The organism is Bradyrhizobium tunisiense (assembly GCF_042263385.1).
In the GTDB taxonomy this organism is placed as follows: Bacteria; Pseudomonadota; Alphaproteobacteria; order Rhizobiales; family Xanthobacteraceae; genus Bradyrhizobium; species Bradyrhizobium tunisiense.
In genome coordinates this window covers 1-57,671 of the sequence record NZ_JBHLEV010000009.1, presented here as the reverse complement: position 1 = coordinate 57,671, position 57,671 = coordinate 1, and the positions used below count along the sequence as shown (strand labels likewise).

General features: G+C 60.5%; 45 protein-coding genes, 1 tRNA gene and 2 pseudogenes (1 of these 48 running past the window's edge). 35 read left to right on the top strand and 13 right to left on the bottom strand.

Annotated features, from left to right (window positions below):
* The 4 genes from ACFDR6_RS29675 to ACFDR6_RS29660 all read left to right on the top strand — a co-directional run.
* Positions 1–750, top strand: partial view of an ABC transporter substrate-binding protein gene (locus ACFDR6_RS29675; RefSeq protein ID WP_375860450.1) — the 3' portion only. Its footprint begins 276 nt before the window's first position; 750 of the gene's 1,026 nt are visible here — the last part of the coding sequence; its start codon lies off the left edge, out of view; its stop codon occupies positions 748–750.
* A gap of 512 nt (positions 751–1,262) precedes the next feature.
* Positions 1,263–1,568: a hypothetical protein gene (locus ACFDR6_RS29670; protein ID WP_375860449.1), complete on the top strand. Its 306-nt coding sequence runs from the start codon at positions 1,263–1,265 to the stop codon at positions 1,566–1,568.
* A gap of 631 nt (positions 1,569–2,199) precedes the next feature.
* Positions 2,200–3,483, top strand: coding sequence for an NAD(P)/FAD-dependent oxidoreductase (locus ACFDR6_RS29665; RefSeq protein WP_375860448.1), 1,284 nt, complete (start codon positions 2,200–2,202; stop codon positions 3,481–3,483).
* A 618-nt stretch (positions 3,484–4,101) separates the two neighbouring features.
* Positions 4,102–4,509 (top strand): hypothetical protein, encoded by a 408-nt coding sequence (locus tag ACFDR6_RS29660; RefSeq protein ID WP_375860447.1) that lies wholly within the window; start codon positions 4,102–4,104, stop codon positions 4,507–4,509.
* Between the two features lie 821 nt (positions 4,510–5,330).
* Here the strand turns inward: ACFDR6_RS29660 and groL are convergent.
* Entirely contained in the window at positions 5,331–6,980 is a 1,650-nt protein-coding gene (gene groL / locus ACFDR6_RS29655) for a chaperonin GroEL (protein ID WP_375860446.1), read from the bottom strand.
* A gap of 87 nt (positions 6,981–7,067) precedes the next feature.
* The gene (gene groES, locus ACFDR6_RS29650) at positions 7,068–7,382 is read right to left on the bottom strand and encodes a co-chaperone GroES (RefSeq protein ID WP_375860445.1); all 315 of its coding nucleotides are present in this window, start codon (positions 7,380–7,382) and stop codon (positions 7,068–7,070) included.
* A gap of 282 nt (positions 7,383–7,664) precedes the next feature.
* Here groES and ACFDR6_RS29645 point away from each other — a divergent pair, with 282 nt between their 5' ends.
* The 4 genes and pseudogenes from ACFDR6_RS29645 to ACFDR6_RS29630 all read left to right on the top strand — a co-directional run.
* On the top strand, positions 7,665–8,168 hold the full coding sequence (locus ACFDR6_RS29645; protein WP_375860444.1) for a hypothetical protein: 504 nt from the start codon (positions 7,665–7,667) through the stop codon (positions 8,166–8,168).
* 962 nt (positions 8,169–9,130) lie between these two features.
* Positions 9,131–10,296, top strand: a pseudogene (locus ACFDR6_RS29640) (glycoside hydrolase family 18 protein).
* Between the two features lie 743 nt (positions 10,297–11,039).
* On the top strand, positions 11,040–12,779 hold the full coding sequence (locus ACFDR6_RS29635; protein WP_375860443.1) for an outer membrane protein: 1,740 nt from the start codon (positions 11,040–11,042) through the stop codon (positions 12,777–12,779).
* A pseudogene (locus ACFDR6_RS29630) lies at positions 12,706–12,912 on the top strand (CobW C-terminal domain-containing protein); the annotation flags it as partial. The gene ACFDR6_RS29635 and the pseudogene ACFDR6_RS29630, both read left to right, overlap by 74 nt.
* Before the next feature lie 121 nt (positions 12,913–13,033).
* On the opposite strand, the gene ACFDR6_RS29625 reads toward ACFDR6_RS29630, so the two are convergent.
* Entirely contained in the window at positions 13,034–14,374 is a 1,341-nt protein-coding gene (locus tag ACFDR6_RS29625) for an LLM class flavin-dependent oxidoreductase (protein ID WP_375860442.1), read from the bottom strand.
* A 645-nt stretch (positions 14,375–15,019) separates the two neighbouring features.
* On the opposite strand from ACFDR6_RS29625, the gene ACFDR6_RS29620 reads away from it, so the two are divergent.
* The 5 genes from ACFDR6_RS29620 (at position 15,020) to ACFDR6_RS29600 (ending at position 22,752) form a co-directional block, all read left to right on the top strand.
* Positions 15,020–15,952 carry a TauD/TfdA dioxygenase family protein gene (locus tag ACFDR6_RS29620; protein WP_375860441.1) on the top strand — a complete coding sequence of 311 codons (933 nt, stop codon included), beginning with the start codon at positions 15,020–15,022 and terminating at the stop codon, positions 15,950–15,952.
* Positions 15,953–15,980: 28 nt separating this feature from the next.
* Positions 15,981–17,024, top strand: a complete 1,044-nt coding sequence (locus ACFDR6_RS29615) for an ABC transporter substrate-binding protein (RefSeq protein ID WP_375860440.1) — start codon at positions 15,981–15,983, stop codon at positions 17,022–17,024.
* On the top strand, positions 17,021–17,887 hold the full coding sequence (locus ACFDR6_RS29610; RefSeq protein WP_375860439.1) for an ABC transporter ATP-binding protein: 867 nt from the start codon (positions 17,021–17,023) through the stop codon (positions 17,885–17,887). The genes ACFDR6_RS29615 and ACFDR6_RS29610 overlap by 4 nt, the downstream gene beginning before the upstream one ends.
* Entirely contained in the window at positions 17,880–18,755 is an 876-nt protein-coding gene (locus ACFDR6_RS29605; RefSeq protein WP_375860437.1) for an ABC transporter permease, read from the top strand. Before ACFDR6_RS29610 ends, ACFDR6_RS29605 begins: the two co-directional genes overlap by 8 nt.
* Positions 18,756–19,671: 916 nt before the next feature.
* Positions 19,672–22,752 carry an EAL domain-containing protein gene (locus ACFDR6_RS29600; RefSeq protein ID WP_375860436.1) on the top strand — a complete coding sequence of 1,027 codons (3,081 nt, stop codon included), beginning with the start codon at positions 19,672–19,674 and terminating at the stop codon, positions 22,750–22,752.
* 570 nt (positions 22,753–23,322) lie between these two features.
* On the opposite strand, the gene ACFDR6_RS29595 is transcribed toward ACFDR6_RS29600, so the two are convergent.
* Together ACFDR6_RS29595 and ACFDR6_RS29590 are read right to left on the bottom strand one after the other, a co-directional pair.
* Entirely contained in the window at positions 23,323–24,648 is a 1,326-nt protein-coding gene (locus ACFDR6_RS29595) for a DUF3422 family protein (protein ID WP_375860434.1), read from the bottom strand.
* 249 nt (positions 24,649–24,897) lie between these two features.
* A complete protein-coding gene (locus ACFDR6_RS29590; protein WP_375860433.1) occupies positions 24,898–25,158 on the bottom strand; it encodes a Rossmann-fold NAD(P)-binding domain-containing protein in 261 nt (86 codons plus the stop codon).
* 2,432 nt (positions 25,159–27,590) lie between these two features.
* On the opposite strand from ACFDR6_RS29590, the gene ACFDR6_RS29585 reads away from it, so the two are divergent.
* From ACFDR6_RS29585 to ACFDR6_RS29560, 6 genes are all read left to right on the top strand, one after another.
* Positions 27,591–28,886, top strand: coding sequence for an SIR2 family NAD-dependent protein deacylase (locus ACFDR6_RS29585; protein WP_375860432.1), 1,296 nt, complete (start codon positions 27,591–27,593; stop codon positions 28,884–28,886).
* On the top strand, positions 28,876–30,789 hold the full coding sequence (locus ACFDR6_RS29580; RefSeq protein ID WP_375860431.1) for an ATP-binding protein: 1,914 nt from the start codon (positions 28,876–28,878) through the stop codon (positions 30,787–30,789). Before ACFDR6_RS29585 ends, ACFDR6_RS29580 begins: the two co-directional genes overlap by 11 nt.
* A complete protein-coding gene (locus ACFDR6_RS29575; RefSeq protein WP_247302519.1) occupies positions 30,786–30,998 on the top strand; it encodes a KTSC domain-containing protein in 213 nt (70 codons plus the stop codon). The genes ACFDR6_RS29580 and ACFDR6_RS29575 overlap by 4 nt, the downstream gene beginning before the upstream one ends.
* Positions 30,999–31,158: 160 nt before the next feature.
* A complete protein-coding gene (locus tag ACFDR6_RS29570) occupies positions 31,159–32,439 on the top strand; it encodes a hypothetical protein (RefSeq protein ID WP_375860430.1) in 1,281 nt (426 codons plus the stop codon).
* 455 nt (positions 32,440–32,894) lie between these two features.
* On the top strand, positions 32,895–33,278 hold the full coding sequence (locus ACFDR6_RS29565; RefSeq protein ID WP_375860428.1) for a hypothetical protein: 384 nt from the start codon (positions 32,895–32,897) through the stop codon (positions 33,276–33,278).
* A 168-nt stretch (positions 33,279–33,446) separates the two neighbouring features.
* Positions 33,447–34,760, top strand: a complete 1,314-nt coding sequence (locus ACFDR6_RS29560; RefSeq protein WP_375860427.1) for a DUF2130 domain-containing protein — start codon at positions 33,447–33,449, stop codon at positions 34,758–34,760.
* Positions 34,761–35,108: 348 nt separating this feature from the next.
* Here ACFDR6_RS29560 and ACFDR6_RS29555 read toward each other — a convergent pair whose 3' ends face one another.
* The gene (locus ACFDR6_RS29555) at positions 35,109–37,355 is read right to left on the bottom strand and encodes an AAA family ATPase (protein WP_375860426.1); all 2,247 of its coding nucleotides are present in this window, start codon (positions 37,353–37,355) and stop codon (positions 35,109–35,111) included.
* Positions 37,356–38,157: 802 nt separating this feature from the next.
* The gene (locus ACFDR6_RS29550) at positions 38,158–39,387 is read right to left on the bottom strand and encodes an aspartate transaminase (protein ID WP_375860425.1); all 1,230 of its coding nucleotides are present in this window, start codon (positions 39,385–39,387) and stop codon (positions 38,158–38,160) included.
* Positions 39,388–39,549: 162 nt separating this feature from the next.
* Here ACFDR6_RS29550 and nac point away from each other — a divergent pair, with 162 nt between their 5' ends.
* The 13 genes from nac to ACFDR6_RS29485 all read left to right on the top strand — a co-directional run bounded on the left by nac (position 39,550) and on the right by ACFDR6_RS29485 (position 49,930).
* Positions 39,550–40,446 (top strand): nitrogen assimilation transcriptional regulator NAC, encoded by an 897-nt coding sequence (gene nac, locus ACFDR6_RS29545; RefSeq protein ID WP_375860424.1) that lies wholly within the window; start codon positions 39,550–39,552, stop codon positions 40,444–40,446.
* Positions 40,447–40,592: 146 nt separating this feature from the next.
* A complete protein-coding gene (locus ACFDR6_RS29540) occupies positions 40,593–41,018 on the top strand; it encodes an acetyl-CoA carboxylase biotin carboxyl carrier protein (protein ID WP_375860423.1) in 426 nt (141 codons plus the stop codon).
* A 7-nt stretch (positions 41,019–41,025) separates the two neighbouring features.
* Positions 41,026–42,381: an acetyl-CoA carboxylase biotin carboxylase subunit gene (accC, locus tag ACFDR6_RS29535; RefSeq protein ID WP_375860422.1), complete on the top strand. Its 1,356-nt coding sequence runs from the start codon at positions 41,026–41,028 to the stop codon at positions 42,379–42,381.
* Positions 42,378–43,037: a 5-oxoprolinase subunit PxpB gene (gene pxpB / locus ACFDR6_RS29530; RefSeq protein WP_375860420.1), complete on the top strand. Its 660-nt coding sequence runs from the start codon at positions 42,378–42,380 to the stop codon at positions 43,035–43,037. The genes accC and pxpB overlap by 4 nt, the downstream gene beginning before the upstream one ends.
* Complete coding sequence (locus ACFDR6_RS29525) at positions 43,034–44,017, top strand: 5-oxoprolinase subunit C family protein (protein WP_375860419.1); 984 nt, start codon at positions 43,034–43,036, stop codon at positions 44,015–44,017. Before pxpB ends, ACFDR6_RS29525 begins: the two co-directional genes overlap by 4 nt.
* Entirely contained in the window at positions 44,017–44,421 is a 405-nt protein-coding gene (locus ACFDR6_RS29520) for a biotin/lipoyl-containing protein (protein WP_375860418.1), read from the top strand. The genes ACFDR6_RS29525 and ACFDR6_RS29520 overlap by 1 nt, the downstream gene beginning before the upstream one ends.
* Positions 44,422–44,423: 2 nt before the next feature.
* Positions 44,424–45,194 (top strand): LamB/YcsF family protein, encoded by a 771-nt coding sequence (locus ACFDR6_RS29515; protein WP_375860417.1) that lies wholly within the window; start codon positions 44,424–44,426, stop codon positions 45,192–45,194.
* A gap of 107 nt (positions 45,195–45,301) precedes the next feature.
* Positions 45,302–46,066, top strand: coding sequence for an SDR family oxidoreductase (locus ACFDR6_RS29510; protein WP_375860416.1), 765 nt, complete (start codon positions 45,302–45,304; stop codon positions 46,064–46,066).
* 9 nt (positions 46,067–46,075) lie between these two features.
* Entirely contained in the window at positions 46,076–46,777 is a 702-nt protein-coding gene (locus ACFDR6_RS29505) for an amino acid ABC transporter permease (protein WP_375860415.1), read from the top strand.
* A gap of 3 nt (positions 46,778–46,780) precedes the next feature.
* Complete coding sequence (locus ACFDR6_RS29500; RefSeq protein WP_375860414.1) at positions 46,781–47,554, top strand: amino acid ABC transporter permease; 774 nt, start codon at positions 46,781–46,783, stop codon at positions 47,552–47,554.
* Positions 47,551–48,288, top strand: coding sequence for an amino acid ABC transporter ATP-binding protein (locus ACFDR6_RS29495; RefSeq protein WP_375860412.1), 738 nt, complete (start codon positions 47,551–47,553; stop codon positions 48,286–48,288). The genes ACFDR6_RS29500 and ACFDR6_RS29495 overlap by 4 nt, the downstream gene beginning before the upstream one ends.
* A gap of 31 nt (positions 48,289–48,319) precedes the next feature.
* Complete coding sequence (locus tag ACFDR6_RS29490) at positions 48,320–49,165, top strand: ABC transporter substrate-binding protein (protein WP_375860411.1); 846 nt, start codon at positions 48,320–48,322, stop codon at positions 49,163–49,165.
* Positions 49,166–49,258: 93 nt separating this feature from the next.
* Positions 49,259–49,930 carry a 4-carboxy-4-hydroxy-2-oxoadipate aldolase/oxaloacetate decarboxylase gene (locus ACFDR6_RS29485; RefSeq protein WP_375860410.1) on the top strand — a complete coding sequence of 224 codons (672 nt, stop codon included), beginning with the start codon at positions 49,259–49,261 and terminating at the stop codon, positions 49,928–49,930.
* A gap of 404 nt (positions 49,931–50,334) precedes the next feature.
* Here ACFDR6_RS29485 and ACFDR6_RS29480 read toward each other — a convergent pair whose 3' ends face one another.
* Together ACFDR6_RS29480 and ACFDR6_RS29475 are read right to left on the bottom strand one after the other, a co-directional pair.
* Entirely contained in the window at positions 50,335–51,285 is a 951-nt protein-coding gene (locus tag ACFDR6_RS29480; RefSeq protein ID WP_375860409.1) for a nucleotidyl transferase AbiEii/AbiGii toxin family protein, read from the bottom strand.
* Positions 51,275–51,868 carry a DUF6088 family protein gene (locus ACFDR6_RS29475; RefSeq protein ID WP_375860408.1) on the bottom strand — a complete coding sequence of 198 codons (594 nt, stop codon included), beginning with the start codon at positions 51,866–51,868 and terminating at the stop codon, positions 51,275–51,277. Before ACFDR6_RS29475 ends, ACFDR6_RS29480 begins: the two co-directional genes overlap by 11 nt.
* Before the next feature lie 181 nt (positions 51,869–52,049).
* Between ACFDR6_RS29475 and ACFDR6_RS29470 the strand changes: the two genes are divergently transcribed.
* Positions 52,050–52,430 carry a hypothetical protein gene (locus ACFDR6_RS29470; protein ID WP_375860407.1) on the top strand — a complete coding sequence of 127 codons (381 nt, stop codon included), beginning with the start codon at positions 52,050–52,052 and terminating at the stop codon, positions 52,428–52,430.
* A 473-nt stretch (positions 52,431–52,903) separates the two neighbouring features.
* Here the strand turns inward: ACFDR6_RS29470 and ACFDR6_RS29465 are convergent.
* The 3 genes from ACFDR6_RS29465 to ACFDR6_RS29455 form a co-directional block, all read right to left on the bottom strand.
* Positions 52,904–52,978, bottom strand: a tRNA-Val gene (locus tag ACFDR6_RS29465).
* Between the two features lie 161 nt (positions 52,979–53,139).
* On the bottom strand, positions 53,140–54,438 hold the full coding sequence (locus tag ACFDR6_RS29460) for a coiled-coil domain-containing protein (RefSeq protein ID WP_375860406.1): 1,299 nt from the start codon (positions 54,436–54,438) through the stop codon (positions 53,140–53,142).
* 120 nt (positions 54,439–54,558) lie between these two features.
* Positions 54,559–55,164 carry a DUF1134 domain-containing protein gene (locus tag ACFDR6_RS29455; RefSeq protein ID WP_212088922.1) on the bottom strand — a complete coding sequence of 202 codons (606 nt, stop codon included), beginning with the start codon at positions 55,162–55,164 and terminating at the stop codon, positions 54,559–54,561.
* 139 nt (positions 55,165–55,303) lie between these two features.
* Between ACFDR6_RS29455 and ACFDR6_RS29450 the strand changes: the two genes are divergently transcribed.
* Entirely contained in the window at positions 55,304–55,789 is a 486-nt protein-coding gene (locus ACFDR6_RS29450) for a YHS domain-containing (seleno)protein (RefSeq protein ID WP_375860405.1), read from the top strand.
* 4 nt (positions 55,790–55,793) lie between these two features.
* Here the strand turns inward: ACFDR6_RS29450 and ACFDR6_RS29445 are convergent, their stop codons facing one another.
* Positions 55,794–56,621 (bottom strand): 3'(2'),5'-bisphosphate nucleotidase CysQ family protein, encoded by an 828-nt coding sequence (locus ACFDR6_RS29445; RefSeq protein ID WP_375860404.1) that lies wholly within the window; start codon positions 56,619–56,621, stop codon positions 55,794–55,796.
* Between the two features lie 201 nt (positions 56,622–56,822).
* On the opposite strand from ACFDR6_RS29445, the gene chpT reads away from it, so the two are divergent.
* The gene (gene chpT, locus ACFDR6_RS29440) at positions 56,823–57,476 is read left to right on the top strand and encodes a histidine phosphotransferase ChpT (RefSeq protein WP_212088926.1); all 654 of its coding nucleotides are present in this window, start codon (positions 56,823–56,825) and stop codon (positions 57,474–57,476) included.
* The last annotated feature ends 195 nt before the right edge of the window (positions 57,477–57,671 follow it).

The window sequence follows — 57,671 nt, the reverse complement described above, 5'->3', positions numbered from 1 at the left end:
GGCCAGGAAGACATTGTCATCATGCCTGGGATCTTCGCTGCTTCCGCGATCCAGAAGGGCATGCCGATCAAGATCATCGCGCTCTACCATCCAAAGACACCCGTCGTCATGATCTCGCATCCCGATAAGCCCATCCTCAAGCCACAGGATCTCGAGGGCAAGGTCGTGGCACATGCCGTCGGCGAGACGGGCACATCGTATCTTGGAACCTTCTGCGCGGTGAACAAGATCGACTGCACCAAGATCAAGAAGGTGCAGATGGACGCGCAATCGCGCGTACCCCAGTTCCTGCAGAACCAGGTGGACGCTGTGAGCATCTATCGCACCAGTGACCTGCCCGTCCTCGAGCAGCGGACCGGAATCAAGTTTCCGATCCTGGATCTCGCACAATATGGGCTTGTCGTTCCGGGGCTGGCCGCAGTCACGAGCGATGCCGCTATTGCCAAGAAGCCGGATGTTCTCAAGCGCTATCTCGCTGCTGTTAGCGAGGGCATCGAGGCCACACGAAGTGATCCGCGGGCCGCTGCGGATGCCATCGCCAAGGTTTGGCAAGTCGGCCCGTCGGTGGATGTTATCGAAGCACAAGTCAGGGCAACGATTGACGCGATGGTGCTCGAGGAAGGAAAGCCCATCGGTTGGGTCGACGTGAAGCTCATCGAACAAGCGATCGAGTTGCTCAAGACCGAACAAGCGATCGATCATCCAAAACCCGCGGCGTCGTTCTTTACCAATGAACTCCTTGCCAACTGACTGGCCAGAGATGGCATGCGAGTCCGACTGTGGGCAGCGTCGGGCTAAGTCAGACGATATGAATCCTGCGCACCATTGTGTTCACATATATTCCAGTCCGACGCCCACAGGTTGGATCGGGGCGGCAGTTCTCGATGAACTGGCTCGCGGGCCTTTTACTGCATTGTTGCCTCGGGGCAAGCCTGTGGTGAGACTATGCAAGCTGCTCTGTGCTCGTCGCCACCTCTAAAGCTCATAAGTCATCAGCGGATCCCAAGAAGCGTCCCCCGGTGCCTTTCATGGACCTTGAGAATCTCGGTCCGGCAGTTGAATTGCTTGTGCAGATGGTCGCGGCTCCGCCCATAGGACGGTAGCTCCGCGAAATCGCCTTAAAATCTCTAAACGATGACCACAAGAATCACGTTCCGTGCTGACGGCGCCGTTCGCAGTATTGACGCGTTGAACGATCCGGTGAACGCGAATGGCGTCGGAGTGATGGAATCGTTCAATCGCGAACAAGTCCAGGAGAGATGATGAAGTTGGTGAAGACCTCTGTAGTCGCATGTGTCCTTTCGGCCCTGCTTGCGGGCCAGGTGCTCGCGCAAGACCTTTCGACCGGCGGCAAGAGTCGCGGCGGCATGCAAGGCAAGAGCATCCAGGGCGGCATGAGCGATGATGAGGATTCGACCGCTCAGCTCGGCGCTGCGGACCGAAAGGCGGGGATGAAGCCGGTCAAGAGCACAAAGGGTGCAGCCGGCACCACCGGAATCGCTCCGAACAAGGGGGCAGCTGACGATCCCTCAGACGGCGGGACGCCGGCGGCCGGCAAGCGCCACTAACGCGGGCGACTCTTATCGGCCAACCTCCGGTCGCGCGCAGGCGGCCGGAAGTTTTTCCGTGCGTAGTTCGATCTCGGCGCGAATCGCCCAGCAGCAAGCGATCAAGTAGATTGCTGCGTCAAGGCTATCAGCGCCCCCTTGCGGCTCATCCACCAAAATGAGTTGCTGTCCGACATAGGGCGGAAGCATTTGCCGTTGGTCTTACCGCGGAAGAACGCTCCGTGAGCTGGTCGAGTCTGCGCGCCAACATGGCGGCACTTCAATCCGCGGCATGATCTGGCTTGATTATCAAGTGATATTTCTGGTTTCTCCCGGCGCGAGCGCGGATGATATGTGTTGTCAGCCAAGCGTTGGGTGCGCCGCCCTCTTCGCCGATTTGCCGTCGAGCCGGATGCAGTGAAGAAGTAATCGCGGTGTTTCGCGCGACGGGGGCTTTTGCCTTCCTCATACCAATCCGCTTTGCGAGCCTCATGCCCAGGCTGTTAATCGGCATTCAAAGTTGACCTCCCGCGGATTATTCGCAAGCTTGCGCCGTACTTCCGGATTTCCTCCGCCACGGCCTCGCAGCTCGGGGAGCCTTGTCGGCGCATTTCCGGCGTGACGGACAATTGAAGCCGAGGGAGTTTACCTGATGCAAGGCGATCCGACATCGCACGGACTCTGGGAACTGACGGCTCCGCGTGCACCTCAGACCGATCGTCTGGCCGGCGAGATTGACGTCGATATCCTCGTCATCGGTGGCGGATATACCGGGCTTTCGTCCGCTCTCCACCTTGCAGAAGGAGGAGCGCGCGTCGCGGTCCTCGAGGCGTCTGAAATCGGCTTCGGCGGCTCCGGACGCAATGTTGGTCTCGTGAACGCCGGTATGTGGGTCATGCCGGACACTCTCGTAGCGACGCTGGGACAAACCCTTGGGGAGCGCCTGATCGATCTGCTCGGCCATGGGCCGCGACGGGTGTTCGATCTTATCGCGCAACATGGCATTGAATGCGAACAGGAGCCCACGGGCACGTTGCACTGTGCAGTCGGACGCAGGGGATTGGAAGAAATCGAGGCTCGTGCTGAACAATGGCAGCGACGTGGTGCGCCGGTCGAGATTCTCGATGCCGAGGAGACGCGCCGGAGGATCGGTGGTGGCGACTACGCCGGTGCACTGCTGGATAGACGCGCTGGCACAATTCAGCCGCTGGCCTATGTTCGTGGTTTGGCTCGTGCCGCGCTTGCTGCGGGCGCGAAAATATTCACTCAGAGTGCCGCTCTCACCGCCAGCGACGGCGGCTCGCGCTGGAAGGTCAACACGGCAGCCGGATCTGTGCGTGCAGATTGGGTGATTGTTGCCACCGATGCCTACGCGCGAGGACCCTGGTCGCAGGTCCGGCAGGAGCAGATCGAACTGCCTTACTTCAACTTTGCGACCCAGCCTCTCTCGGATAATTTGAGAGCATCGATCCTGCCTGAACGTCAGGGAGCCTGGGATACGAAACAGGTGCTCAGTTCATTTCGCTTCGATCGTGCAGGTCGGCTGGTTTATGGCAGCATCGGTGCTCTCGAGCGGAGCAGTGCAGCAGTGCACAGGGCGTGGGCCATCCGCTCGCTGGGCAAGCTGTTTCCTCAGCTCGCCGACATCGAATTCGAGGCCGGTTGGTTCGGGACGATCGGTATGACCTCCGACAACCTACCCCGCTTTCACAAGTTGGACCGCAACGTAATCGGGTTCAATGGATACAACGGCCGCGGAATTGCGCCAGGCACTATGTTCGGCGGCGTGCTCGCGTCCTATGTGCTGGGGCACGTTGCGGACCAAGACCTTCCGCTTCCGATCACACCGGTGGAGGAGCCGCGCTTCCGCGACACGCGAGAGGCGCTCTATCGCATCGGGGCGCATCTCGTTCATTTGACCGAAGCCCGGCTCTGATCCGTCAGCTCTCGGTAGTCCGCGAGCTCCACGCAAGGCACATGCTGGCTTCTCGCCGACATATTGCAATTCCGCCGGGCTCGGAGAGAGCTATTGCCAAGCTCGCTCGATCGCTGACGTCAGATGCCGATAAATGGTCGAACTCCCGACACCGTTCTCAACGTGCTCCCCAGTCTGAAAGAAGGAACCGAGCCGACGCCCGTCGCGATCTCCGCAACAATCAAGCGGATCAGCGATGTTTTCTCCCTCGATGAAACTGGACGTCGGCTTTGCTATCAGTGAATCCGTGGTCACGCGCCGTGGATTTGTCGCAGATCGGCACGCTTTGGACAAGCGCAATGCGAGACGCGCTCGGCTTGAGCATGAATTCCAGGCGGCCCTTGCGACGCTGACAGCGCATGGTGCGAATCTTTGTAAGTTTGTCAGCTTTGCTACCATTGTTCGTGAGATGACGCTCCGCACACTGATGCGAAGGGTCTGTAGATCCAGTTTTCGTCGCCGGCACACGGCTTGCTTCGGTCGGCACACCATCACCAAATCCAGGGCTTGGTGATGCAGGGGCGGACCGGACGCATCACCTGCGTTTGAGTCCGTCCCGTCGATCTGCTGCGAGGCGACATGAAACAGCCGCCGGAAGAACGACGCAACAATCAGGGAGTGACATGGAAATCGTCTTGGGACTTTGCGCCGGGCTCGTTTTCACCGGCATCCTGGTTGCATGCTACTGGGCAGTGCGGTGACAAGGAGCCGCAATGCGTGTCTTTGATATTGAATTTGATTGAACCTGACCCGCGCCCTAGCCTCCTGAAGCGAGCCCTGTCGCACGGCTGGCAAGCCTTTGGGCTCGTCAGCAATAATCGTTGGTATCGTCTTCCGAATAGGACGCTGCAAGGCGGCTTTCCCGACGATTCTGTTGCGGAGGCTGCATTTGAAGGACCCGCGCGCAGCCAAGCGCGAAAGATGCCCCGTCACCGCTATCAAGTCGATCATGGCGTACGTTTCCGCCCCGCTGATTCCGACGAGTGATGAGACGCGACAATGTGATGATCCGCTCGGCTTTAGCTGTTCCGCCTAGCTTTGGTCAACGCTGGATTGGAAATCATAGGACCGACGCTGCCCACGGGCATAGCAGGCCAATGTTACCCGGACTGGCCAGTCTTGCTGCTCGCGTCGATTCGCTGCCGCGGATCGCACGAGCGCGGCTAATGGAACGAGATGTCGCATCTCAGTCAGCCGCACGAGCTCTGTGCCGCAATTTGCTATGCAGACGTGCTCATTGCTTCAAAGAAGTAAACCATTGGGGGCCATATGAGTTGCGAGCTGACGGGAGTGTCCGATGCCCCGACGATCGGTCGTGGCGTATCAGTTCTCCTTGGCAACTATGGCCGCGATCGAGGACATCCCGATGTCCGGAGCAGCCTGCCGAGTAGGCTCCGAACGGACAACGTGGAGAGGCGACTTGCATGGAACGGTACACGGTCTACATGGTCAGACACGACGGGCATCTCGTAGGCTTTGTCGAGTTTATCTGTTCGGACGAAGGGACCGCCACGGAGCGGGTGCGGAAGCTTGCAAGCGACCACGCGGTTGAGCTTTGGCAGAACGATCGTAGGATCGCAGCATATGAAGGACGCCGGTGGCTCTGCGAAAAGGAGATCGATTGAGATGAGCACGCGACGAAATTATTCGATGTAGGGAGCTGGCCGCCCGCCGCAGAATCGGCAGATGTTCGATATAGCCAAGCTGGTTGATCTCCGCAGAGTTGTCGAACATGCTCGGCGCACAAACAAAAACCCCGGCATCGCTGCCGGGGTTTCGCATTCCGCGGTTCGCCTGAGTGGCCAGACTCAGAAGTCCATGCCGCCCATGCCACCCATGCCGCCGCCCGGGGGCATGGCGGGGCCAGCGCCGCCCTTCTTGGGCAGCTCGGCGACCATGGCTTCCGTGGTGATCAGCAGCGCTGCAACCGACGCTGCGTTCTGGATCGCGGTGCGCACGACCTTCGTCGGGTCGATGATGCCCTTGGTGACGAGGTTGCCGTACTCGCCGGTCTGCGAGTCGAAGCCATAGGCGTATTGATCCTTCTCGAGGATCTTGCCGACGATCACCGAGCCGTCTTCACCGGCGTTGATCGCGATCTGGCGAGCGGGCGCGGACAGCGCCTTGCGCACGATCTCGACGCCGGTCTTTTGGTCGTCGTTCTTGGTGCGCAGGCCCTTGAGCTGCTCGGAGGCACGGAGCAGGGCGACGCCGCCGCCCGGGACGATGCCTTCCTCGACCGCAGCGCGGGTCGCATGCATCGCGTCATCAACGCGATCCTTGCGCTCCTTCACCTCGACCTCGGTCGCGCCGCCGACGCGGATCACCGCGACGCCGCCCGCGAGTTTGGCGAGACGCTCCTGGAGCTTCTCACGGTCGTAGTCCGAGGTGGTCTCCTCGATCTGCGCCTTGATCTGGGCCACGCGCGCCTCGATGTCGGCCTTCTTGCCGGCGCCGCTGACAATCGTGGTATTCTCCTTGTCGATCATCACCTTCTTGGCGCGACCGAGCATGTTGAGCGTGACGTTCTCGAGCTTGATGCCGAGGTCTTCAGAGATCGCTTGGCCGCCGGTCAGGATCGCGATGTCCTGCAGCATGGCCTTGCGGCGATCGCCGAAGCCCGGAGCCTTCACGGCCGCGACCTTCAGGCCACCGCGCAGACGGTTCACGACGAGGGTGGCGAGCGCTTCGCCTTCGACGTCTTCCGCGATAATCACAAGCGGCTTGCCGCTCTGCACCACGGCTTCCAACAAGGGAAGCAATTCATTCAACTGAGATAGCTTTTTCTCATTGATCAGGACGTAGGCATCTTCCATTTCAACGCGCATCTTGTCGGCGTTGGTGACGAAGTAGGGCGAGATGTAGCCGCGGTCGAACTGCATGCCCTCGACAACTTCGAGTTCGGTCTCGAGCGACTTGGCTTCCTCGACGGTGATGACACCCTCGTTGCCGACCTTCTTCATGGCGTCGGAGAGGAACTTGCCGATCTCCGCATCGCCATTGGCCGAAATGGTGCCGACCTGGGCGATCTCGTCGTTCGAGGTGACCTTCTTGGAGTTCTTCTGCAGGTCCGCCACGACCGCGTCTACGGCGAGATCGATACCGCGCTTCAGGTCCATCGGGTTCATGCCGGCGGCGACCGCCTTGGCGCCTTCACGGACGATCGCGGCCGCGAGAACGGTTGCGGTGGTGGTGCCGTCGCCGGCCGCGTCAGCGGATTTGGAGGCGACTTCGCGCACCATCTGGGCGCCCATGTTCTCGAACTTATCGTCGAGCTCGATGTCCTTGGCGACGGTGACGCCGTCCTTGGTGATGCGCGGTGCGCCGAACGACTTGTCGAGCACGACGTTGCGGCCCTTCGGACCGAGCGTGACCTTCACCGCGTTGTTGAGGATGTCGACGCCGCGCAGCATGCGGTCGCGGGCGTCGACGCCGAATTTGACTTCTTTGGCTGACATATTGGTTTCCCTGAGTTGATTGGTCTCATCTCACTCTTGAGGCGCCCGGCAGGCGCTCCTCAGGGGTGAGCGGTACGAGCAGTTGGATTAGGCGGCCTTCTTCTTGGCCGACGCATCGGTGAGAACGCCCATGATGTCGCTCTCCTTCATGATCAACAGCTCCTGCCCGTCGATCTTGACCTCGGTCCCCGACCACTTGCCGAACAGCACGCGATCGCCGACCTCGACGTCGATCGGGATCAGCTTGCCGCTCTCGTCGCGGCCGCCCGGGCCGACGGCGACGACTTCGCCCTGGGACGGCTTTTCCTTGGCCGTGTCGGGAATAATGATGCCGCCGGCGGTCTTCTCTTCTGCGTCGATGCGCTTGACCACGACGCGGTCGTGAAGCGGACGGAATTTCATGCAGTCCTCCTAAGCAATTGCTTGGGTTGGTGATTTCAGGTTCTTAGCAGTCGATGCCCGCGAGTGCCAATGCAGGCGGAGCTCAAGTGGGGCTGGTCTTTTCGGGAAGCAAGGGCTCCTCGTAGAAAAAAGGCGCTGAGGTATTCGCCGGCTGTTCGGGGTCATACCAGCGAATGATCGGACCGGCGATCTGCCTTTGGTGCCTAGGATTTTCCTCACTATCCCGCGCGGACGCGAACTCGTGATGGCACGCTGGGGCGTGCCGAGCTCGTGGCGGGTTCTGTGGACGCCACCAAGAAGCTGGAAGCAAAGGGCAGGCCAGTCGACTTCCAGCAGCTGCTGAGAATGAGCTCGATGGCGGCACGACCAACGTCCGGTAGTGAGAGCGCGCACTGGAAGCGCTGGCTCGATCCGCAGACCTGCTGCCTGGTGCCGTTCACCTCGTTCTCCGAGGAGGACACCATCGATGGCAAGAAGGTGTCGGTCCGGTTCGCTCCCGACGAGAGCCGGCCTGTTCTCGACGATGGAGTTGCGGCCGGCAAGACGGAATGCATTTCCGCCAACGTCGCTGTGAGGCGTGCCGAGGCATTGTCCCGCAAGCCCGGGGTCATGGGCGCAGTCGCCTTCTCGGGGACCGAAGGACCCATCGCGCGGCGACTTCGGCGACGCCAAGGTGATCCGCACATGCGGCGACGTACCCGAAGATCTGAGCACGCTGATCGTCCCGACGTCGCCACACCCCGGCGGTGGCATCAGAGCGGAATTCGCCTGCGGACTCGCATTTGAGGCATCGCCACATCGTGGCTCCCTGCTATCACGATTTGCGGCCCAGTCATGGACTTCCTGCAACAAGGGCAGACGCGAATGATGCTGGAACGTGGCTGGGCGACACGAAGAAGGCGAGAGATCAACTGAGAGGATCCGCCGGATGCTCGGCGAAACCAGATGAACCGGGCAACCTCGAACCCGATTCTGCAGGCTCCTCCGCGGCGAGCCTTTCGACTTGGTCGACGAACTCGGACCGGGTGCGTTGATCGCGTATCCGGAGAAAAGCGCGGATAAGCCTAAGTCCCTGCAGATCGCTTCGCGTTGAAGACGCGTTGTCGTTCATTTTCGAGCTCCCTGGCTTTCTGTAGGTGAGTCAAGTCGCAAGTGCAAGAATGATCCGTATCACGCATCGGTTGCAACTTAAATCCTACCAAAAAGGAGGGGTTCCGCTCGGGCCTGAACGCCGGTTCACAGGGAAGCCCGTGGGGGTAGCATGCGTGCCACAGTTTGCCTTCATAGCCTCCCATCCTGGTGCATCAGCGACGAGAGCGGCCGTAGCTGCGGCCCATACGTTCCAATACACCAATCTACTTGTGCGCCTTTCGACAAATTCGGATGGGACAACGCGGCGGATGCTAGCCACAAAATGTCGGAAGCCAGCCGCAGAACAGCTCTTAGAACTTCCATACTTCGTCTTAGACGAGCCTTTCTCCACCGCATTCAATTCGTCGTATTCTCGCCATTCGAGAGCCGAACCCGTCGCGCAGCAAATACAGCTCTCGATGAAGATGCCGCCATGAAGTCGTAGCGATCAGGTGAAACGAAGGGAGCCACGCATATCGAAGGCTCGCTGAGGCGATCGCGTTATCGGTTGGCGCAGGTAAAATCAGACAGAGAGCATAAGGCCGTAATCCGTGGCAATTAATCGTCGAAACTTCGCTGCAGCCGGGTTTTCTACGCTCGTGTGCGGATACGCACTGATGCAGCCGGGACGGGCCACGCCGCCCAGGAGGCCAGTGGTCGCCGGCTATGTCGCCCCGTGGAAAGCCCGGACGGGCGGTCCAAACATCAAGACGATCCCGGCTCGCGAGCTGACCCACTTGATGTACGCGTTCGGAACCGTTTCGGCAGAAGGACTGGCTGGACTTTCGGATCGTTGCCTCGACGCAGGAGCCTGCGACGGAACCGCGCCGTCGATCCCGTTCGGCGGCAGTTTCGCCCAACTCGCCGAATTGAAGCGGAGCAGTCCGGAGCTCCGCATCCTGATTTCGTTGGGCGGCTGGAGCGGGTCGAAATATTTCTCGGCCGCCGCTGCCACGCCGATGTCGCGCGCGCGGTTCGCACAATCCGTTATCGAGGCGTTCTTTCGACCCTATCCGGGTCTGTTCGATGGTGTGGATGTCGATTGGGAGTTTCCTGTCTCAGGAGGACGTCCAGGGAATCTCGCGCGCCTCGAAGACCGTACGAATTTCACGCTTCTGATTGCGGAGCTTCGCCGAAGACTCACCGAGTTTTCCGCATTGGAGCGCAGGGAGCTGGAGCTCACCATTGCCGTATCGGCCGTCCCCAATAAGATTGTCAATCTGGAGGCAGCCGCTCTCGCCCCGCTGGTCGACCGGATTCATCTAATGGCCTACGACTATCATGCGGGCTCGACCTTTGCCGGCTTCAATGCTCCGCTGTTCGCCTGCGCCGGCGATCCAAGTCCCGATCTCAATGTCGATGCAAGTGTGAATGCCTTGATCCGGGCCGGGGACCGCGGGCCAAGGTCACGCTCGGCGTAGCCTTCTATGGCCGAGCTGTTGCAGGCGTTCCGCAGGAGAACGGAGGGCTCTTGCAAAAGGGGACGGCGGCGAGCGAGGAGTGGGGAGGGAGCGACGGCATCGATTATCGCGATCTCGTTGTCCGGCGACCGGAAGAGCAGGGCTTTCGCCGGTATTGGAGTGATGAGGCTCAGGTGCCGTGGCTCTATGACGCTGAACGGCGGATATGGATCGGCTACGACGATCCGCTATCCATCGCACGCAAGACGATGTACGTGCGCGCCCATGGACTCGCCGGGATCATGATCTGGGACCTGTTCGCCGACGACGGTTCGCTGCTGCTCGCGGCACTCCGCATCCTTCCTGTGCGAAGATCCGAATAGAAGCGTCGTCATTACGTCGCCTTGAAGCGCGTCATCTGTGCGCGCCCCGAGCGACATCAGCCGCGAAACGCGTTCGATGCTGTGAGATCAGAGCCACGTCGAATTGAAAACGGCGATGTCAGAAATCTGACGCCCGGCAGCGTCGTTCCGGAGGCATGCTGGCGGCAATGCGGCTTTTTCGTCGTGATGCGACGTGCGCACCGAATCCCATCCGGTTGATCGCGAGGCCGGACGACTCTTCGCGACGCCTCACGCGAAGGCTTGAGCAACCCTGACCTGAGCCATGTCTGTTTATCGGTGTGGGGTCACGACCCCGATCGCGCCATAAGTCACTGATCCATACGACATAGACGAGGCATGCTTCGGCACCGATCCACACGCGCCCCCTGGAGTGAAGACGCTGGTCTCGCCAGCCGGCCCCGTTCCTATCAGACATCGGCAAAGTTGCGGCGGATGCTTTATTGGCCTGCTTCAGATGCGCCTCATGATCAAGCGGTCGGTGATAGCAACGTAGATTGTGTGTCTTGAGACAAATGTCAGCAACTTGACGCTACACACCATTACGAAGTGCCTGCAGAACCGCCGAATTCAATTGGCTCGCGGTTTGCTTTGCTGACGTCATCATTGCCAATCGCAAGCGGTGATTTTCCAGGCGGACTAGGGCGCGCGTCGCAAGCGTTTGGTCTGGCCCCGACGGTTTGCTGTGGCGACAAGTTAAGGCGCTCGGTTGTGGACGGCGCAAAATGCAGGAAGTGTTTGGAATGCGATCTGGAGTTCTTCTTTCGGGAGTCGCAACAATTGCGCTCGTCGCAAGCGGTGCAGCCAATGCGGTAGACCTTTGGCCAGACGTGAAATTGCCAGCGGCGGTGTGGAGCTGGTCCGGAGGCTATATTGGCGGGAACGTCGGCGGTGGGTATGGCCGAACCTCATTCAGCAATCCCTACGGTCCCCCAATCTATGGCGGCGTGGTTGACACCCCAGTGTTCCTCGCAGGTGGCCAGATAGGCTATAACTGGCAAAAGAATAGCTGGGTGTTTGGCGTCGAACTCGATGTCAGCGGTGCTGTCTCCGACGGCACAAATACCTGCCTCGCCTCCTCCGGCTTTGTTGTGAGTGCAAATTGCACGGCAGGTCCCAACGTCTTTGCGACCGGGACCGGCCGGGTCGGTTACACCTTTGGCCCGCATGGCCACACGCTGGCCTATCTCAAGGGAGGCGTGGCTTGGCAAAACAATCGCGGCGATGTCGTCAACAACAACGAGTTCAATGGCCGCGGGACTCAGGAGAACACCAGTTTCGACTATGGTCGGGTCGGCGGCATCATCGGGCTGGGCGTCGAGCAAGCGCTTACGTCTGCATGGTCTCTCAGGGTCGAATATGACTATCTCCATTTCGGTGGGCCGAGTGTCGCAACGCCTCCGACGGTGCAGCTTCCGCCGTTCGCAATCCTTCCGGCGAATACAACGAGCCTGTCTAGCAGCTATCACATCGGAACGATCGGTCTGAATTACCACTTTGACGCCGACCCTTGGGGTGCGCAGCGCTCCGATGAGCCGTTGTTCACGAAAGCAACGGGCAGCGTGCCGCCGACGGCTGACACAGCCGGTTGGTCGTTCGAAGGCGGCTCGCGGCTCTGGCTCAGCCGCGGACGATTCCAATGGAATGACAGCGCTGTGCCCAATGAAATCCCTGCTGGAGATCCTAACATTCTTGTATCGAGGATCACCTACCACGGTCTCAACGGACTTTCCGGGGAATTATTTGGCCGGGTTGACAGCCCATGGGGAGTGTTTCTGAAGAGCAACGTTGGCATCGGTCGCTTCGACAAAGGAAGCACCAACGATGAAGATTGGGGAATTGATCGCAGCCTCTCCTATATCAACACGAGATCAGGCCAGGCAAACGGGAGGTTCACCTATTACACCGCCGACGTAGGTTACGATTTCCTGCGCGGCGCCAACTACAAGGTCGGTGGCTTTATCGGCTGGACCTACTACGAACAGAGCTCCGACTCCATCGGATGTGTACAGATTGCCAACCCGATGGGTGGATGCTCGCGGCCACATCCAGATGGTGACGACACAGTCGTTGGAAGCCAGAATTCCCAGTGGAATGCACCTCGTGCCGGCCTAAGCGCCGAAACCATGCTCACCGAGCGTTGGCGTTTGAGTACCGACGTCGCTTACCTGCCTTGGACCGATTTCAAAGGACGTGACAATCATCTTGTGCGCCCGCCGACCACCTTCATTGATCAACGCGGGAACGGAGGCGGGGGTGTCCAACTCGAAGGCGTGTTGTCCTACTTCATTACCAAGAACTTCAGCGTCGGCATCGGCGCGCGCTATTGGGCCATGTGGACCAAAAAAGACAGTGAAATGACATGCACAGGCTGTAACGGCTCGGGAACGACTGAGACTGAGTTTTCGAAGTTCAGTACGGAGCGCTGGGGTACGTTCTTTCAGGCCTCTTATAGGCTCGATTGAAAAGATCACACCTACAGCCAGCTCCAAGCGAACGCGGCTTGGTCGAATTCGCCCCCTGCAACAACGCCCCTGGAAACCAGATGAGCTCCGAACGAGCCGTCTGGTCTTCATCGGGCGCGACTTCTCCGAGGACGTCTTGGAGGCATCGTCGCGACCGGCCCCCGACGTTTGCCTTCGGAAGGCACACTCGCTCGAGGCTTTCACCTCCGGCACGCTCCGATACGAAAGCAGGCCTCTGGTGATAGTCAGGGCGATCACGCGATCGCCCGATTCGAGCTGGAGAACACGCTCGGCGGACGGTTCAGTCCATAATGTTCACGCAGCGTCGCGCCAGTGTAGTCGTGACGGAACAGACCGCGCTTGCGCAGGATCGGCACGACCTGCTCGGCGAAGAGGTCGAAGCCGCCGGGCAACCACGGCGGCATGACGTTGAAGCCGTCCGCCGCGCCGTTATCGAACCAGGTCTGGATACTATCGGCAATCTTCTCCGGCGGGCCGGCAATCACCCAATGGCCACGCGCGCCGGCGAGGCGTTGCACGAGCTGTCGGATCGTTGGCTTTTCGCGATCGACGATGTCGACCACGAGCTTGAAACGGCTGGCGACGCCCTGCGCGCCGCTTGTGTCGATCAGATGCCGTGGAAAAGGACCATCGAGGTCGAATCCGGTGAGGTCAAGACCGGTCATCTGGCGAAGCTGGGTCAGCGAGAATTCCGGCTGGATCAGCGTGTTGAACTCCTCCTGCAGGCGGTCAGCCTCAACCTGACTGCTAGCGATGAACGGACTGATGCCGGGCAGGATCTTGATCTGATCGGGACTGCGGTCGAAGGCGCGCGCCTGACGCTTGATGTCGGCATAAAATCCCTGGGCGCTCGCCAATGTCTGGTGCGCGGTGAAGATGGCTTCCGCAAAGCGCGCGGCAAAGGCTCGCCCATCCTCGGACGATCCGGCCTGGACATAGACCGGCCGCCCTTGCGGCGGCCGTGAGACGTTGAGCGGGCCGCGTACGCGAAAATGCTTTCCAATGTGGTCGATCGCGTGGATCTTGCTGGTATCGGCGAAAATGCCGGAGACAGGGTCGTTGACCAGCGCGTCGTCTTCCCAGCTGTCCCACAGCCGTGTGATGACGTCGAGATATTCCCGCGCCCGCTCATAGCGCTCGTGATGCGGCGGATGCGCGGGCAGGCCGAAGTTCTGGGCCGCCTGCGGCGAACTCGTGGTCACGATGTTCCAGCCGGCGCGACCGCTGCTAAGGTGATCCAACGAGGCGAACAGCCGCGCAAGATTGTAGGGCTCGGTGTAAGTCGTCGACGCGGTCGCGATCAGGCCGATATGCTTTGTGGCCGATGCGATCGCCGTGAGCAGGGTGATCGGCTCGAGCCGGAACCGCTGCGCGTAACGGACGTTGTCGGCCAGCGCCGGACCGTCGGCGAAGAACACCGCGTCAAATTTGTGGGCTTCCGCGCGCTGCGCCAGCTCATGATAGTAGGTGACATCAAGGATGCGGTCCGTCGTTGAGGCCTTGTGACGCCAGGCCGCCTCGTGGTGACCGTCAGGGTAGATGAAGAAGTTGAGTGAAAGTTGCCGTTTGCTCATAGCGTTGCTCGTTGGTTGCGGTCGGATATCGGCGTCGCGCTTTAGGTTTCACTCGACTCTATGTCGATGACCACAAAGATGTCGATGAAATGAATTTGCGTTGTTGCGGGCGAAGCGAGCATAATGCGCGTGAGCTCGTCGGCGATCGGAGACGAGTGCGTTCGTCGTCACGAAACGACCGCAGCAATTCGCGCTGTTTCGTTACCTCGGCTGGGCTGATTTGGCTCGCTGTCACGCCGCTGAAACGGCGTAACCGACCATCACCATCGCAAATATTTCCGTGTCCGCTTGGCGTGCGAAGCGATCATTGCTCGCCGCGCAAAATAAAGCTGGTTTCGTTTCATTGACTGGATCGCGATCGCATTTACGATCTGCACCGTCCAAGCGAGGTCGTTCACCATGCGGCAATCCGATCCACCCGTCGTTCGCGAAGCAGCCCGGCTGATCTCCGCTCTGCGCGTGCGGTGCTGCGCCGGCGCGATGGCGGAGAACTGTACCGTCGGGATCCGTGTGGCGCGCCGTCTAGCCGCTGACCTGATCCCCTAGGACCACATCCAAGACTCAATATCATCATTCTTCGCCGCTGCTCGTACGACCAGCGCATGGCGGAGCTTTGTCCCGAACATCACAGGAAAGACTGCGATCATGAGCACCACGACCACCACCATCGACAACGTCATCCCGCGCGCCGACATCGTCAAGCGCGCGGCACGGCTCGGCGCCGAGATCAGGAACGTCAAGCTGTCGGGCGACCTGCCTGACGACGTCGTTCGCGCCATCAACCAAGTGCTGCTCGAGCACAAGGTCATTTTCTTCAAGGACCAGGGGCATCTCGACGATGCCGAGCAGGAGGGCTTTGCTATCAGGCTCGGAAAACTCGTGCCCCATCCGACGGTCGGTGCGACCAAGGGGACGTCGTCGATTCTGGAGCTTGACTCGGGGCGGGGCGGCGGCCGTGCCGACCAGTGGCACACGGATGTCACTTTCGTCGACGCCTATCCGAAGATTTCGGTTCTGCGGGGCGTGGTGATCCCGCCGTACGGCGGTGACACCGTTTGGTCGAACACGGCGGCGGCCTATCTCGACCTGCCGGCGCCGCTGCGCAAGCTCGCGGATGAGCTCTGGGCGATCCACAGCAACGCCTATGACTACGCCGTGAAGACGCGCGCGAGCGAGGCGGATAGAAAGCACTTCGACGAGGTATTCACCGGAACGATCTATGAAACCGAGCATCCGGTTGTACGGGTCCACCCCGAAACCGGCGAGCGCACGCTCGTGCTGGGTAATTTCGTACAGCGCTTCGTCGGCCTGCCGAAATATGATGGCCAGAAGCTGTTCGAGCTGTTCCAGTCCCACATCACTGCGCCGGAGAACACCGTGCGCTGGAATTGGCAGGCCGGTGACGTTGCGATCTGGGACAACCGCGCAACCCAGCATTACGCCGTCAACGACTATGGCGACCAGCACCGCGTGGTCCGGCGCGCCACCATCGACGGCGAGGTGCCGCTCAGTGTCGACGGTCGCCGCAGTGTGACGCGCATCAAGGCGTCGAAACCGCAGACGGCCAAGGCCGCTTAATTCCGCTTCACTGGCAGGATTTATCAGAATGAATTCGCTATTTCGATTTGTTCGCGCACGGCGTCGCGCCGCGCGATTGGCGCTCGCTGGCGCCTTCATGCTGGGCCTCGCGGCTCCGGCCGCCGCCGAGCCGCCGCTCGAAAAGACCGAGATCCGTTATCAGGGCTGGGCCGGGCAAGTGACCTTCATCGAGCTCGCCGAGGACCTCGGCTATCTCACGCCGCTGAAGCTCAAATGGGTTGGCAACACCATCAGCGGCCCGCAGGACATCCAGACCGTTGTGACCGGCGATATCGACATCGGCGGCGCTTTCTATGGCGCCATCCTCAAGCTGATCGCGGCGCGGGCGCCGATCAAGGCGGTGGTTGGTTACTACGGCTCGGACGCCAATACCTATCAGGGTTACTACGTGAAGGACGACAGCCCGATCAAGACGGCACGCGACCTCATCGGCAAGAAGGTCGCGGTCAACACCTTGGGCGCTCATCTTGAGTTCGTGCTTCGCGAATACCTGGCCCGGAACGGCCTCAGCGCGAGCGAGGCCAAGCAGGTCACGCTGGTGGCGGTCCCGCCCGTAACGGGGGAGCAAGCGTTGCGTCAGGGGCAGGTCGAGGTGAGTACGCTCAGCGGCATTTTGCGCGACAAGGCGCTGGAGCGGGGTGGAATCCACTCGCTTTTCAGCGACACCGATCTGTTCGGTCAGTTCACCGGCGGCTCCTATGTCTTGCGGGACAAGTTCATCAAGGACAATCCGAATGCATCCCGCAAGCTTGTTGAGGGCGTCTCGCGCGCGATCGCGTGGGCGCAAACGACACCGGCCGACGAGGTGAGGGCGCGGTTCGACCGGATTATCGCGGATCGGAAGCGAAATGAGGATGGTTCCTCCATCAAGTACTGGAAGAGCACCGGCGTTGCGACCAAAGGTGGCGTAATCTCGGACGCTGAAATCCAGGTGTGGATTGACTGGCTCGTCAAGGACGGACTGTTCAAGCCGGGTCAGATCAAGGCGTCCGATACCTACACCAACGCGTTCAACTATTTCCGTCCCGGAAAGACGGCGGAGGTGCGATGACCCCGGTCAAGATCAGCTTCGAGCAGGTCCGCAAGGAATTCATCACGCGAGGCGAGGGCGGCCGCCCTGCAGGCCGCTTCACGGCCCTTGACGACATCACGCTCGACGTTCGCACCGGCGAATTCCTGGTCTTGGTCGGCCCAAGCGGCTGCGGGAAATCGACCTTGCTCGATTTGCTGGGCGGACTGACGACGCCGACCAGCGGCCGCATCCTGCTCGACGGGCGCCCCATCGCCGGACCCGGACGCGACCGCGGAATCGTATTTCAGCAGTACGCCCTGTTTCCTTGGCGGACCGCCGCGGAGAACGTCGAATTCGGGCTCGAGATCGCCGGATTCAAGGCCAGGCAGCGGCTTGAGATCGCGCGGCATTTCCTCGACCTGGTCGGCTTGTCGGGCTTTGCCAATCGGTATCCGCACGAGCTGTCCGGCGGCATGAAGCAGCGCGTCGCGATCGCCCGAAGCCTCGCCTACGATCCGGAGGTGCTGCTGATGGATGAACCGTTCGCGGCGCTGGACGCTCAGACTCGCGAGACGCTCCAGGGTGAATTACTGCGGATCTGGCGCGCCACCGGCAAGACCATCGTCTTCATCACCCATGGCATCGACGAAGCCGTCGTGCTCGGCGAGCGCGTAGCCGTCATGACGTCGCGTCCGGGGCGGATCAAGCAAGTCATCGACCTCCCCGAGGTACTGCGCGACGAGGCAGACGATGTGCGCTCACTGCCGGAGTTCGGCCATGTACGCCATGAGGTCTGGAGCCTGTTGCGCGACGAGGTTCAGAAGGCCGAGCGGGGCCAGTTGAACGGAGGTGTCGGTGCGCGACATGTGGACCACGAGGTGAAGGAGATCGCCCATGTCTAGTCTGGAGACGCTGATACTGCTGGAGCTCGCGCACGGACGCCGAGAGGCGCTCACTGGCGTGCAACCTCAACCGTCGCCGGCGGCGAGTGGGGCCCGTGCCGCGATCCGCCAGTTGACTGTCCTTGGACACCGCTCCCTGTTACTGATTGCCCTGTTGTTGCTATGGGAAGCGGCTCCCAGGCTCGGCCTGATCGATGCGGTGTTCCTGCCGCCGTTCTCGGAGGTGATTGCCGCCGGCTGGCAGCTCGCGCAAAGCGGCGAGCTCTATGATGATGTCTCCGCCAGCTTGCTGCGCGCGCTGAGCGGGTTTCTGATATCGGTCGCACTGATTGTGCCGCTTGGCCTGGCGGTCGGCAGGTCAGCCCGGCTCGGTAATCTCCTGAACCAGTTCATCGAGATCTGCCGCAACACCGCGCCGCTCGCGCTGCTGCCGGTGTTCATCCTGCTGCTCGGGATCGGCGAGATGTCGAAGATCACGATGGTGATCTACAGCTGCGCCTGGCCACTCCTGCTGAACACTATCGCCGCGGTGAAGCAAGTCGATCCGCTCCTGATCAAATCGGCGCGGACCATGGGCGCGACACCGCAGCAACTGTTTCGCAAGGTGATTCTGCCGGCTGCGCTTCCGACCATCTTCGCCGGTATTCGCCTCGCGAGCGCATCCGCCATGCTCGTGCTGGTCGCGTCCGAGATGGTCGGCGCCAAGGCTGGTCTTGGCTATCTCATCATCAACAGCCAGTACAGCTTCCTGATCCCGCAGATGTATTTCGGCATCCTCAGCATCACGGTCATCGGGCTCGCGTGCAATGCTGTCCTCGAGGCGCTGGAGCGGCGCTTCATGCGGTGGAAGGCGCCGGTGACGGCATGAGCGTGCAGATATCGTCGCGACGCGAAGCACGATCGCAATCATCTGAACTGCGGACGTGAGTAATGACGACTGAAATCCATCGTGCAGACCAGAGGTCCCGCGGCGTCCGGTTCTGCGAAGTACGATGCCGATTTGGCTGGTGCTTGCCGGCGGCGGACTGGCAGTGATCGGGGCAGCGGCGAGTTGTGGGCGGCAGCAGTTGGCCGTAACGTGGAAACGGCAGGCTGCACTAATCTTACTCCGTCATACCGGTTTATCTCCTGATCCTCAGGAGCTTGTGCAGCAAGCGTCTCGAAGGACGAGGCCACCAGCGGGCTTCTTGGTTCGAGACGCGCTTCGCGCTCCTCACCATGAGGTCTTTCTGACGCAATAAGGCTGATCCCTCCCTACGCAGCTGCGGCGACAAACTCGGCACCGCTCAGCGCCTGCGCGCGGCGACTTTCCTCACTTTGGTGTCCGACCACGCCAGCGGCTTGCCGCTCTTCGACGGCAGCACGAGTTGCCCGACCGTCTGCCCGTCTGGTCCAGCAGCACCGAATGCGTCTCGCCGCGCGCATAGAGATGTGCCTCGCCCCATTGCCTTAAGGAGACCACGACCAGGAACAAGCCGTGGCCCCGTCTGGTCAGCACATGTTCCTGATAGGCGCTGCCGTCGGAGGCCGGGATCTGTTCGAGGACGCCGGTTTCGACCAGTCACGCGTCGCGCCGTCAGCATGCCTCGCGCGAACTAGACCGGGCCCGTCGCTTTAAGCCATGTCACTCAGAGCAGTGCTGTGGCGGAAGCGGTTGGCGACCGGCGGCGCCTGAAGGTTAATTCTTCGCAATTGCAGCAGCGCCGTTAATGCCCGAGACACCAAGCACCTTTACGTGTCCTTCGCCTCTCTGTCCTAGCTTTGGAACGGCTGGGGCAATCTAAATGGGCATATTCGCGCGATTCCGTACCGCCTTCTCCGTGGGCGATCTGACCGACCCGCTCGGTCGTTCTCTGCTCGTGGAGCAGTTCCGTGTGCTCCGACAGCAGGTGCCGGTTCTCTACGCCGTGCTGCTCGTCGACAGTATCAGCGTAGGGCTGGTCCTCCCGTCCACGGTGTCGCCATGGCTGAGATTCGCGTTGCCGGCCGCTCTCCTTGCGATCTGTCTCGTCCGGCTGGTTCAGTGGATACGCCTGAGGCGGAGCGATTTCACGCCGGAGGAGGCGTACCGCGAGCTCGTCAGAACCCGCTTGGTGGCGGTGGTGCTCAACGCGGGCTTCGTGTTCTGGATCCTGGCGCTGTTTGGAGTTGTCGAGCCGAGCCTGCGCGCGCCTGTCGCGTTGCTCGTGTTCATGGGATGTATCGGCACCGCTTACTGCCTCGGCAGCTTCCCGCCGGCGTCGCGCCTGACGATGATCATCGCCGGTGCGCCGATCGCGACCGTACTGCTCTTCTCCGGAGACGGGATGATGATCTCGCTCGGGATCAATCTGCTGCTGTTGCTCGTCTTGCTCGGTCGGATGATCAGCACGAACTTCCGGTCCTTCGTTCAACTGGTGGAGACCCATAGCCGACTGACCGAAGAAGGCGATCGTGCAAGGGTTGCAGAGCAGACCGCCACAGCTCTCGCCGAGCGGTTCGACAGAGCGCTCAACAACATGTCTCAGGGCCTTTGCTTCTTTGACGACGATCAGTGCCTGATCGTCTGCAATCGGCAGTATCTGGAAGTCTACGACCTCGATCCGGAAATCGTCCGGCCAGGCATGAAGTTGAACGATATTGTCGATCTCCGATATTCGGTCGGCAGCGCACCGAAGATGTCCAAGCAGGAATATCTGGTCTGGCGCAACAGCGCCCCGGTGATTGCCAAGAATTCGGATACGACCGTCGAGCTGACGAACGGGCGAATCGTGCGCATCCGGCATAGGCCGATGCAGGGCAACGGCTGGGTCGCCACCCACGAAGACATCACGGAGCGACACCGGACCGAAATGGCTCTTGCGGAAGCCAAGGCCGCGGCCGAGCAGGCCGAAGCGACCGCGCGGGCCGCCCACACTCACCTGAGGGAAGCGCTCGACGTCGTGCCTGAAGGCCTCGCCATTTTCGGCAAGGACGATCGGCTGGTTCTTTGGAATAGGCAGTACACGGAATTCTACGCTGCCAGCCGGGACGCCCTCGCGGCGGGAGCTCCGTTCGAAGGCATCCTCCGCGCCGGTTTGGCCGCCGGACAGTACCCCGAAGCTGCAGGACGCGAGGAAGAGTGGCTCGCAGAGCGCATGGCCCGACATGCATTGCCCCGGCACTCTCATGAGCAGCATCTCGCCGGCGATCGATGGGTGCGCGTCGAGGAAAGACGGACGGCGGATGGGGGTAGCATAGGCGTTCGGATCGATATCACCGACCTCAAGCGGCGTGAGGCGTCGTTCCGGCTTCTTTTCGAAGAAAATCCGCTTCCGATGTGGGTGTCGGAGGCGAAGACGCGGCAAGTGATCGCGGTGAACGGGGCGATGTGCCGCCACTACGGCTTTTCCCGCAAAGCTCTCCTCAGCATGTTCGAGCCGCAGCTTGAGTGCGGAGATTCCGAGAGCGAAAGTCGTGATTTCGAGCTGCACCGGACGGCCAACGGCGAGGTGATTCAGGTCGTGATCGAGTCCCGGCCGCTCATCTACGAAGGCCGCGCCGCGCACGTTTCGGTCGCATTCGACGTGACGGATCGGAATCGGACGCAAGAGAAGATCAGCTATCTCGCTTGCCACGACGCGCTCACCGAATTGCCGAACAGGGCGGCGCTGGATCAGCACCTCATCGACGCGATCGAGCGAGCGCGCGCCAGTGACGATGGGTTTGCGGTGCTCTGTATCGACCTCGATCACTTCAAGGAGATCAACGATCTGTTCGGCCATGCCGTCGGCGACGCCGTGCTGCGGGAGGCCTCAAGGCGCCTGCAGGAAGCCGCGCAAGGATCCTACGTTGCCCGTGTCGGCGGCGACGAGTTCATCGGCATCACTGATGAATTGCCGTTGCCGGCAAGCGCGGAACTACTCGCCACCAGGATGCGCGCGCAATTCGAACATCCAATCGAAGTCGACGGCCACGCCCTGCAGATCGACCTCTGCGTCGGAGTGGCCCTGTATCCGAGAGACGCCGACAATGCCGTCTCCCTGCTGGCGAACGCCGATGCCGCCCTCTATCGCGCGAAGCACGAAGGCAGGGGAGCGATCCGCCTGTTCACGAGCGCCATGGACCAGCAGTTGCGGGACCGCCGCGCCCTGGAGCACGATTTGCGGGTGGCTGTGGAGCGCGGCGAGCTCTATCTGGAGTACCAGCCGCAGCAGGACCGCCACGGTATCCTCAAGGCCTATGAGGCCCTCGTACGCTGGCGCCATCCGGTGCGCGGAATCATTGCCCCGGGGGAGTTCATTCCGGTCGCGGAGAAGAGCGGCTCGATCGCGCAGATCGATGACTGGGTTCTCATGGAGGCCTGCATGGAAGCGGCGTCGTGGCACCAGCCCCTGAGGGTGGCGGTCAACGTCTCGGCCGCACAGTTCCGCCGAGAAAATCTGGATGCCCACGTTCGCAAAGCACTGCGCGAGAGCGGGCTACCGGCTTCGCGCCTTGAGCTAGAGATTACTGAAGGCGTACTGATCGAGGACATTGCGCGCGCCAAAAGGACGATGCAGTCGCTCAAGGCTCTCGGGATTCATATCGCGCTCGACGATTTCGGAACTGGATACTCGTCGTTGTCCTATTTGGAGGCGTTTCCCCTCGACCGCATCAAGATCGACCGCTCCTTCGTCGCGGCGCTTGGCGAGAGCGAGCGGTCGCTGGCCATCGTTCGAGCCGTGATCGGCCTGGCCCACGGGCTCGGCGTGCCGGTGCTTGCCGAGGGTATCGAGACCGATGCTCAGATGTCGCTGCTCCTGCAGGAGGGGTGCGACGAGATGCAGGGGTACTTGATAGGGCGGCCACGGAGCCTCGAGCCTGCCTCGCAAAGTAACAGGGTTCCTATTCGAGCGGCTTCTTGACCACCGGCGCTCCGCTCCGCGCGCGCGGGGAAGTCCGGGAGGAAGATCCCGCTCGAATCTGGTTCGTCAGCGGCCATGGCCGCTAGTTGCTGTCTTGATGAAGCTTCATCGGAAACCTTGTTGCCCTCGCCTTGTCCGGAAAATCGGTCAGTTCCGGCGGCAAGACATTGGCCAACCTCGAAACTGCAGTCTTTGCGGCGATCGAAGCGCTTCCCGAGCCTGTCCGCCTCTGCTTCGCGAAGTTCGCCGCATCCATTGCGGCCAGTTCGCCGGCGAGGCTCTGGCGAATGTCCGGGCACCGGCGGTCCTGCACGCCCTGCGCAACCACTTCTTTGACGCTCGCAGTCTCTTCCGAATAGGGGTTTCTGGGCTAGCTTAACTCGGTCGAACCGCCGCGGTACGGACTCGTGTATGCCAAGTGGTGTGGGAAGGCGGGCATCGCGAGAGGTCCCCCTATCCCGGTCAATCAAAGCACAAATTGCGGGCTAACCAGTTGGGACTTTTGCGGCAGCGTCGCACCACGACTATGCGAGCTTCGTAGGACGGACGCACTGATTTCCTCAAGGAGCTTTAGTCGCAAGCCACCGAGGGCCCGTCGTCGTGCTTGAGGTGTCGCTTCCGGATGTTGTAACTCACCAGCCAGATCACGCCGACCGCGATCGGCACGAAGGCTGCGGTTAGGAACGAGGGCTCTACATGCAGTCCGACATCGTGCGCGCCCTTGGCCAGATAGCTAAACAGGCTGACCACGTAATATCCGATCGCCCCGACCGACAATCCTTCGACCGTGCACTGCAGCCGAAGTTGCTGCCTCGCGCGCTCGTTGAGAGCGTGCAAGAGGTCACGATGCTGTCGTTCAATTTCGACGTCGACACGGGTTCGCAACAGATCGGCGACACGCGCCAGCTTGACCGACAGACTTGCCTGACGATCCTCCACGGTCGCGCAGGTTCGCATCGCAGGCGCCATCCGGCGCGCCAGAAACGACGACCAGGTCGGATAGCCCGCCACATCGTTGCCTTCAATGATGGACAGCCGCGATTGGACAAGCTCGTTATAGGCCCTGCTGGCGCCGAAGCGAAACAGGCTACCGGTCGCGCCTCTTTCGAAGGAGGCGGCCAACGCCGTCAGCTCGGCAAGCAGGTGGTTGTTGAATTTCAGTCCCTCTGCACCTTGCATTTCTTCGAGCGTCTCAACAAGACGCCGATCGATGCGATCGACAGACGGCGCAAGCTCGAGGGCCGCCGACAAATCAAGCAGCGCCAGCGGGCGGTAGGTTTCGATTTCCAGGAGCCGTTGCACCAGCGCTCCGAGATCGTGCGACGTCAACCCCAGGTCGCAGACGAGGATTTTCGTGAAGCCTTTTTCGTCCACGCGGAAGTCTGAGGCGGCAACGCCTGCACCATTCCTTGTGGCAACCATGGCCAGGCTATTCTTGTCAAAAATCTGTTCGGCGCGCTTAGTCGGCGAGGGGTCCTGCTCCACTTCTAACCTGATCGCGACCAGCAATTGTCCGGACTGCCGCAACGCGCGGATCAGCGATCGGACGGCATCATCAACTTTGTCGAATTGGTGAGCGGCAGGACCATTTGCGTTAGGCCAGAACCAGGTGAATGTTGTAAATTCCGAATGCTGCTCCCAGCGTAGCGTAGCAGGCCCGATGACAATCTGATGATGTTTCGCCGATTGCCCAGGCGGCGGAAGATTGCGGTCTAGGCAGAAGTCGATAAAACGGCAGCGATCGCTTGCGGCCGCCTCACCTTGCGCAAGAAAGGCGAGGTGGATCACGCTGAATGGCGAAACAAGGCGCGTGAAAGGGCGCGCGTGCACTTCGCCGAGCACGGCGTCGCGTTGCGGATGTGGGTTGAAGGTTCGCAGATCCAGTTCATCGATCATGTATTGACGACTCGCTTCAGAGTGAGCAAGCCTCCGTCAGCCTTGACGCTGGAGGCATTGGCGGTGCTTGAAAATGGGGGCGCGGCAAGGCGCCGATCAAGTCACGTTGACGATCGATCCCGAGGTCGCCTTCAGCTTGAGAAAGAGATCTTGCGGGAGCAGGATCAGGCCGAGCAGATTGAGCCGGAACAGCCTCATCCCGCTTTCGACTGACGCCGTCAAAGACGTCTGCGGGGTACGGTCCGGTGTCTATGGCGAAATGCCGGCATTGTGGATCAATGCTTCTAGCGGTGCGCCAGCAATCCGTTCCCCGACCTCGGCGGCCGCGTGCGACGCCGTCCGACGAATGCCTAGATCGACGTGGGCATGGTTGTCTGTCTCCGAATCCGGCGGACATCGCCCACCACCGAAGGATTGCCGCGTGCAAGTGAAGATACGCCGGCCATCTTCCGAATACAGGTTTCCGGTGGCATGATCGATGCCGCGTGAGGCCCTGGCAAGCAGGAGCATCTTCCGTTCTCCCAGCGCGGTGCAGGCAGGCGACCTCCGGTGCGGCAACCGCAATATCGATTGACAGATCGATGTCCAAACGCGACTCCCATCTTGTTGCTGCCGCCTAACTTCCTGGCGCGGAGAGCCGGTGCAGGATTTGGGCCAGCACCGTTGAAGGGGACGCTCGCGTCTTTTTTGGCGCAATGTCGTTTTCGAAGACAGTCGGAGGCGGGTTTCAGACATGAAGCGCGCTTGTATTCCGACAGAATGCGCATGTGAGGCAGGCCACAGGGAATTGCCTGTTCCGCAAGATGATGGCTCGCCGGCCGCTACCATTGCTCAGCGGCCACGCTGTGGTCGGATTTGTCGATCCAGAGCCCGGAGAGTGACCGCGCCCGGACCCGCGGGGCAAGGCTTAGCGATGGGCTCATAACGTCACATCGAGTGAGGTTGACTGGACCACGCACGCAGAGCGCTCGCCGTTCTCGTCTTTGAAGCGGCACTTAGGGTAGCACAAGCGTCGCGGCTCGACCGATTATCGCAGGGAGGCAGATACGTGGCGATCGTAGTGAGTGATCGACCAAATAGCGGCGGATCACAGATGCGGCCGACAACTCGAGTCATCGAGCGTATCGCTCGAGTGCGGTCGCGGAACCTTGGATCCATCTATCGCCATGAGGCTGAGCGCCAATTTCCGTCAAATACGCTTGCCGGATTTTGCGGGACTCGCTTGTGTATCAGCGCGGGGTCCCGACGCCGATCGGCACCATACGTCATGATCCATACTACCTTAGTCGAGTTTCACGCGTAACGCGATCACGGCGTATCTCTCGCCGTCATCGATCCAGGACGCAGAACCGCGAAGCTGTCACCGATCGAGGCCCGTTCGATCGCATCTGCTGCGGCATCCCACGCGGAAAATCCACGCATCGCGACCAGCGCGATGCGGCTTTCCGGATGATCAAACTCGATGCCTTCACAGGACGCAGTAGATGGAAGGACCGATCGGTCAATACGCGCGATCTTCCGTAGATTACAATGGCATCGTCGGGCGTAGCGAACACCATCTCGGCCAGCGGGCTTTGTCCGCGCAAACAGGCCGGACATCTGATAGCAAGCGATCAGGTCAAAAGTCTGCTACAATCCTGATAGGCGGGGGCCGTCCACATCTGCAACCTCTACAGCAACCCTCTGTAAACACCTTGACAAATGTACCAAGTTCAGGTGCAAATTAAATATAGGTCGTAGGTGGGTTCGAAAACCCCTGCGGCCTTTTTGATTCTCTGGTCGGTGAACCGAACCCGGCCTTTCTTTCGAAACTTGCATCTCTGCAGGCCGCGCGTGTTCACCGCGCCGCGCGTTCGCGTGCACAAGGGGCGCTTCTTCCATTTCCGTCCCCGGCGAGCGCAAGCGCAATTCGGCCTCCTGCGCTGTCCGTCGAGCGACGAGCCGCCACTAGAGACAACTGTCACACGCGGATTTCATCACGGAGATCGTGACTAGCCCGTGACTAGTCACGTGCAAGGACGACGATGCCGGCCTCTGGGCATCCCCATATTTCGGACGCAGACCTCAAAGCACTCGGATTGCGCCGCGTGGACGCCTATGTCCACGAGGAGCTCGGAAGCTCGGGGGAAGGCGATAGAGATAAGAAAGCCAAAACGGCAGCCCAGCGAAAGAAGGAAGAACGAGATCGCTAAATCGCTGATCAGCTCGACCAGTTCAACATCGTTATGTCGGTTTTTCCCGACAAATATCGCGCTAGGCGCAATGGTCGGAGCAGAAATTGTGGGTAATTGAAAGCCTCACCGGATGCTTACGCTCCTACGGCTGCCCTTTTTACGGAATTGGGCGACGTTGGCCGGGTCGCCCTTCGGCGCCGATCGGGGGGCAAACCGTAGGCCGAACGGCAAATCGGTGTTCGGCACGCTCTAGCGAAGATTGGCTACACGATTTCAATAGCTTGGCGAGCATCTGGGGTGCCCGGTGCCGCAACCGCGGCATCGCGATCCGCAAACCTTAAATATTTCCTCTAAGTCTTCGATGAAGCCAACGCGACGGCCTGAGGAGGGATCGTGCTGCCCGCTCAAGCCGAGGTTTGGGCGGAAGTCTACCAACCCATCAAAGCGCCGAGCTCGACGTTTGCCGCCGCATCCGCGGAATAGCGCCTCGGATCCCCGAATGGCCGAACAGACACGCAAGGCTGCCCTTGCAAAGAGTTGTGCGAATCCTTGGACTGCTCGTCACTTTTCGACAGCATTCGGCTCGTTAAGACGATAACAACGTCACGTTGAGAGCGGCCGCTTGTGACCGATGCATGCAGGCCTCTCTCTAGTTGATGGAGCGATACCGAATCCAAGGGGTATCCAGCTAAGCGTTGCGCGGGCGAGATTGCCATGCCCGGCAACCCTTGGATTCACCCAAGTTCGATTTCGAGGGGGGCGGACAAAATGACTAATGATGCGGGAGCGCTTTCGGATACAAGTGCGCCTTCCGGCAAGGAGACGAAGCAGTCGCCACTCGCGTCGATCGGACCTGTTCATAGTCCGTTTCGACGGGCAACCGACCTGTTGCAGCGTCTTTCACCCGGCAAGATGCGGATTGGGTTTTTCATCGGGGCAGGATGCCCTCTGTCGGTTCGTGTTTCCGATGGAAGCGGTACGAAGCCGTTAATACCGGACATCGCCGGTTTGACCGCGCAAGTTAAGGCCGCGTTGGACGGCTCAGGCGAGTTGAAGCAGGTTGCCGAGACTGCTTGGTCACGCATCGTCGCTCGTGGGGTCGGGGTACCGACGCTCGAGGACGTATTGAGCCATATCCGCACGCTCAAATCTCTTTGTGGTCACGGTCCCATTGATGGCTTCACGAGTGAACAGCTTCTCAAGCTCGACCTAGCGATCTGCGAACATGTACGTCAGATCGTCAGCGTTCCCCTCCCGAACGGAGACACGCCATATCATGTGCTGGCAAGCTGGATTCAAGCGATAGATCGCGAAAAGCCAGTAGAGATATTCACCACGAACTACGATCTCTTGTTGGAGCAAGCTCTGGAGGAACAGGGTGTTCCGTACTTCGACGGTTTCGTCGGATCGGACACCGCGTTCCTCGATCATGAATCAATGGCACAGGACGATTTACCTTCGCGTTGGGCGCGGCTGTGGAAAATTCATGGCTCGATCAACTGGTGGATGACAAAGAGAGAAAAGATTCGCCGCAGCCGCGACAAGATCGATGGCGAGCAACTGCTGATCTACCCATCCCACCTCAAATATGATCAGAGCCGGCAGATGCCATACTATGCGATGCTTGACCGGCTCGGCACGTTCCTACGTTCGGATCAGTGTGTCCTGCTCACGTGCGGCTATTCATTCGCCGACGAACACATCAACGCCTACATCGCTCAAGGCCTGAAAGGCAATCCAAACGCATCCTGCCTTGCGATGTTTTTCAACGACCGGAGCAGTGCACCGAAGGCGGTCGCTTTGGCAAAGAAGCATGCCAATCTAACGGTGCTGGCTGCCGACGGCGGTATTGTCGGAACGGTGGATCGCACTTGGGACAGCATGCATCGGGACAGCAACCCGGCCTACTCAATCGCAGTGAGCAAAGAGGTTATGCCTGGTCGAACGGCTGCCCCTGCGGATCAATGCAAGTGGCTGCTCGGTGACTTCAAAGCTTTCGGGCAGCTTCTGGCTCATCAACTCGCCAGCAGAGACATTGAGCAGGAAGCTAGTGATGCGATCTGATCCGACCCTCATAGGTACGGTACAGGATGTGGCCGGCACGGCCGTGAGCGTTGCGTTGGTCCGTGAGTCCGCGACCGGTCTGAGTTTTTACAAGGGGGAGTCCTATCGCATCGGGCAGGTGGGCAGCTTTGTTCGCATCCCGCTCGGCTACACGTCGCTCTTTGGCATTGTCTCTCAGGTCGGGGCGGGCGCCGCCCCGAAGGCTGAGGGCGATGCCCGTCCTTGGGGCAATCAGTGGCTAAGCGTTCAGTTGGTGGGAGAGCGTGGCCGCAACGGTCAGTTCGAACGGGGTGTCTCGCAACATCCAACGATCAACGATGCCGTCCACATCGTCACGGAGGACGACCTCCGGGAGATCTATGGTCCCGGTGATCCAGTCGATTTCGTGAGCGTCGGTCGGTTGGCGAGTGCCGAATCCATCCCGGCGCTCGTCAACATCAACAAGCTAGTAACGCGCCACTGCGCTGTGGTTGGAACGACGGGAGCCGGCAAATCAACGACGGTGGCGGGTCTGCTGGCCGCGCTTTCCCAACCGGAGCGCTATCCCTCGTCTCGAATTGTGATCTTGGACATCCACGGTGAATATGCGAAGGCACTTGCCGACAGGGCAACGGTCTTTCGCATCACTCCAGACACCGAGAAGGACGAGAAGGCGCTCGTCATTCCGTTCTGGGCTCTCAGTTTCGAGGAATTGATCAAGTTATCTTTCGGAAAGCTTGATGATCGGCAGGCCGCCGTTGTCGCTGATAAGGTCGTTGAGCTGAAAGCCGAGTCCCTTAGTAAGCAACCGCGTGAAGGCATAGTCGCGGAGCGACTGACGGCTGATACGCCAGTGCCTTTCTGCATCCATAAAGTGTGGTTCGAATTCCATCAGAGAGAGCATCGGACCGTAATTCCGAAGCCTGGTGCTGCCGCGGATGAAATCGAGGCGGCTTATGTGCTTGGCACCGACGGCAAGCCCGTTCAACCGGGGGACGCGATGTCCGTGACGCCTCCGCTCTATAGGACCGTAAAGACGTCAGGGCCGCCGGCGGAGCGCGTCAACTGGGGTCCCGATGCGCTCAATATCAGACAGCAGCTCGCGGTCCTGGCTTCCAAGTTGCGGGATCCCCAGTTTGCGTTTCTTTTCAACCCCACGGAATGGACACCGCAGCTCGATGGCACGGTGAAGCAGGATCTCGATGCAGTGCTGAAAGATTGGATCGGCACCTCGGCCCCGATCACCATACTTGATCTGTCAGGGACGCCATCCACAGTTCTCAATGATCTTGTGGGCGCGTTGCTTCGCATGCTCTACGATGCGCTATTCTGGGCGCGGAATCTTCCCGAGGGCGGACGCGAGCGGCCGCTGATGATCGTCCTGGAAGAGGCTCATGCTTATCTAGGAAAAGAGCACGTGGGACCCGCTGCCTCAGCGGTTCGCCGAATTGCGAAAGAAGGCCGCAAGTACGGTGTCGGTGTCATGATCGTAAGTCAGCGACCATCCGAAATTGATCCGACGATTCTGTCACAGTGCGGCACCATCTTTGCTATGCGATTGGCCAATGACGTTGATCGCGGGCAGGTGGCCGGATCGGCGTCTGACAATCTGAAGGGATTGTTCGACATGCTTCCTATTCTCCGAACCGGAGAGGCGATCATTGTCGGCGAAGCGGTCAGTTTGCCGATTCGGACCCTTATCGATCCTCCCGACAAAGGTCGGCGTCCTGACAGCAGCGATCCTCGGGTGGTCGTCCGTGGCGATCCCAACAAGGACGGCTACGAAGGAGAAGGCGGATGGGCGGTCGATAGGCACGACGAAGATTATGCAATCGTCATGAGACAATGGCGGAAGCAGTCGCCCCGTTACGAGCACAAAATAGATTCATCAAAGTCGGCATCACCGGGAAAGAAGAAGTCATGAACTGGATTGAAACGCCCGATTCCTCGACCATTGCGCGTTTTGTCTATGATGGATCAAGGCAGGTTCTTATCGTCGAATTCAAGAGCGGCGGACGCTACGAATACTACGATGTTCCCGAAGCCGCTTATGATGATTTCGTTCGGGCAGGCTCCAAAGGTCAATATCTGGCTCAAAACATCAAGGGAGCCTATCGGTACGCACGCGCGTAATGGCTGGGCACCAACCGTATGCTCGCCTTCGCGACGCGTTAGCAAACAAGGTCTTTGCTTCGATAACTAAGCGAGACCAGGTCAGTCGCAAGGCCGAATGAGGAAGCGCAAGCGTCGAGGCATACCGAGAAGCTAACATGAATTTGACCGAGGAGCTTTCATGAAAGTCTTTTGGGCGTGGCAGTACGATTTGCCGGGAAAGGTGTCGCGCCATTTTATTCGCGGCGCATTGGAAGAGGCGATCCGAGCGGTCAATGCCATCGAGGGGATCGATGAGCCCGACGAGAGTTTCCAGAACGGCTTGCAACTCGACTATGGGCGAAAAGGCCTCAAGGGCAGTCCCGACCTCGCCATTGAAATTCTCAAGAAGATCGACGGTGCAGAGATATTCGTGGGTGACGTGACGCCGGTAGGCCGGGGCGCGCCCCATGTCACCGATGAAGGCGTTGCTTCCGACGGGAAAGCGCTGATGAATCCCAACGTTGCCATTGAGCTCGGTTACGCGCTTAAATCCAAGACTACGGAAAATGTTCTCATGGTGATGAACGGCCACTACGGAAAGCGGGCGGACATGCCATTCGACTTGGGCCATAAGGGCGGCCCGATCATATACAACCTTCCGCCTCATGCTACCAAGGAACAGATCGCGTCAGAGAAGAAGAAGCTCGTTGCCATTTTACAAGAAGCGTTGCGCGCTTATCTTCCAGTTCCCACAGCTATTCCGTTTCCTGAGTTGCAGCCAAAGATCGGGAAGGGGATTTTCTTCTCGGATGGCGAGGTCCTCGGGGCCAATCAGAACGATAGAGATAAGACAGCCTATACGATGCCGTTCAGGAGCGTGATGTGGTTGCGCGTCTTTCCGACGAGTACCCTGGACATGCCTCTCTCCTTACAAGCGCTGTTAACGAGTGTCGCGCGCTTTGGTCCATTTGGCGTGCCAGCCGGAGGAGAGCCGATACGCCAGAACGCCTACGGAGTGGCCTATTTCACTCCCGCAGGACACACGGCGAATATTGATAGTCTCTCCCAATATACCCGGGATGGAGAAATCTGGGGCGTCAACGCTGACATCTTGCGCCAGGGCGAACGAGGTGACGGCAAGCTTGTGCTTTCCTTACCAATGGAGAATCTCTTTGTAACGTCTCTGTCCCTTTATCTCGATTTTGCGCGGCAGGTTTCTCGGGTAGACGGCCCCGTCACCGTGGAAGCAGGAATCGAAGGCATTGCCGGCCGGAGGATCATCCACAACGGCGCTGCCTTTGTGGTGGGAGCTGGATTTACCGGCGCTGGTGATCCCATGCATCTTGACCGCGTTGTTCACCGCGATCGGCTAAAGAACTTCGACAAGACCGAGCAAGACAATTTCCTGATCGAATTCTTTCGCAAAGTGAATGCAAACACCGGCGTGCCACGACCTCCGGGACTTTACGGGCGCGGCTGACGTGCCGACATTTCCAGTCGGGTGTACCTTGTAGGGCGTCAAGACCATCCGGAAAGCGTGCGGTGTGGTGCCGACGAAGGCGAATGCGACCGAGCGTACTTACGATGCGCCTCAAGCGCTACAAAGGTTCAACTTGAGAGCACCCTTCTCACATCGAACATCGCTCCACAGTTGGTGCAAACGAAGTCAAACCGGCAGTAAGTCGCTTTTCTCTGATCGTAATGCGCAACATCTTAGTTAGGATAATCGATATGAGGGCATTGTTAGTGCTATGTTCAGTGTTTGCCGTCTCTACGTCCGCCCGCTCGGAGGATATTGCCACTCCGAGCCGGATAGACAGCATAACCAAATCAGCCCGAGACTTGGTGCCCTCCATTCCAACTTTGCCTTCTGTGTCACTACCCTCAATACCCGATCTGTCCTTGCCGGACTTTTCCGACGCGACCGGAAAGATGATGACGGAGTTCAACACATTCACTCAACAGGTTAGTGAAGCTCTACCGATACTCGAGCAAATGGGATATGAGGTCACTACATTTAAGGTGACATGGGCAATCCCTCCGAGAGCTCGACTGCGTCTAAAATCTACTGGAAATGCTGAGATTCAGAAGCTAAGTGGCATCGCGGCAAAGACGAATGGCGGCATCTTAGTTTCCGCGCTCGTCACGAGCGCTATCACTGCAAAACGCATCCAAAGCACAATGCGGCTTGGGACGGCATACCTTGACGTAGACTTCGCGGTGCCGCCACGCGTAAGCATGAAGTTTATCGGGGCAAAGGCTACAGAAAAGGACGAACTCATTCGTGACCCGGATGAATTAGAGATCGCCTGCAAGTGACCCACGGGATAGTCCTCCGCCGCGATTTACTCACGCCCAAGCTGGTTTCAGTGGAAAAATCGCCGCAATCGCTTGCGGCGTTCGACCTGAACATCGCTTTCGCGGTAAACCTGCAACGCTTGGCGAGGTAAGGCAAGCTGGCGGGAGCGGCTAGAATTGGGAGGGTTCATGAACTTCGCAGCAACAGTCGCCGGTGCCGCGCATGAGCCCACCCTTCAGTGCCCGCATTGCAGGAATGAGATCAAACTGACGGAGTCGCTCGCGGCTCCTCTACTCGAAGAAACGCGCCGGCGCTTCCAGGAGCAGCTGGCCAGTAAGGATACGGAGGTTGCCCGTAAGCTCGAAGCCTTGCGCGAAGAGCGTGAGCAACTCGCAAGGGCGCGCGAGCAGATTGAGGATCAGGTTGCCGACCGACTTTCTGTCGAACGAACTGTGCTCGTCGCCACGGAAGCGAAGAAAGCCCGGGAGGCAGCCGCTGCGGAAATGCAGGCCAAGGAGTCAGAGGCAAACGATCTCCGCCAGACCCTTGCGGCAAATAATGTGAAGCTCGCCGAAGCGCAACAAGCCCAGGCGGAGCTGATGCGCAGGCAACGCGCCCTCGACGAAGAGAAGCGCGAACTCGATCTCACAATTGAGAAGCGCGTCCAGTCCTCGATCGCCGAGATTCAGGCCAAGGCTCGCCTCGAAGCTGACGAAGCTGCCAGATTGCGCGTCCTGGAGAAAGATCAGACGATCGAATCCATGGCCCGCACGATCGAGGAACTGAAACGCAAAGCCGAGCAGGGCTCTCAGCAGTCACAGGGCGAGGTGCTTGAGCTCGAGCTCGAGGTACTATTGCGGGGACGTTTCCCGATGGATTTAGTCGAGCCTGTCGGCAAGGGCGAGCTAGGGGCTGATGTTGTACAACAAGTAAATGGGTCCATCGGCCAGGCTGCTGGCATCATCCTTTGGGAGTCCAAACGTACCAAAGCGTGGAGCGATGGCTGGTTGGCGAAGCTGCGCGACGACCAGCGACGTTGTGGGGCAGACGTTGCCCTTATCATCTCGCAGGCGCTTCCGAGACATATCGAGCACTTTGATTTGGTTGATGGGGTGTGGGTCGCTCATCCCCGCTATGCACTGCCGGTGGCCGTCGCGCTCCGCCAGACTCTCATCGAAGTAAGCGGATCTCGCGTGGCCCAGCAGGGGCAGCAAACCAAGATGGAGCAGGTCTACCAATATCTGACCGGGATCAAATTCCGCCAGAGGGTGGATGCTGTTGTGGAGAAGTTCAATGACATGCGCGAGGACCTTGACAAGGAGCGCAAGTTCATGGGGCGGCAGTGGGCGAAGCGCGAGACCCAGATACTCTCGGTGATCGAGTCTACCGTTGGTATGGTTGGCGACCTGCAGGCGATTGCGGGCAAGGCAATGCCGGATATCCCAAGCCTAGACATGCCGCTGCTGGAGAGTTCGACCGAACCGGAACAAAAAGCGAGCTGATTTAAGGATTTCCTTTGCCTTACGCCTGCTGTCCCGCGGCTGGTGCTACGGAACGCCTGCCATGGCGGGAATTTCCTCTACCTTGTCGCGGTTCTGCCTGACCCACAGCGATCGTGCCAGATTATCGGGAACTTGCTCCCTGAATTTTCCGACATTGATGTTGGCGACGAACAAAAACTCATGGAACTCTCGGGTTTTCCGACCTCGTTGCTTGGGTTGACGTTTTCATGCCACGTGATGGAGTACCCCTGCGGCCGCTGTCGGGACTACGAGAAGCATCTCGCGGATGACGTCTAACGTCCTGATTTCTAGCGATCGGGAGGCTTAGACTACCATCGCAGCAATTGGCTAAACGGCGGCCTCGATCGCGGTGGTAACTGCACTCTGTGTGGGACTGGCAAACTCCTCAGAGCCCATCATCATCTTGTAGTGACCGTGGTGTTCCGTCTTTTCGAAAATGCGTTGGAATACGTCGAGATAGCGAGCCACTACCTGGTCATCGACTGTGACATAGAGGTCATCGTGGGCGCTATGCGAACCGTCATTTACCCAGGAAAAGAGTGATGCGCACACCTGCTGGTCCTTGCCTTCGAACTTCGCGATGATCTCATTCGTGTCGACGTTGCCGAGGATCTTAAAATAGTTCTCGATGATGCGCCTGAGGGTATTTTGGATCGTTATATTCGAGCGGCTTGGGTTCCGGACCTCCGACCAGAGCAGTTCGTAGGATGTCTTGATGGGATTGTATTTATAGTTGACGATCCTGGAAACGCCGTCGACCTTGCGGACAATCCAAAAGGTCTCGTGCGTTCTGCTTTCCGCTCCTCGGTTAGGATCGAACGATACTTCCTTATGAAAGTAAATGTTGTGGGTCAGCAGAAAAGCTTGCTTGATCTGACCGGCACCCTCGCTGGCCTCCTTGAGCATGCGCTTGATCAAGGTGCTAACGATGAATAGAACATCGCTGTCCAGACTGGAAACCGGATCGTCGAACACGACGATCCGGTCGGCGGTCAGATCCGAATCCGACACGCTACCGTGCACCAGGTGATAGAAGTAGAGGAAGCAGACAAAGCTTTTCTCACCCTCGCTAAGCGTTGCGGCCGCGTTGCCGCCGCCGTGGCGAACGATTTCATACAGATGGTCGCGCTCACCTGTGGTTTTTAGCTTGAAGCCGGAAAAGCCAAATGATGCCAACAAAGCATTGATCGCGCTTACAGTGGGTTGGACGCTCGTGATTTTCTTTTCCAACTCGCGAAGTTCCGCCTTTGCGGTGGTTAGCTGACTGTCCTTCGCTGCGATGCCTTGCGTCAACCCTTGCACGGCCTTGTCCAGGGCCTCCTTGCCCGCTTGATACTTTCGGATGGCGGCGTTGTTTTCGTCAAGCAGGTACTTCCAGGTTTGGCAAACGAGTGCGCCGCGTTCAGTGGCAAGATTATCAACAAGGAGATTATGGTTCTTGATCAACGCATTTGCAGCAGCGATCTTAGTGATGATCGTCTCTGCGAGCGCAGCCAAGGGCTCCAGCGTCATGGGTGTGCTAGGCTCCCGCTTCTTGGCCTCCAATAGGCGTTTGTTCACCTCGATGCGGGCGTCGAATCTATCGACGTCTGCCCGCAGTAGCTCAGTATCAAGGTGGCGGCTCTGGAGTGAGATGATATCTTCAAGCCTCTTCGAAGTCTGTTCGGCAACGACCTCATAAGTCTCAACGGTGACAGCAATCGCGGTCATGTCCTTGAGGTAGCTTTCATCGAAATAAGCGTTCAGTCGCGCGGCGAGTTCGACTTCGACTTCCTGCTGACAGAAGGGACACTGAGAGCTGTGATCGAGATAGTGTAGCCCCTGCCTAACCCAGTCACTGTTACCAAGCCGATGAATAATCGTTGCGACATCCACATCGTCTTTGCCGACGACTTTTTTCGCGAGCACAGGTTGAGCCTCGATCGCCAGAAGATCTGATACTTCGATGAGGGGAATTGGAGCGTGTCGCTCCAGTCCTTTTTCAAATAGAGTTGCCGCCTTGCGCTTAAGCTCGTCGAGAGCGACAGCCGCGCTTGTATTGGTTGCTAACTCGGCAAGCACCTTGTCGCAGAACTTCGCCTGCGAGTTTCGAACACCCGTGAAGGCTTCCTTGAAGTGAGCATCGTGCTTGCTCTTGATTTTCCAACAATCGGCCTCGAAGTGAGTGCGCAGCATCAGCAGCTCATGCTGCTTGCCGGAGGAAGCATCCGCTGGGCCAAGCGTAGCCTTCAATTGAGCAATCCCGTCCTCAAGCTCTTTGACTTTGCCTCTGACTGTGTTGATCTTGTCGAGCGTGTCGCTGGCGATTTCGCCGAGTGTGAAAATGCCGGGAAGCTGCGCGGCGAAATTTCGTGTTACGAAGTCGCTGTTGTAGACACGCGGCTCGAGCGGCCGACCCCTGGTCCATGTCAACGCACTCGAGGGATAGGAATGGGGATCGTTAATAAGGCGCGAAATCGTTGTCTTGCCCACGCCGTTGCTGCCGAAAATGAAATTGATCTTTTTCAATGACGCGAGGGTCTCGCCTTCGTTCGAGTAGCTCGCACACCCGGCAATCTTGATCTCTTGAAGCACCTTCTTCCCCCCGATTACTTGCAGCCGTGTTCGACCGGCCGTTGGGGTGACAAGGATTTGTCACCGAATCGATCCGCAAGCATGAGGGAAAAGTTGTACAAGAAGCATTTATTCGCGCAATGCGCGCATTTCAGGTCGGTATTATTACGGATGGGGGCAAACCTGAGCGCCTGCTTGCCGGCTACTAGCTAGGTTCCACGGCGTTCGCGCTCCGCGTAACTTCCGGTGCAACAATCGCTCGGGTGCTGGCTAATCCGTCCGCTCTGCTGTTGAAACGCCAGAATGGCGAAGAGTGACAATTCTGCTGTGGAATAGTCGCAGTTATGGGACGGCCTCAACGGCGCCGCTTTGGCCAGCGGGGCGCCCAGATGGTACGGGGTTGTGAGTTCGGACTGATGCAGGCCCAAGGTTCTCCAAAAGAACAAGCCGCCCGAAGGCGGCCTGGGTAGCCGAGTGGTTGTTGTCGTTCCTCACGGGAATAGAAGCTAATGCGTTGGGCTGCTCGGTTTCATCATTTGGAGCATCGTGGCGCGCTAGCCGATGATCCTGCGCGCCTACAGGAAGGCGCGCAAGCTGAGATCATCGCGTTCGTAGTGATCATCGCTGCATTGGGCTTACAGCTCCCACGGATCTTCACCAGGGAGAGGATCGACAACTTTCACGGGAGGCCGACGTCTGGCGAAGTCGAAAGGGGCAGCTGCCGGGCCAGGCATGGCGCTGAGCTCCATGAGGAGCTGTGCCTGGAAATGTTCGCCCTTCTTGGCGCAAGATTGGCCTGCGTTCCACGACGCACCATCGTCCATCAAATCAGTTTCGATGAAGTGCCTTGGAGTTTCGCGGTCGCGCGCGCTATTCGTTCAACGCCTTCTGTCAGGGCTTCCAGTGAGGTCGCGATTGACAGTCTGAAGTAAGGTGAGAGGCCGTAAGCCGTGCCAGCTACCAGCGCCACGCCGGCGGTGTCGAGGAAGTAAAGCACCACATCGTTGTCAGTCTCGATCCGCTTGCCGTCCTTCGTGGTCTTGCCGATCAAGCCGGCGCAATTCACGAACAGGTAAAATGCGCCGTCCGGCGCCTGGCAGCTCAGACCAGGGATTGCGTTCAGGAGCGGCAGGATGGCGTCGCGCCGCTGCTTGTAGATGGCGACGCTTTCCGCGATGAAGGACTGATCACCGTTGAGCGCGGCGGCGGCCGCCGCCTGACTCACCGCGCAGCAGGTTCCGGCGGACTGCGACAACAACGTTTCAAGCGCGCCGATCAGAGCTCGCGGGCCGGCAACCCAGCCGATGCGCCAGCCGGTCATGGCATAGGTCTTGGACACGCCGTTGATGGCGAGGGTGCGGTCGCGCAGTTCGGGCGCGGCGTTCAGGAGATGTGGAGTTGGCTTGCCGTCGAAACGAATATGCTCGTAGATGTCGTCGGTCATGACCATCACGTGCGGATGCTTGACGAGCACGTCCGCGAGCGCGCGGTATTCGGCAGCGCTATAGCTGGCGCCGGTCGGATTGCTCGGCGAGTTGATCAGCAGCCAGCGCGTTTTGGGAGTGATGGCGGCTTCCAGCTGCTCGGGCGACAGCTTGAAGCCGTGGTTCTCGCCGCAGGCGATCGTCACCGGCGTGCCGTCGCAAGCCAGCACCATGTCCGGATAGGACACCCAGTACGGCGCCGGAATGATGACCTCGTCACCGACATCGACGGTCGCTGCGAGCGCGCTGTAGATCGCGCTCTTGGCGCCGTTGGTCACGATGATCTCGTCGACGCCGTAGCTCAGCGCGTTTTCGCGCTTGAGCTTGGCTGCAATCGCCTCCCGCAATTCCTGCGTTCCCCGCATCGAGGTGTAGCGGGTCGCGCCATGGTCCATCGCGTATGCGGCCGCCTTACGGATGTGGGCTGGCGTGTCGAAATCCGGCTCGCCGACCACCAGGCTCACGATCTGCTTGCCATGTCGCCGTAGCTCATTGGCCCGATCCGCGGCCACGGTGCTCGGTGATGGCTTGATGCGTCTGATGCGCCCTGCGAGGTTGTAGGAGTTCACGGCAAGTATCCCTTGATGTCGAGGCTGAAGTCGAAAGGTCTAGTCCTGCCCGGAAGCCGTGGCCAAGATGACTTCGATCTCCCTCGATAAGAACCTCTTATGGCTGGCGCAGAAATCGACTAGACTTCGGCGCGCGGTGGTCAGCGGAACGGGAGAGTCGACGTGAACTTGAGGCGCCTGCAGTACTTCGTGAAGATTGTCGACATCGGCAGTCTGACGCAGGCCGCGGATATCCTTCACGTGGCGCAACCCGCACTCAGCCAGCAATTGGCGACGTTGGAAGGCGAGGTACGTCAGCAGCTATTATTGCGCACCAAACGTGGGGTGGTGCCAACCGAAGCCGGAAAGGTTCTCTACCGGCATGCCCAGCTCATCTTGCGGCAATGGGACCAGGCCAACGCCGATATGAAGGCAGCGGGGCAAGGCCTGTCCGGGGCTGTATCAGTCGGGCTCGCGCCGGGAACGGCTGCGGCGCGCCTGTCGTTGCCGCTTCTGCGCACTGCGCGGGCGCGTCATCCCGGCATCCTGCTTTATCTGAACGAGACCTATGGCACGACGCTGTCGGAACTGGTGATGAATGGGCGGATGGATATTGCAGTACTCTATGGCGGCCAGACCGCCGTGCATGGATTGACCTTCCTTCCGCTGTTCAAGGAGCAATTTTATCTGGTGGGCCCCGACAGCATGGTCGCGTCCCCCAGCGAGGTGCCACTGCACGCGATCGCTGACCTGGATCTCTACCTCCCGCGGCCCTACAACGTTGTGCGAAGGATGGTGAACGAGGCATTCTCCGGACTCGGGATGACGCCGCGCGTGGTCGCGGAAATCGAATCGGCCGGAACGCTGTCGGCCGTCATCGCCAGCGGTCTTGGCGCAACGATCCTGCCGGAATCCATGGCGCGTGAGGTCGCCAGATCCTCCAACGCCTGGCTGTCTCGCATCATCCAGCCGACCATTGAAGCCCCCTTGGCGCTCTGCCAGTCGGATCATTTGCCGCTGTCCGAGCCGGCTTCGGCGATCAAGGAAATCCTCCTGGAACTCGTCGCGAGCCTGTCGTGACACGATTCGCGCGTGTAGCGCGGATGCGAGCCCGGGGACATAAGCACCCCTTATCGGGTCAAATACATTCCGTCTTGGTGTGCATCCGCGTCGCGCGTTAGCCTTTGTGTATGTTCGATACTCTTGACTCCGATCGGTAGGCGCCGATGGACCTCGCGCAGATCAAGGCGTTCATTGACGCGATGGCGTCGTCCGACCTTGCTGAGCTCGAGGCGAGCAAGGACGGCTGGACGCTTCGGCTGGTGCGGAATGGCGTGCGAAGCCAATCCGTAGCCCCGGTTGTGGCCCCGGACCGATCGCGGTCTCATCCGACCGCGCCGATAGAAACGCACCCGACAGCGCCGGAGATCTGTGCGCCGCTTTCCGGCATCGTCTATCTGCGCCCCGGCCCGGACCAGCCGCCCTATGTCGAAGTTGGTCAGGCGATCACGGCCGGCATGGCGATCTGTGTCATCGAGGCGATGAAGACGTTCATTGAAGTCCGCGCCGAGCTGGACGGGGTCGTCGAAGCGATCCTCGTCGCTCCCGGAACCCTCGTCGAGGCAGGTCAGCCGCTGATGCGCACCGTCTGAGGCACCCATGTTCGAGTCCGTTCTGATCGCAAACCGCGGTGAGATTGCGCTTCGTATCCAGCGGGCCTGTCGGAGCCTCGGCCTGCGCACCATCGTTGTCTATTCCGAAGCCGATCGCGATGCGCCCTATGTCGAACGCGCGGATGTGGCGGTCTGCATCGGTCCTGCTGCGGCGACGTATAGCTATCTCGATCAGGCCGCCATCTTGCTCGCGGCCAAGGCGACGGGTGCTGAAGCCATTCACCCCGGATACGGATTTCTGGCCGAGAACGCCCTATTCGCCGAGCGCGTCACCGAGGCTGGGTTGACCTTCATCGGTCCTTCCGCCGCCTGCATTCGGACCATGGGCGACAAGGTCGCCGCCAAGAAGGCGATGCGCGCGGCGGGCGTACCCTGCGTTCCCGGCCCCGATGCAGCCTTGCCGGATGATCAAGAGGCCGTTCGCCGCCTCGTTCATGAGATCGGCTATCCCGTCATCGTCAAAGCCGCAGGCGGAGGTGGTGGGCGAGGGATGCGGATCGTCACCGAGCAGGCGGCGCTGCTCGATGCACTCGCGGTCACCCGCGAGGAAGCGCGACGCGCCTTCGACAACGGCGAAGTCTATATTGAAAAATTCCTGACCCATCCCCGGCACGTCGAAATCCAGGTGCTCGCCGATGGGCATGGTCAGGCGCTTTGGCTCGGCAGCCGGGACTGCTCGCTCCAGCGCCGCCACCAGAAGGTCATCGAAGAGGCGCCCGCGCCGGGTATTGCGGATGCGCTCATTGCCGAGATCGGCGAGCGCTGCGCGCGGGCCTGCCAGCAGATCCAGTATCAGGGGCTCGGTACCTTCGAGTTCCTGTTCGAGGACGGTGCATTCTATTTCATCGAAATGAACACGCGGCTGCAGGTCGAGCATCCCGTCACCGAGATGACGGCCGGGCTCGACATCGTCCAGCAGCAGATACGCGTCGCGCGCGGGGAACGACTGGCGATGACGCAGGCGGATATTGGCTGCCGCGGACATGCCTTCGAGTGCCGGATCAATGCCGAGAACCCGGATAGCTTCGCGCCGTCACCGGGCCGCATCACCGGCTGGGAGCTGCCGGGCGGCTACGGCGTGCGCGTGGACAGCCACGCCGGCGCCGGCTACACGGTCTCGCCGCACTACGATTCCATGATCGCAAAGCTGATCGTCCATGGCGATGATCGTGCTGATGCGCTGGCGCGCCTGCGGCTCGCGCTCGATGAAATGAGCGTGTCGGGAATTTCCACCAATTTGCCGCTGCATCGCCGCATCGCCTCGGACCCGGCATTCAGCTCCGGGGCTGTCGACATCCACTATCTCGAACGTCGCCTGCGCGAGGGAGCACTTCGCGCATGAGCACCGATGAGCCCCGCATCAGCCTGCTTGGAACGAGCGCCTTGTTGTTCGATGCGCCAGGTCCGACGGAGCTCGACACGCAGCGGCGGATCTGGGCGCTGGCCGAGGAAGCCGGGCAATGGCCTGAAATTCGCGAGGCCGTGCCGGGCATGAACAACGTCATGCTCAGCTTCAAGCGGCCGCCCAGCTCGCTTGCGTCGATCGAAGCGAGGCTAATATCGGCCTGGGCCAGCGCCTCGGCGCTCAAGCTGGAAGGCCGGTTGATCGAGCTACCTGTTGTCTATGGCGGCGAGGGCGGACCGCATGTCGCCGACGTCGTCGCGCATACGGGCTTGAGCCTCGACGACATTGCCGAAATCCACAGTGCGTCGATCTATCACGTCTATGCGCTCGGCAGTCATCCCGGCTATTGCTATCTCGGCGGCATGGATCAGCGGATCGCGACACCGCGCCGCAAGATCCCCACGCTGAGGATTCCGGGAGGCGCGGTCTCAATCGGCGGCGGTCAGACCGGCGTGTCTGCATCGCCCGGGCCGAGCGGCTGGAATACGATCGGGACCACCGAAATGCGCTTCTTTGACCCGGCCAGCGACCCGCCGGCGCTGCTGCGTCCCGGTGACAGCATCCGCTTTCGCATCGCGGCGGTGATCCGATGATTGAGATCATCGCCACCGGCGGGCTTGCGACAATTCAGGATCTTGGCCGCAGGGGGGCGCTCAAATGGGGCGTCGGTACCTCAGGGGCCATGGATGACCTTGCAGTCGCGGCCGGCAACATCCTGCTCGGCAATCCCGACAATGCGGCGGCGATCGAGGTGCAGATTTTTCCGTTTCGGATCCGCTTTCAGGAGGACACGGCGTTCGCCGTGACGGGAGCAGATTGCGACGGAAGGCTCGATGATCTGGCGATTCTGCCATGGTGCGTACACCATGCCGGCGCCGGACAGGTGCTTCATCTGGGACTTCCCAGGCGCGACGGCTGGGCGGCGAGCCGCGCCTATCTTTGCGTTGCCGGCGGTGTCGATGTGCCATCGGTGCTGGGGTCGCGCAGCACGCAGTTGCGTGGTGAATTTGGTGGTTTGGAGGGCCGCGCCCTTCGCACAGGCGACAAGATTGCGACCGGACCATTTCGGGCAGCGGATGCACGCGTGGGCCTCAATCCGCCAGCGCTCGCGATGCCGCTGATGGTGGATGGCGTGCCAGCCGTACGGGTGCTTCGCGCCGCCGAATATGAGGCCTATACGCCGCAGGCCCAGGCAAGTCTGTGGATCGAGCCGTGGCGGATTTCGCCGCAAAGCGATCGCTACGGGTTCCGGCTCGAGGGTACCCCGTTGATGCCCAAGGTGCCGCTCGAATTGCGCTCGCACGGGATCGTGCCGGGAGTGATCCAGGTGCCGCATGGCGGTCAGCCCATCGTCCAGATGCGCGATGCCCAGCCATCCGGCGGCTATCCCAAGATCGGAACCGTTATCGAGGCCGACTTGTGGCGCCTCGGGCAGGCGCCGATTGGCGGCCGCGTTCGCTTTGTCGAGGTGACCTGGGATGACGCTGTCGCGGCCCAGGATGCGAACGAGCGTTGGCTTGCCGAAGCGCGGCGCCTTGTTGGTCTTTTCCGTGCACGGCGGGGAGGGCGATGATGCCGTTCCAGCATGTTGACCAGCTCTCGTCGTGGCTTGCCGAAGCGGGCATCGACTACCTCGAGCTGAGTGGCCCAGGCCGCGAACTGCGTCTCGGGCGCGCCTTCCAGCCGGGGCTTCAAGCAAAGGCCACGGTCGCCACGCCCGCGGTCAGTCACGCCGTGCGGACGCCGATGGTGGGGACCCTGCTGCATAGCCATCCGATGCGGCGCGTTCCGCTCGCGCCCTGTGGAAGTCTGGTTCGCGCCGGCCAGGCGATCGCGCTATTGCAAGTTGGCGCGCTGCTGGTTCCGATCGATGCACCCTGTGACGGGGTCGTCGTGGAGGTGGTAGCAGAGGAGGGCGCGCTCGTCGGGTTTGGCGCCGAGATCGCCCGACTTTCAGACATCGCGAGCGAGGCCTGACCATGAACATCGACCTCAATGCCGATCTTGCCGAGGGCTATGGGCCCTGGCGCATGGGCGACGACACCGCGCTCCTGGACGTGCTGTCGTCGGCCAACTTGGCTTGTGGATTTCATGCCGGCGATCCGCTGATCATGCAGCGCACAGTCGAGCTCGCCATGGCGCGCGGCGTCGACATTGGCGCCCATGTCGGCTTCCCCGATCGCCAGGGCTTTGGCCGCCGCGTCATGCAGATCGATATCACCGAACTCGCCGCGATCGTGACCTATCAGCTTGGAGCGCTCAACGGGATCTGCCGCGCGCGTGGCGCGCGCATGACGCATATGAGCTTTCACGGCGCGCTCGGTAATATGGCCGCAGTAGATCACGCGCTCGCGAGCGCCTTGGTGCGGGCGGTTGCAACCTTCGATCCGAAACTGATCCTGCTCACCTCGGCAAGCCGCGCCATGGAAGCGGCCGCCAGGGATTGCGGCTCGCGGGCCGCGATAACCTTCCTGGCGGATCGCGCCTATGACGACGATGGCCTCTTGGTGTCGCGCAAGCTTGCCGGATCGGTGATCCACGACCGTGCCCAAGTGCTTGAACGGGTCAAGCGCATCCTCCGCCAGGGCGAAGTTGTGACCCATAGCGGCAACACGCTGGCGATGCGACCCGCGAGCATCCTGTTGCACGGCGATACCGACGGCGCCGTCGATCTGGCGAGAGCCATCCGCGAAGAGGTGGTGGCCAGCGGCGCCAGCATCGTGCCCATTTCGCGGCAAGGGTGCCGCTGAGATGGGCATGCCCGGACATAAGGCAGCCTTATCGCGCCACAGATATTCCGTCTTAGCCGGGGTGGCGGCGGGGGGATAACGTAGGCCATCGAGCTCAAGGACAGCCCATGCCGTTCTCCGATTATCGCAAGGCCCTCGTCACCGGCGCCTCTTCCGGTATCGGCGCCGCTGTCGTCGAACGATTGCGCCGCGAGGGCCTGGAAGTGCACGCGCTGGCGCGCGGCGCATACGCGCTCGACGAGCTGGCACGACGGACCGGCTGCGTCGCACACGCGCTCGATGTGACGGATCTCGTTGCCGTAACGAAGCTTGCCAAGGAGGTCGAGTTCGACATTCTCGTCAACAATGCCGGCGTCGATCGGCCGAAGCCGTTTCTGAAGGCCGACGCCGAGGACATCGACCTCATCGTCGACGTGAATCTGCGCGCAGTCTTGCATCTTTGTCGCCTGATCGTGCCCGGCATGGCTGCACGCGACCGTGGCCACATCATCAACGTCAGCTCGATTGCCGGTGCCTATAATTTTGGGGGAAACTCCTCGTACCACGCGACCAAGGCCGGCATCAGCATGCTGTCGAGCCAGCTCCGCATCGACCTGTTCGGCCGCCGCGTTCGCGTCACGGAGATCTGCCCCGGCCGCGTCGCCACCGACATCTTTGCGCATGTGCACGGCGCCTCGAAGGAAACCTACGAACGCTTCATTGAAGGCTACGAGCTGCCCGAAGCGAAGGACATCGCGGACGCCATCGCGTTTGCGATTGCCGCGCCCATTGCCGTCAATGTCGGATACATGGAAATCACCCCGACGCTTCAGGTCCCCGGCGGACTGTCGACCGCGAAGGGCGCCGCGTCCGCCGCCGAGCCGAGCCGCTGAGTCCCCACAATGAGCAGCCTCGATCTCTCAGCGATCCTGCTCAAGCCCGAATACAGCCGGATGCTGCTCGACGGATTCGAGATGACGCTCGTGGTGGCAATCGGCTCGTGGCTGCTCGCGATGAGCCTCGGCCTCGTGCTGCTCGTTATTCGGCTGGCACCGAGCCGGATCGCGGACCGCGCGGTGGCCGTCTACATCTCCTATCACCAGAACGTGCCCACACTCGTGCAGCTGATGCTGTGGTACTTCGGCATCTCGAGCCTGCTTCCACTTGCGCTTCAGGACTGGATCAGCGTGCACAACGGTGAAGCAATCTTCGCCGTGATCGGGCTCGGCCTGTGCCAGGCGGCCTATTTCAGCGAGGATTTGCGCTCCGGCCTGCGGTCGGTGGCAGCCGGGCAGATGGAGGCGGCCAAGGCGCTCGGGCACGGCTACATCAGCGCGATGCGCTATGTGATGATGCCGCAGGCGGTGCGCAACGCGCTGCCGCCGCTTATCAACCATACGGTTTCCCTGTTCAAGAACAGCAGCCTTGCGGTCGCGATCGGCGTCACCGAATTGATGCATGCGGTGAAGGAGGTCGAAAACCAGAGCTTCCGCACCTTCGAAACCTATCTGATCGCGACGCTAGTCTATCTCGCTTGTTCGCTGCTGCTGATGGCGGTTGGCGCTTGGCTGAGCCGCCGGTCGAGTCCGGTGGGAGCCACCTGACGCATGCTGATCAATATCTACCAGATCGTCACGGACAACTGGCTGCTCCTGCTGGTCGGACAATTTCCGAATGGCCCGCTCGGGGGCATCGCTGCGACGCTGATGCTGTCGATTCTCGGCATCGGTCTGGCCTTTCCGCTGAGCATTCTGGTGGCGCTCGCCCGGATTTCTCCCTGGCCTATCTTGAACTGGCCTGCCACGGCGCTCGTCTATGTCATGCGCGGCGTGCCGCTCTTGATGATTATCTTCTGGGTCTACTTTTTGCTGCCGCTGCTGATCGGACGTATCGTGCCCGGCTTTGTGGCGATGGTCTGCACACTGGTCGTCTACGAGGCGGCATTTCTGAGCGAGATCGTTCGTGCCGGCATTCAGGCTCTCCCCAGGGGACAGACGGATGCGGCGCGCGCACTTGGCCATAGTCACATTTCGGCGATGCGCTACGTCATCCTGCCGCAGGCGCTCTACAACATGATCCCGAGCCTCCTCAGCCAGTTCGTAGCCACCATCAAGGAAACGACGCTCGCCTACGTCATAAACGTTCCCGAGCTGACGTTCGCCGCCAGTCAGATCAATAATCAGCTCCTGACCAAGCCGTTCGAGGTCTTCTTCATTCTTGCCATCATCTATTTCGCTGTCTGCTGGACGCTGACACAGCTTACCAACTGGCTGGAGCGCCGTATCGCGGCAAAGCGTGCGGGGGGCGGCGCTTCCGAACTGCTTGTGGTTAATGGCGTCGCTGTGATCAAGCCCGAGACCGTTCAGGAGGTCCGTCAATGATCGAGTTCTGCAACGTCAACAAGTGGTATGGTAGCTATCGGGCGCTTGCCGACATCAACGCCGAGGTGAAGCGCGGCGAGGTCGTGGTCGTGTGCGGTCCGTCCGGCTCGGGCAAGTCGACCCTGATCCGAACCGTCAATCGGCTCGAGGAAATTCAGTCCGGCGAGCTCATGTTCGACGGCCAGAATGTCCACGCCAGGATGAGCGGTGCCCAGCTGAACCGCTTGCGCAGTCATATCGGCTTCGTGTTCCAGAGCTTCAACCTGTTCCCGCACCTGTCCGTCCTCGACAACATCATGTTGTCGCCGATGAAGATCAAAGGTGTCGATCGCACCAAAGCCCATGACAAGGCAATGCAGCTCTTGGATCGCGTCGGTCTCGCCTCGAAGGCGTCGGCGCACCCGGCGCAGCTATCGGGCGGTCAGCAGCAGCGCGTCGCGATTGCGCGAGCGCTGGCGATGGAGCCTCCGGCGATGCTGTTCGACGAGCCGACCAGCGCGCTCGATCCGGAAATGGTCGGCGAGGTTCTCGCAGTCATGCGCAGCCTAGCCAACGAAGGAATGACCATGATGTGCGTGACTCATGAGATGGGTTTCGCGCGCGAGGTGGCCGACCGCGTCTGGTTCATGGACGCGGGGCGTATCGTCGAGATTGCGACGCCGGACAAGTTCTTCGGCAATCCGGAACATCCCCGCGCCAAGCGCTTCCTGTCCGACCTGCGCACGCGCCACTAGTTTCATCATCGATTTGTTGGAGGAGAACCACATGCATTCGACCACTCCGTTACTGACAGCCGCTCTCGTTGCCGCAAGCCTTGCGGGGGCCAGTGCGGCAGCGCGAGCCGATCAGCTCCAGGACATCATGCAGCGCAAGGAGCTGCGTTGCGGGACGTTCGCCGATGTGCCGCCATTTGCCGCGCCGGATCCCAAGACGCGCGAGATGGTCGGGTTCGACGTCGATCTGTGCGGCGCCATCGCCAAGCGGCTCGGCGTGACCGCCAGGATCACGCCGCTGTCGGTCGAGGCGCGTGTCCCCGAGGTCAAGCTCGGGCACGTCGACATTGCGGTCGCCAACCTGGCCTACACGTTAAGTCGCGCCGAGCAGATCCAGTTTAGTGATCCCTACTACATCGCCAAGGAAATGCTGGCGGTGAGGGCGACCGACCCCGGCAAGATCAAAGACGATTTCAAGGGCAAGCGGCTGGCCTCCACCAAGGGTTCGACGTCGGAATTGTCGATCAAGCTCAACGGCTCCGATCCCCTCGTGTTTCAGGACACCGGATCCGTCTTCATGGCGGTCCAGCAGAACAAGGCAGCGGGAATGGTCGCCAACACGATGACCATCGTGAAGTTGGTCGCCGAATCGAAGAAGGGCGGCGTCGAGCTCAAGATGATCGAAGACCCGATGCTGCTCGAACCGATCGGTGTTGGGATGAAGAAGGATGAGCCCGCGCTGCTCGCCAAGATCAATGAGACGCTTGTCGCGATGGACGGCGCCGGCGAGATCAATCAACTCTGGAACAAGTGGCTCGGTCCGGACACCGAATACCGTCTGACGCGGACGGAGCAGGTCGTTCCGTTCAGCCAGCTGAAGTTCACGCCGATACCGTGACGTGCCGCTTACGCCGCAATAGCCAACCTGGGTGGCGGTCTCCGCCATCCGGGCCGAACCAATATCCACCAACGGAACAACGGAAACGACACAATGGTTCACGTCATTCGATCGTTCGAGCGGCCCGATCCGGCTGCCGTCAAGGACATTTCGCAATATGCGCCGTCGACGCTGCATGAAGCGCAGGGGCGCACGGGCGCTTTGACCTCGCGCATCAAGCCGATCTATTCGGGGATGCGCGCCTGCGGGCCGGCACTGACCGTCAGCTGCCATCCGAGCGACAATCTCATGCTCATTACGGCGATCAGCCTTGCCCAGCCCGGTGATGTGCTGGTGGTCAGTGCGGCGGATCACCCGGAGCAGGGAGGATTCGGCGAGGTGTTGACGACGGCCTGCATGGCGAAGGGCATCGTGGGTCTCGTAACTGATGCCGGCGTGCGCGATGGCTTGGCGATCCGCAAGCGCGGCTTCAACGTCTTCTGCTATGGCTTGTCCATGAAGGGCACGGTCAAAGAGACGCTCGGCACGATCAACCAGCCGATCGTAATCGGCGGCATTGTCGTCAATCCGGGCGATCTCGTCAGCGCAGACGACGATGGCGTGGTCGTCGTGCCCAAGAACAACATTGCGGCGGTCTCGAAGGCCTCTGCCGAGCGAGAGGCCAAGGAAGCCCGGATGATGGCGGCGCTGGAAGCGAAGGGGAATATCCTCGAACTTTCAGGAATGGACAAAGTCCTTGCCGCCAAGAATTGCACCTACGGCTGATTCGAAAAGCAGACATCGAAAAAGGGGCCGCCGGGGTTGCGGCTCGTATGAGCTGTCGTTGGTTGCCTCACATTCTGGCGAGAGCTGCTTCCTTATTTGGAAACGGCCGCCGATCTGTTGCTGAATCGCCTTTTTGGCATTTTTTCCAAATGCGCTTGAAATCGTTGAGCAATCAAACGGATTGTGGGTCCACCAGACGGAGGTTCGATCCCTCCCGCCCCAACCACCGAAACATCCCAAAACGTCTGAGTTTTTGCGAGTTTCTACGAGAAATTAAGGAATTTCGCAGAAAGCGCGTTCGCAAAAATCTGCTTTTGTTTTCAATGATTCCCAAGGTCTATCGAAGGCTCCACCCAGCATGGACGCAGCATGGAGGTTACGACCAGATAGCTGCGAGCGCGCCGCTAGAGCTTGGCGACCAACTTTCTTATTTCATTCAGTATCTGCTCAAAGGTCGGCTTGCCCGCGTAGTAGAGCGCGCCACTGCGCTCGTAGGCGTCCGAGTACAGCGTACGCGTCTTTGCTTCGCTTAAGATGAAAGCCTCGTTCTCAGCAATGTTCTGATTGTCTTCCTTGCGGAAGCGCGCCTGCTTGTGGGCTCTGTAGGCATCAGTGCCAATAAACTTCTGAACCTCGGGTCGTCGGAGCAACTGGTAGATATCGTAGTAGTGGCGCATGAATCCGACCGGATCGCTACCGTCGGCCTGCTGCTTGCGGAATTTCGTCGAGACCGTTTGCAGCTTTTCGACGAATGTATAACCGGGGTCGTAGCAAGGAACCGCTTTGGCACGGTTGTCGATGACGTCCACATTGCTCGCAACGGCCCGGTCGTAAAGCCAGGAACTAATGTCCTTTGGCGCGTTCGGGGCCACGGTGTCGAAGCCGACCTCGAGAAGAACGCCTTCGCGCAGACCTTCCATGGCCTCCACGACCGTTGTGTAGTTCAGCTTGATGCCAGAGCTCCGATAGTTCGGCACATCATCGAACTCGGTGTCCCGTTCGACCTGTGTTACGCCGTCGATCTTGACCGTCTGCGTCAGCCAATCGTAGAAGTCGGACCGTGTCTTGATTTGGGCTGCGCTGTTCTGATTCTTGCCCGTTTTCACATCCCGGTCCTTCGGAGGCTCGATCAGGATATCGATATCCTCCGAAAACCGGTTGATGATCTGATGTCCCTTGGAAAGGGACGTGCCCCCCTTGAGCTGGAATATGAAGCCAAGCTGCTGGAGCCCATAGAGGCAATGCATGATCCAGTAGTCTTTTTCGACCAGGGCTGGATCAATGGCCTTTTCTTCCGCCACAATCCGGATCAGATCTGCGAATTGCGGATGATTGTGAAGGAAATCAGCCGGCATGCAGTTCGCTCGGCTTTAACGCCCGGTCGAAGAACTTCCTTGTGCGTTCGTTTCCGTATTCGCGCACCGCGTGGCGCAAGCGGCGAGGGTCGGACGATGTCGCACGCTGCGCAACCCGCTTGAGAACTTCGTCCTTGGCTTCCGCAAGCTGATCGACGTTGTTGACGAGGTCGACAAGCAGAAACTCCTTGGTCAGCGACTTCGGGAAGCGCGGCTTCATCCGGAAGGCAAACTTGCGATTGCCGAGCTGAAACTCTCCATGGCGCTTGTGATTGTAGACGACCGTCTTGTCATAAAGCTGCGTCGTTCCCACGCCGAGGCTGTTGTAGGCATTGGGCGATGCCAGCAGAAAGTTATCTTCCTTTAGAAAGGCACCCACGACATCCTTGTCGGAAGCAGGAGCCGGGCCGAATGCCGTTTCCTTCGGATAGACATAGAGCCCGCCCGAAAGCTTCTTGAGCGTGCCCTGCTCAACCAGCTGCTTGAGATGCCGATCGACAGATCTCGACCAATGGGCCAAATCAGCGCGCCGATAGGCGTGGCCCGGCTTCAGGTGACGTTTGAGTTCCTCGAGCTTGCTCACAACCAGCAATATAGTCCAAGCGAGCCCAGTTTGCAAGTTTCCTTATTGAAAATACATGCAACACTGCATGTAAACCATTAGAAAACCGAGGCTTCTTGATATACGTCTCGCCCAGATGCTCCGGAGCGATTCGAGCATCAAGCCGTCGCATCTCTAAACCTACTAACGTGTAAATGTCCTCTTGATTCACGTTGCAAAGCGCAGAGTCGGGCCGCCGATTGCCTATAAGAGGAATGCTGCTCAAGATGCGCAGGGTCGCGGATCATTCAAAACCGAAGATGTTCCGTTTCGATATGGCACCAGCACGCAGATAATAAACCAACGTCACGATCTACTGGTGTTCGCCTTCGGCGAGCGAAAGCCGGACGTTGGCGAAATACCAAGTCCCTTGAATGAGATTGATAACAATCTCCCGCCGCGCGATCCCAATCTGATTGAGTTCATCGGGCGGCGAGAATACCTCGTAACGCTTTGGAACTGGTTGGCTGATGCAAGAAACCCAGTCAAACTACTGACGGCGCTCGGCGGAGCCGGCAAGGCACCCCCGACGAGCCGAACATAGGTCGTGACAATCGCATTGATCTTGTAGTCATCGTCGGTTTCCCAAAAATCATCCAATGGGACGGGAAGTCGCGCCCGTATTTGGTGAGCTCGGGAATATCGAAGTTTGCGGTCATGGTATGCGGTCCGCAGTTTCGCTGATCCTCTATTCCGCTTCGTCGTCAACTTGCGATGTCAACTTGAGCAGTCGGCGCTAGTCTAGCACGCCGTATCGAACGTAGTGCGGATAGCTTCGGATCCCTTTGAGGTCCGGCCCGCACAGAGGCCGCCATGCGACCGCGGATAGGAGGCAACCCTCCAGCTCGAATGGTCCGTAGCAAGCGGCACCAACGGATCAGCCGGTTTGTTTTGGCATCGACATCGAGAGCGGGCATCGCAGATCGATTTTTGATGTGTGCCCCTGTTGTGCCCCAACTTTTATCGGGCACATCTTACGGGAATCTAGCCTGCAAGCCGTTGAATTTGATGATATAATGGTGGGCGCACAAGGGATCGAACCTTGGACCTCTCCCGTGTGAAGGGAACGCTCTCCCGCTGAGCTATGCGCCCGGGACCATCATGCAGACGGCCGGACCTGTTCGGCCGGCCGGCGCATCGGAGCCCGCGATTTAGAAGTGCGGGCTTGAGGTGTCAAGTTTCCAGGCGCCGCGGGGCCGGAAAACCTTGGCCCCGTCACGCAATTGGCGGCGGGGGGCCAGATTTCCGGCCGCTTACGCGCCTTGCTGGCGGGCGCGGGAGGCGTGGGCCTGTAGCGCCCGGATGCGCTCGGCGAGCGTTCCACCGCCCTCGGGCAGGCTCGCGGCAGGTGCGGCCTTGGTGGCGGCGTCGTTGGCCGGGCGCGGCGCCGGCTTCGGCGGCTGGCCGGCCTCGGCCGCGAGCAGCGCCTCGATCGGCGAGTTCGGGCCTTCGAGCTGCATCGCGAGCTTTGCCACCTCGGCGGCGATATCGTTGATGCGCTCGCGCAGCAGCGCGTTCTCCATCCGCTCGGTCGCCCAGGAGCTCTCGGCCTGCTGCTGGATCGCGTTGAGGTCGCGCTGCAGTTTAGCGCGCTCGTCGCGCGCGGTGCGGAGCTGCTCCTCCAGCGCGGTCTTTTCCGCGCGCAGCGCCTCCATGGCCGCCGACGATTTGCCGCCGCTGAGGCCGGCCATCTCGACGCGCAGCTCTTTGATGGTGCGCTCGTTGGTCTCATTGGCCTGGCGGAGCTGGTTGTTCTCGTAGTCGCGCTCGGCGAGCAGCTTGCCCTGCGTGGCGAGGCGGCCCTCGAGATCGGCGACGCGACCGGACAGCATCTCGGCCTCTTTCACCTGTCCGATCAGCTGGCGATCGAGCTCGGTGACGCGCTGGCTCAGATTCTCGACCCGGCCGCGGGCTTCGGCGAGTTCGCGCGAGGCGGTCTCGGATTCAGTCTGCTCCAGCGCGAGGCGCGCTTGCGTGGCGGCAAACTCCTTCTCGGCATCGCCGACGCGGTTCTTCAACTCCTCGATCTGCGCGCGCACCGCAACCAGCTCGACCTGGCGGCTTTCCGCCATCATCGAGCGGTCGGAGAGCTCATTGTTGATCTTGGCGAGTTCGGCCTGCTTGTCGGCCAGCGCGATCTCGGCTTCGCGCAACGCTTGCGTTTTGGCGTTGAATTCCTCTTCGGTGGCGCGGAGCTGCTCCTTCACCGCTTTCTCGCGCGCTTCGAGTGCGAAGATCGTGGCGTTCTTCTCGCCGAGCTCGATCTTCATGCGGTTGATGGCGTCGCTCTTCTTGCCGAGCTCGGCGAGCTGGCTCGTGGTCTTGTTCTTGAGCTGCTCGACGCTCATCTCGAGCCGCCGCGCCGACATGGCGAATTCGGCGCGGAGCTGGTCCTTGTCGGCCTGGATCTCCGCCATCGACAGCGGCGTTGCGGCTTCCAGCCGGCGCGTGGTCAGGCGCACGGCGCGGTTATGCACCAGAGGTACGATCGCGAGCCCGCACAGCATCGAGAGCAGGAAACCGATCGCCAGGTACATGATCGGTTCGACCATGGGCCAGAACTCCCAAGCTTAAGGAAAAATTCACCAACGACCATGCCATGGCGGCCCGGCAAAAAGCCAGCCCCGGCCTGTCGTTAACCTTGATCCGTAGCCGGATGGGAGAAGAGAACCCTAGAACGGGTTCCAGGTCGCGCGCGGGGTATATTTGAGATAGCCGATATTGGCGCCCAGCCGTAAGCCCAAGCCCGAGCGGATCGGCACCAGCACGATGTTGTTGGCGGTGAGCGCCGTCATGCCGAAGCCGCCGATGATATAGGCCGAGCCGTCGAGGCCGGCGAAGCGCTGGTAGATCGCATTGGTGGCGGGCAGGTTGTAGACCAGCGTCATGGTGCGCGCGCCGTCGCCGCCCCAGTCGAAGCCGAGTGAGGGGCCCTGCCAGTAGACGCGCAGGTCCCCGGCGTTCTTGGTGTAGAGCGTTCCTTCGCCGTAGCGCAGGCCGGCGACGAAGGCGCCGGACCCTTCCTCACCCAGGATATAGCCGTTGGGCAGGCCCCATTGGCTGATCGCCTTCTCGATGATCGAGGCGAGCCCGCGCGAGACGTTGCCGAAGAAACGGTGGCCGGCGCCGACGAGCTCGTCCGGCCCGTAGGTGCTGGGCGTCGGGGTCCGCTGCGGCGGGGGCAAATTGGGCGGCGGCGCCTGCTGGGCGGAGGCCGGCACGATCCAGCCCACCATCGCGACGAGCGCGAGCGCAGCAAGGCGTGATGCGAAAGTCATAAAAGAACCCCTGGTACCGAAACCGGTCGCTTCCTTAACCTGACGCCAACAGGCGCGGCCCTAGGTTGCGCCGGATGTCCCCTCGACTCGGATGTTATCCGCAGCAACTATGACGGCACAACGGCAGGAAGATAGCCCTTTGCGCCCCGGAATTGCCTTGATCGGCCTCCTCCTTTGCCTGCTGTCGGGCATATGGATCATCGGCTCGGGGTTGCCGGCCAAGGCCGCAACGACGGAGCGCGTCGTCGTCAACCGCTTCAGCGGCGTTGCCATCGAGGGCTTCGATCCCGTCGCTTATTTCGTGGACGGCAGAGCGGTGCAGGGGACGCCCGAGTTCGAGGCCAACCTCTGGGGCGCGGTCTGGCGCTTCCGCAACGAGGGCAACCGCGCCTCCTTCCTGGCCCATCCTGAAATCTATGGGCCGCAATTCGGCGGCTACGATCCCGCCGATATCGCCCGCGGCGTCACTATCGCCGGCAATCCCCGTTTCTTCGCGATCGTGGCCCAGCGGCTGTATTTGTTCAGCCGGGAAACCAATCGCGATGCCTTCGCCGCCGACCCCGAGCGGTTCCTCTATGAGGTGGGCAAGCGCTGGCCGGCGCTCTGGGAACAGCTCAGTCAGTAGCGGCCTACCGCCTCAGGAGTTCTGCCTGCGGGTCGCCCCAGGCGATGAAGTCCGGGATGATGAAGCCGGTGCCGCTGCGCTGGCCGAAGCGGAGCTCGCCACCGTTGCCGTCAGTCACCCTGCCGCCGGCCGCCGTCACGACCGCAGCGCCGGCCGCGACGTCCCATTCACAAGTGGGCCCGAAGCGGGGGTAGATGTCGGCGCTGCCTTCCGCGATCCGGCCGAATTTCACGGCCGAGCCGACCGTCCGTCTCACGGCATTGGGCCTGTCGTCGATGAACGCCTCGCTCCTGGGATCGCCATGCGAACGGCTCACCGCCGCGATCCAGGGCTCTCCGCGGGCCGGCAGCTTGCGGGTGTGGATCGGCTCGGCCGTGCCGATGGTGGCGCCGTCAAACTTCACGCGCTCGGCGCCTCGGCCGACGGTGCCGCGCCACAGCAGGCCGAGCGCGGGCGCGCTGACGATGCCCAGCAGCGGCACGCCCGATGTCACGAGGGCGAGGTTGACGGTGAACTCGTCGCGACCGGCGACGAACTCCTTGGTTCCGTCGAGCGGATCGATCAGGAAGAAGCTGCCCTCGAACGGCGGGGAGGCGAATTGGGTCCGCTCTTCCGACAGCGTCGGGACGTCCCCTGCGAGCTGGGCCAGGCCCTCCGCGATGACGCGGTCGGCGGCAAGGTCGGCCTCGGTCACCGGCGAGCCGTCCTGCTTGCCGTCGACCCGCATCGCCGCGCGGTTGACGGCAAGGATCGCCTCGCCCGCCTTCACCACCAGCGCCGTCAGCGGCTCCATCAGGCCGGATGCGGCCGCGCCGTCGATGATCCGCTTCACCTGGATGCCTCAATCATCGGCAATTCGTTCCCCTCGACTGATTCGTCCCGATCGATTCGACTTGGCTTTTGACCGCCTCGGCGTGATCGCAAGCTAGCTGCCGCGGGCTGGCGAATGTTAGAACCCGCAGCATCCGTCAAGCATGCGTGATTCGCGGCGTCCAGTGCCGTGCAATTCCAGGAACCCTCCAGGACCCCTTATATGTCTGACGCCTCGTCGCCCGCGACCGCTACTGCTCCCGATATGCTCGAACTCGCCGCGCTCTTGTGCTCGCGGGTCTGCCACGATCTCATCAGCCCCGTCGGCGCCATCGTCAACGGGCTCGAGGTGCTCGACGATGATCCCAAGCCCGAAGACCGCGAGTTCGCGCTCGACCTGATCCGCAAGAGCGCCAAGACCGCTTCCGCCCGGCTCCAGTTCTGCCGTCTCGCCTTCGGCGCGGCCGGCTCCTCCGGCGCGCAGATCGATCTCGGCGACGCCCAGACCATGGCGAAGGGCCACATCGAGGATGGCAAGTGCTCGATCACCTGGAATCTGCCGCGGCTGTTGATGCCGAAGAACCGCGTCAAGCTTCTGCTCAACATGCTGGTCGTCGCCCAGCATACGATCCCGCGCGGCGGCATGCTGACGATCGATCCGATCGGCGAGGGCGAGACGATGAGCTTTCGCATCACCGCGACCGGCCATAACGCGCGCCTGCCGCAGAACATCTCCGAGCTGCTGAGCGGTGAGCGCGGGCCTGCCGCGGATGCGCATGCGATCCAGCCTTATTATACGCGGCTGCTGGCAGAGGCTTGCGGGCTCACCGTGAAGCTTGCGCCGGAAGGCGAAGCCATCACCGTTACCGCTTCGTAAACAAGCGCGTCGCGCCCGGCCTCTTAATTGATTCTTTACGAGGCGCTTCGGCTTGTCCGGAGCGCCTTATCTCTTTGTTGGTTCCGTTCTTTTGCACATACTCAACCAATATTAAACGCTTTGCGGTGAAGCTGGCCCCATTCCGAGATGGCGCATCACACTTCGTGCGCGCCCTTCCTGTATGAAGGCCTGTTT

Excerpts from the sequence above, each read along its gene's own strand:
- ACFDR6_RS29670 (WP_375860449.1), top strand. The coding sequence starts at position 1,263 with ATGAAGTTGGTGAAGACCTCTGTAGTCGCATGTGTCCTTTCGGCCCTG.
- ACFDR6_RS29665 (WP_375860448.1), top strand. The coding sequence starts at position 2,200 with ATGCAAGGCGATCCGACATCGCACGGACTCTGGGAACTGACGGCTCCG.
- ACFDR6_RS29660 (WP_375860447.1), top strand. The coding sequence starts at position 4,102 with ATGAAACAGCCGCCGGAAGAACGACGCAACAATCAGGGAGTGACATGG.
- groL (WP_375860446.1), bottom strand. The coding sequence starts at position 6,980 with ATGTCAGCCAAAGAAGTCAAATTCGGCGTCGACGCCCGCGACCGCATG.
- groES (WP_375860445.1), bottom strand. The coding sequence starts at position 7,382 with ATGAAATTCCGTCCGCTTCACGACCGCGTCGTGGTCAAGCGCATCGAC.
- ACFDR6_RS29635 (WP_375860443.1), top strand. The coding sequence starts at position 11,040 with ATGCAGGAAGTGTTTGGAATGCGATCTGGAGTTCTTCTTTCGGGAGTC.
- ACFDR6_RS29625 (WP_375860442.1), bottom strand. The coding sequence starts at position 14,374 with ATGAGCAAACGGCAACTTTCACTCAACTTCTTCATCTACCCTGACGGT.
- ACFDR6_RS29620 (WP_375860441.1), top strand. The coding sequence starts at position 15,020 with ATGAGCACCACGACCACCACCATCGACAACGTCATCCCGCGCGCCGAC.
- ACFDR6_RS29615 (WP_375860440.1), top strand. The coding sequence starts at position 15,981 with ATGAATTCGCTATTTCGATTTGTTCGCGCACGGCGTCGCGCCGCGCGA.
- ACFDR6_RS29610 (WP_375860439.1), top strand. The coding sequence starts at position 17,021 with ATGACCCCGGTCAAGATCAGCTTCGAGCAGGTCCGCAAGGAATTCATC.
- ACFDR6_RS29605 (WP_375860437.1), top strand. The coding sequence starts at position 17,880 with ATGTCTAGTCTGGAGACGCTGATACTGCTGGAGCTCGCGCACGGACGC.
- ACFDR6_RS29600 (WP_375860436.1), top strand. The coding sequence starts at position 19,672 with ATGGGCATATTCGCGCGATTCCGTACCGCCTTCTCCGTGGGCGATCTG.
- ACFDR6_RS29595 (WP_375860434.1), bottom strand. The coding sequence starts at position 24,648 with ATGATCGATGAACTGGATCTGCGAACCTTCAACCCACATCCGCAACGC.
- ACFDR6_RS29590 (WP_375860433.1), bottom strand. The coding sequence starts at position 25,158 with ATGCTCCTGCTTGCCAGGGCCTCACGCGGCATCGATCATGCCACCGGA.
- ACFDR6_RS29585 (WP_375860432.1), top strand. The coding sequence starts at position 27,591 with ATGACTAATGATGCGGGAGCGCTTTCGGATACAAGTGCGCCTTCCGGC.
- ACFDR6_RS29580 (WP_375860431.1), top strand. The coding sequence starts at position 28,876 with ATGCGATCTGATCCGACCCTCATAGGTACGGTACAGGATGTGGCCGGC.
- ACFDR6_RS29575 (WP_247302519.1), top strand. The coding sequence starts at position 30,786 with ATGAACTGGATTGAAACGCCCGATTCCTCGACCATTGCGCGTTTTGTC.
- ACFDR6_RS29570 (WP_375860430.1), top strand. The coding sequence starts at position 31,159 with ATGAAAGTCTTTTGGGCGTGGCAGTACGATTTGCCGGGAAAGGTGTCG.
- ACFDR6_RS29565 (WP_375860428.1), top strand. The coding sequence starts at position 32,895 with ATGACGGAGTTCAACACATTCACTCAACAGGTTAGTGAAGCTCTACCG.
- ACFDR6_RS29560 (WP_375860427.1), top strand. The coding sequence starts at position 33,447 with ATGAACTTCGCAGCAACAGTCGCCGGTGCCGCGCATGAGCCCACCCTT.
- ACFDR6_RS29540 (WP_375860423.1), top strand. The coding sequence starts at position 40,593 with ATGGACCTCGCGCAGATCAAGGCGTTCATTGACGCGATGGCGTCGTCC.
- accC (WP_375860422.1), top strand. The coding sequence starts at position 41,026 with ATGTTCGAGTCCGTTCTGATCGCAAACCGCGGTGAGATTGCGCTTCGT.
- pxpB (WP_375860420.1), top strand. The coding sequence starts at position 42,378 with ATGAGCACCGATGAGCCCCGCATCAGCCTGCTTGGAACGAGCGCCTTG.
- ACFDR6_RS29525 (WP_375860419.1), top strand. The coding sequence starts at position 43,034 with ATGATTGAGATCATCGCCACCGGCGGGCTTGCGACAATTCAGGATCTT.
- ACFDR6_RS29520 (WP_375860418.1), top strand. The coding sequence starts at position 44,017 with ATGCCGTTCCAGCATGTTGACCAGCTCTCGTCGTGGCTTGCCGAAGCG.
- ACFDR6_RS29515 (WP_375860417.1), top strand. The coding sequence starts at position 44,424 with ATGAACATCGACCTCAATGCCGATCTTGCCGAGGGCTATGGGCCCTGG.
- ACFDR6_RS29510 (WP_375860416.1), top strand. The coding sequence starts at position 45,302 with ATGCCGTTCTCCGATTATCGCAAGGCCCTCGTCACCGGCGCCTCTTCC.
- ACFDR6_RS29505 (WP_375860415.1), top strand. The coding sequence starts at position 46,076 with ATGAGCAGCCTCGATCTCTCAGCGATCCTGCTCAAGCCCGAATACAGC.
- ACFDR6_RS29500 (WP_375860414.1), top strand. The coding sequence starts at position 46,781 with ATGCTGATCAATATCTACCAGATCGTCACGGACAACTGGCTGCTCCTG.
- ACFDR6_RS29495 (WP_375860412.1), top strand. The coding sequence starts at position 47,551 with ATGATCGAGTTCTGCAACGTCAACAAGTGGTATGGTAGCTATCGGGCG.
- ACFDR6_RS29490 (WP_375860411.1), top strand. The coding sequence starts at position 48,320 with ATGCATTCGACCACTCCGTTACTGACAGCCGCTCTCGTTGCCGCAAGC.
- ACFDR6_RS29485 (WP_375860410.1), top strand. The coding sequence starts at position 49,259 with ATGGTTCACGTCATTCGATCGTTCGAGCGGCCCGATCCGGCTGCCGTC.
- ACFDR6_RS29480 (WP_375860409.1), bottom strand. The coding sequence starts at position 51,285 with ATGCCGGCTGATTTCCTTCACAATCATCCGCAATTCGCAGATCTGATC.
- ACFDR6_RS29460 (WP_375860406.1), bottom strand. The coding sequence starts at position 54,438 with ATGGTCGAACCGATCATGTACCTGGCGATCGGTTTCCTGCTCTCGATG.
- ACFDR6_RS29455 (WP_212088922.1), bottom strand. The coding sequence starts at position 55,164 with ATGACTTTCGCATCACGCCTTGCTGCGCTCGCGCTCGTCGCGATGGTG.
- chpT (WP_212088926.1), top strand. The coding sequence starts at position 56,823 with ATGTCTGACGCCTCGTCGCCCGCGACCGCTACTGCTCCCGATATGCTC.